41 protein-coding genes and 1 pseudogene are annotated in these 49,667 nt (G+C 61.0%); 25 read left to right on the plus strand and 17 right to left on the minus strand.

Annotated features, from left to right (window positions below; translation table 11 throughout):
• On the plus strand, positions 1-460 hold a 460-nt coding region (locus VNZ65_RS23180; protein WP_325673283.1), incomplete at its 5' end, for a TolC family protein.
• A 133-nt stretch (positions 461-593) separates the two neighbouring features.
• Positions 594-1,067 carry a hypothetical protein gene (locus VNZ65_RS23185; protein WP_325673284.1) on the plus strand — a complete coding sequence of 158 codons (474 nt, stop codon included), beginning with the start codon at positions 594-596 and terminating at the stop codon, positions 1,065-1,067.
• A gap of 10 nt (positions 1,068-1,077) precedes the next feature.
• Here VNZ65_RS23185 and VNZ65_RS23190 read toward each other — a convergent pair whose 3' ends face one another.
• Together VNZ65_RS23190 and VNZ65_RS23195 are read right to left on the minus strand one after the other, a co-directional pair.
• Positions 1,078-2,349: an MFS transporter gene (locus tag VNZ65_RS23190; protein WP_325673285.1), complete on the minus strand. Its 1,272-nt coding sequence runs from the start codon at positions 2,347-2,349 to the stop codon at positions 1,078-1,080.
• Positions 2,350-2,765: 416 nt separating this feature from the next.
• Positions 2,766-4,010 carry an MFS transporter gene (locus tag VNZ65_RS23195; protein ID WP_325673286.1) on the minus strand — a complete coding sequence of 415 codons (1,245 nt, stop codon included), beginning with the start codon at positions 4,008-4,010 and terminating at the stop codon, positions 2,766-2,768.
• A gap of 311 nt (positions 4,011-4,321) precedes the next feature.
• Between VNZ65_RS23195 and VNZ65_RS23200 the strand changes: the two genes are divergently transcribed.
• Positions 4,322-4,921 carry a TetR/AcrR family transcriptional regulator gene (locus VNZ65_RS23200; RefSeq protein WP_325673287.1) on the plus strand — a complete coding sequence of 200 codons (600 nt, stop codon included), beginning with the start codon at positions 4,322-4,324 and terminating at the stop codon, positions 4,919-4,921.
• 4 nt (positions 4,922-4,925) lie between these two features.
• Here VNZ65_RS23200 and VNZ65_RS23205 read toward each other — a convergent pair whose 3' ends face one another.
• Positions 4,926-5,096, minus strand: coding sequence for a hypothetical protein (locus VNZ65_RS23205; RefSeq protein WP_325673288.1), 171 nt, complete (start codon positions 5,094-5,096; stop codon positions 4,926-4,928).
• Here VNZ65_RS23205 and VNZ65_RS23210 point away from each other — a divergent pair.
• A complete protein-coding gene (locus VNZ65_RS23210; protein WP_325673290.1) occupies positions 5,095-6,210 on the plus strand; it encodes an alkene reductase in 1,116 nt (371 codons plus the stop codon). The genes VNZ65_RS23205 and VNZ65_RS23210 overlap by 2 nt on opposite strands.
• A gap of 730 nt (positions 6,211-6,940) precedes the next feature.
• On the opposite strand, the gene VNZ65_RS23215 is transcribed toward VNZ65_RS23210, so the two are convergent.
• Together VNZ65_RS23215 and VNZ65_RS23220 are read right to left on the minus strand one after the other, a co-directional pair.
• Positions 6,941-7,273 (minus strand): cytochrome c, encoded by a 333-nt coding sequence (locus VNZ65_RS23215; protein ID WP_325673292.1) that lies wholly within the window; start codon positions 7,271-7,273, stop codon positions 6,941-6,943.
• Positions 7,274-7,282: 9 nt separating this feature from the next.
• Complete coding sequence (locus VNZ65_RS23220; protein WP_325673294.1) at positions 7,283-8,509, minus strand: molybdopterin-dependent oxidoreductase; 1,227 nt, start codon at positions 8,507-8,509, stop codon at positions 7,283-7,285.
• 201 nt (positions 8,510-8,710) lie between these two features.
• Here VNZ65_RS23220 and VNZ65_RS23225 point away from each other — a divergent pair, with 201 nt between their 5' ends.
• Positions 8,711-9,898, plus strand: coding sequence for an acyl-CoA dehydrogenase (locus VNZ65_RS23225; protein WP_325673296.1), 1,188 nt, complete (start codon positions 8,711-8,713; stop codon positions 9,896-9,898).
• A 19-nt stretch (positions 9,899-9,917) separates the two neighbouring features.
• On the opposite strand, the gene VNZ65_RS23230 is transcribed toward VNZ65_RS23225, so the two are convergent.
• Positions 9,918-11,240, minus strand: a complete 1,323-nt coding sequence (locus tag VNZ65_RS23230; RefSeq protein WP_325673298.1) for an Nramp family divalent metal transporter — start codon at positions 11,238-11,240, stop codon at positions 9,918-9,920.
• A 209-nt stretch (positions 11,241-11,449) separates the two neighbouring features.
• On the opposite strand from VNZ65_RS23230, the gene VNZ65_RS23235 reads away from it, so the two are divergent.
• The 3 genes from VNZ65_RS23235 to VNZ65_RS23245 are packed head-to-tail and all read left to right on the plus strand — an operon-like array spanning position 11,450 to position 15,187.
• Positions 11,450-11,716: a hypothetical protein gene (locus tag VNZ65_RS23235; protein ID WP_325673300.1), complete on the plus strand. Its 267-nt coding sequence runs from the start codon at positions 11,450-11,452 to the stop codon at positions 11,714-11,716.
• Positions 11,716-13,374, plus strand: coding sequence for a PA domain-containing protein (locus VNZ65_RS23240; RefSeq protein ID WP_325673302.1), 1,659 nt, complete (start codon positions 11,716-11,718; stop codon positions 13,372-13,374). Before VNZ65_RS23235 ends, VNZ65_RS23240 begins: the two co-directional genes overlap by 1 nt.
• Positions 13,375-13,411: 37 nt before the next feature.
• On the plus strand, positions 13,412-15,187 hold the full coding sequence (locus VNZ65_RS23245; protein WP_325673304.1) for a hypothetical protein: 1,776 nt from the start codon (positions 13,412-13,414) through the stop codon (positions 15,185-15,187).
• A gap of 63 nt (positions 15,188-15,250) precedes the next feature.
• Here VNZ65_RS23245 and VNZ65_RS23250 read toward each other — a convergent pair whose 3' ends face one another.
• Positions 15,251-17,368, minus strand: a complete 2,118-nt coding sequence (locus tag VNZ65_RS23250) for a TonB-dependent siderophore receptor (protein WP_325673306.1) — start codon at positions 17,366-17,368, stop codon at positions 15,251-15,253.
• Between the two features lie 316 nt (positions 17,369-17,684).
• On the opposite strand from VNZ65_RS23250, the gene VNZ65_RS23255 reads away from it, so the two are divergent.
• The 3 genes from VNZ65_RS23255 to VNZ65_RS23265 all read left to right on the plus strand — a co-directional run bounded on the left by VNZ65_RS23255 (position 17,685) and on the right by VNZ65_RS23265 (position 20,268).
• Positions 17,685-18,110, plus strand: a complete 426-nt coding sequence (locus VNZ65_RS23255) for a DUF4019 domain-containing protein (protein ID WP_325673308.1) — start codon at positions 17,685-17,687, stop codon at positions 18,108-18,110.
• A 491-nt stretch (positions 18,111-18,601) separates the two neighbouring features.
• Positions 18,602-19,504, plus strand: a complete 903-nt coding sequence (locus VNZ65_RS23260) for a LysR substrate-binding domain-containing protein (protein ID WP_061941775.1) — start codon at positions 18,602-18,604, stop codon at positions 19,502-19,504.
• A gap of 128 nt (positions 19,505-19,632) precedes the next feature.
• Positions 19,633-20,268, plus strand: coding sequence for a cupin domain-containing protein (locus VNZ65_RS23265; protein ID WP_325673311.1), 636 nt, complete (start codon positions 19,633-19,635; stop codon positions 20,266-20,268).
• 33 nt (positions 20,269-20,301) lie between these two features.
• On the opposite strand, the gene VNZ65_RS23270 is transcribed toward VNZ65_RS23265, so the two are convergent.
• From VNZ65_RS23270 to VNZ65_RS23280, 3 genes are read right to left on the minus strand one after another with little or no spacing between them, the layout of a single operon-like run.
• On the minus strand, positions 20,302-21,789 hold the full coding sequence (locus VNZ65_RS23270) for an ATP-binding protein (protein ID WP_325673313.1): 1,488 nt from the start codon (positions 21,787-21,789) through the stop codon (positions 20,302-20,304).
• Between the two features lie 4 nt (positions 21,790-21,793).
• Positions 21,794-22,507 (minus strand): response regulator transcription factor, encoded by a 714-nt coding sequence (locus VNZ65_RS23275; RefSeq protein ID WP_325673352.1) that lies wholly within the window; start codon positions 22,505-22,507, stop codon positions 21,794-21,796.
• Positions 22,504-23,814, minus strand: a complete 1,311-nt coding sequence (locus VNZ65_RS23280) for an ABC transporter substrate-binding protein (RefSeq protein ID WP_325673315.1) — start codon at positions 23,812-23,814, stop codon at positions 22,504-22,506. Before VNZ65_RS23280 ends, VNZ65_RS23275 begins: the two co-directional genes overlap by 4 nt.
• Positions 23,815-24,288: 474 nt before the next feature.
• On the opposite strand from VNZ65_RS23280, the gene VNZ65_RS23285 reads away from it, so the two are divergent.
• The 7 genes from VNZ65_RS23285 (at position 24,289) to VNZ65_RS23315 (ending at position 32,117) form a co-directional block, all read left to right on the plus strand.
• Entirely contained in the window at positions 24,289-25,548 is a 1,260-nt protein-coding gene (locus VNZ65_RS23285; RefSeq protein ID WP_325673317.1) for an ABC transporter substrate-binding protein, read from the plus strand.
• Between the two features lie 456 nt (positions 25,549-26,004).
• Positions 26,005-26,928: a sugar ABC transporter permease gene (locus VNZ65_RS23290; protein ID WP_325673319.1), complete on the plus strand. Its 924-nt coding sequence runs from the start codon at positions 26,005-26,007 to the stop codon at positions 26,926-26,928.
• Positions 26,929-26,940: 12 nt separating this feature from the next.
• Entirely contained in the window at positions 26,941-27,846 is a 906-nt protein-coding gene (locus tag VNZ65_RS23295) for a carbohydrate ABC transporter permease (RefSeq protein WP_325673321.1), read from the plus strand.
• Positions 27,847-27,881: 35 nt separating this feature from the next.
• Positions 27,882-29,003 carry a sn-glycerol-3-phosphate ABC transporter ATP-binding protein UgpC gene (locus tag VNZ65_RS23300; RefSeq protein ID WP_325673323.1) on the plus strand — a complete coding sequence of 374 codons (1,122 nt, stop codon included), beginning with the start codon at positions 27,882-27,884 and terminating at the stop codon, positions 29,001-29,003.
• Positions 29,004-29,060: 57 nt separating this feature from the next.
• Positions 29,061-29,990, plus strand: a complete 930-nt coding sequence (locus tag VNZ65_RS23305; RefSeq protein WP_325673325.1) for a BadF/BadG/BcrA/BcrD ATPase family protein — start codon at positions 29,061-29,063, stop codon at positions 29,988-29,990.
• Entirely contained in the window at positions 29,987-31,114 is a 1,128-nt protein-coding gene (gene nagA / locus VNZ65_RS23310) for an N-acetylglucosamine-6-phosphate deacetylase (protein ID WP_325673327.1), read from the plus strand. Before VNZ65_RS23305 ends, nagA begins: the two co-directional genes overlap by 4 nt.
• Positions 31,107-32,117 carry an SIS domain-containing protein gene (locus tag VNZ65_RS23315; protein ID WP_325673354.1) on the plus strand — a complete coding sequence of 337 codons (1,011 nt, stop codon included), beginning with the start codon at positions 31,107-31,109 and terminating at the stop codon, positions 32,115-32,117. The genes nagA and VNZ65_RS23315 overlap by 8 nt, the downstream gene beginning before the upstream one ends.
• 250 nt (positions 32,118-32,367) lie before the next feature.
• On the opposite strand, the gene VNZ65_RS23320 is transcribed toward VNZ65_RS23315, so the two are convergent.
• The 3 genes from VNZ65_RS23320 to VNZ65_RS23330 all read right to left on the minus strand — a co-directional run bounded on the left by VNZ65_RS23320 (position 32,368) and on the right by VNZ65_RS23330 (position 37,035).
• Positions 32,368-33,555, minus strand: coding sequence for a porin (locus VNZ65_RS23320; protein WP_325673329.1), 1,188 nt, complete (start codon positions 33,553-33,555; stop codon positions 32,368-32,370).
• A 106-nt stretch (positions 33,556-33,661) separates the two neighbouring features.
• Entirely contained in the window at positions 33,662-36,427 is a 2,766-nt protein-coding gene (gene mgtA, locus VNZ65_RS23325) for a magnesium-translocating P-type ATPase (RefSeq protein WP_325673331.1), read from the minus strand.
• Positions 36,428-36,837: 410 nt separating this feature from the next.
• Entirely contained in the window at positions 36,838-37,035 is a 198-nt protein-coding gene (locus VNZ65_RS23330) for a hypothetical protein (RefSeq protein ID WP_325673333.1), read from the minus strand.
• A gap of 507 nt (positions 37,036-37,542) precedes the next feature.
• Between VNZ65_RS23330 and VNZ65_RS23335 the strand changes: the two genes are divergently transcribed.
• Entirely contained in the window at positions 37,543-38,112 is a 570-nt protein-coding gene (locus VNZ65_RS23335) for a flavin reductase family protein (RefSeq protein WP_325673336.1), read from the plus strand.
• Positions 38,113-38,145: 33 nt separating this feature from the next.
• Here VNZ65_RS23335 and VNZ65_RS23340 read toward each other — a convergent pair whose 3' ends face one another.
• Entirely contained in the window at positions 38,146-38,904 is a 759-nt protein-coding gene (locus tag VNZ65_RS23340) for an SDR family oxidoreductase (RefSeq protein ID WP_325673338.1), read from the minus strand.
• Between the two features lie 210 nt (positions 38,905-39,114).
• Here VNZ65_RS23340 and VNZ65_RS23345 point away from each other — a divergent pair, with 210 nt between their 5' ends.
• The 3 genes from VNZ65_RS23345 to VNZ65_RS23355 all read left to right on the plus strand — a co-directional run bounded on the left by VNZ65_RS23345 (position 39,115) and on the right by VNZ65_RS23355 (position 41,518).
• A complete protein-coding gene (locus VNZ65_RS23345; protein ID WP_325673340.1) occupies positions 39,115-39,930 on the plus strand; it encodes an ABC transporter substrate-binding protein in 816 nt (271 codons plus the stop codon).
• A 113-nt stretch (positions 39,931-40,043) separates the two neighbouring features.
• Positions 40,044-40,802: an amino acid ABC transporter permease gene (locus tag VNZ65_RS23350; RefSeq protein WP_414649206.1), complete on the plus strand. Its 759-nt coding sequence runs from the start codon at positions 40,044-40,046 to the stop codon at positions 40,800-40,802.
• Positions 40,803-40,804: 2 nt separating this feature from the next.
• The gene (locus VNZ65_RS23355) at positions 40,805-41,518 is read left to right on the plus strand and encodes an amino acid ABC transporter permease (RefSeq protein WP_325673342.1); all 714 of its coding nucleotides are present in this window, start codon (positions 40,805-40,807) and stop codon (positions 41,516-41,518) included.
• Between the two features lie 90 nt (positions 41,519-41,608).
• Here the strand turns inward: VNZ65_RS23355 and VNZ65_RS23360 are convergent.
• Positions 41,609-41,842: pseudogene (locus VNZ65_RS23360) on the minus strand (helix-turn-helix domain-containing protein); the annotation flags it as partial.
• 219 nt (positions 41,843-42,061) lie between these two features.
• Entirely contained in the window at positions 42,062-42,397 is a 336-nt protein-coding gene (locus VNZ65_RS23365) for a hypothetical protein (RefSeq protein ID WP_325673344.1), read from the minus strand.
• Positions 42,398-42,588: 191 nt separating this feature from the next.
• Here VNZ65_RS23365 and imuA point away from each other — a divergent pair, with 191 nt between their 5' ends.
• The 3 genes from imuA to VNZ65_RS23380 are packed head-to-tail and all read left to right on the plus strand — an operon-like array spanning position 42,589 to position 47,998.
• A complete protein-coding gene (gene imuA, locus VNZ65_RS23370; protein ID WP_325673346.1) occupies positions 42,589-43,368 on the plus strand; it encodes a translesion DNA synthesis-associated protein ImuA in 780 nt (259 codons plus the stop codon).
• Positions 43,301-44,791: a DNA polymerase Y family protein gene (locus VNZ65_RS23375; protein WP_325673348.1), complete on the plus strand. Its 1,491-nt coding sequence runs from the start codon at positions 43,301-43,303 to the stop codon at positions 44,789-44,791. Before imuA ends, VNZ65_RS23375 begins: the two co-directional genes overlap by 68 nt.
• Before the next feature lie 18 nt (positions 44,792-44,809).
• The gene (locus tag VNZ65_RS23380) at positions 44,810-47,998 is read left to right on the plus strand and encodes an error-prone DNA polymerase (protein ID WP_325673350.1); all 3,189 of its coding nucleotides are present in this window, start codon (positions 44,810-44,812) and stop codon (positions 47,996-47,998) included.
• A gap of 201 nt (positions 47,999-48,199) precedes the next feature.
• Here VNZ65_RS23380 and VNZ65_RS23385 read toward each other — a convergent pair whose 3' ends face one another.
• On the minus strand, positions 48,200-49,570 hold the full coding sequence (locus VNZ65_RS23385; protein ID WP_325673358.1) for an MFS transporter: 1,371 nt from the start codon (positions 49,568-49,570) through the stop codon (positions 48,200-48,202).
• Positions 49,571-49,667: the final 97 nt, after the last annotated feature.

A 49,667-nucleotide genomic window follows, 5' to 3' on the forward strand; every position in this document is an offset into this window, starting at 1 on the left:
GCTGGGACCGCTGGTGGGCAGCGTGCTGAACCTGCCCCTGCTCGACGGCGGCCGCAACAAGGCTAACCTGGCCAAGGCCGACGCCAACTATGAATCGGTGGTGGCCAACTACCGCCAGCAGGTGCTGGTCGGCTTCCAGGACGTGGAAGACAACCTGAGCGCGATGCGTACGCTGGATAACCAGATCCGTTTCCAGGAAGACGCCGTGAAATCGGCGCAGCTGGCCGCACGCCTGGCCGATTCGCGTTACAGAAATGGCTCGACCAGCTATTTCGAAGTGATCGACGCCCAGCGCTCCAGCCTCTCGGCGCAACGCGCCAAGAGCCAGAGCGTCGGCCAGCGGGCGGTCGCATCGGTGGGCCTGATCCGAGCGCTGGGCGGCGGCTGGGGCACGCCTGCCGCTGCTGTCCCTGCTACTGCTTCTACCGCCACGTCTACTGCACTGGCGCTGGCCAGGTAAGCCAACTTGTCGACGTGAAAATGGCGATGCTGGCACTGCTGCCGGCATCGCCATTTTTTTTCGTCCAGATAGGACTTGCGCAACGATTGCGGGCAGCTTAATCTTTTCACTTCGCCCACCTTCCTCTCCGATCATGACGACTCTTGCGCCTTCCACCGACCAGTCCGACATCGATGCGCTGGTGCACGCCTTCTTTTCCGTATTCACCAACAAGAACGGCGCCCGGCCGGATGTCGACGCCATCCACCGCATGTTCATTCCGCAAGGCCTGATCATCAAATGCCACGGCGACCACCGCGAAATCTACACGCTGCAGCAATTCATAGCGCCGCGCCTGCAGCTGCTGACCAGCGGCCAGCTGACGGATTTCCAGGAACGGGAAGTATCGGCACGCACCGATATCTTCGGCGGCATTGCACAACGTTACAGCGTCTATGAAAAGAGCGGCGTGCTGGATGGCCAGCCATTTCACGCCAATGGCATCAAGACCCTGCAACTGGTCCGCATGGAGGATGGCTGGAAAATGGTTTCCCTGGCCTGGGAAGATGAGAGGGACGGTCTCGGCATTCCGGCGCAACTCCAGCACAGCCAGTCAAGCACGCAGTGACAGCTGAAAATCAATCCAGGATATCGCGCAGCAGCGAGGCCGTGAGCAACCCGAAAATCAGCAGGATGCCGCCCATCGCGATGACGACCAGGGCGTTACGCACCCCCAAGTGTCCGGCAATCCAGCCAGCCGACAAAGCACCCAGCGGCGCCGCTGCCGCGGTCATGAAGCGCATGATCGATACCGTGCGGCCTTGAAACCTCTCCGGCGCCAGTTGCAGACGCAAAGTCGCATATGACATGAAATACAGCATGGAGCAGCAATCGAACACAAACACCGTCACAGCATAAGCCGAGGCGCTCAACAGTGCTGAACCACACAGGTGCACCGGAATCATCGCCAACAGCAGCCACGCTACGCCGCTGCCGCTCAGGCCAATCAGGATCGTGCGGCCGCGCCCAAACCATCTGGATAAAGGCCGGAACAGCATGGAGCTGGCGAACACTCCCAGGCCGCCAAAGATTTGAGCCGCCCCCAGCCATCCCGGCGACATGCCCAGCTGGTGCGTCGCGAACGGTATCTGCACAACCAAGTAACCGTTGAACAAGATCTGCCACAAGGCCATGCTCCAGGCCAGTGTCCACAGTATGTCGTGATGCCATATCATTTTGATGCCGTCCAGCATTTCACGAAACGGATGGCGATCAGACGGTGCTGGACGCACATCCCGCTTGCGCACTCGCCGCAAACTCCACCATGCCGCGATGACGCCGATCGCATCAACCAATACCGCCACCGGCGCAGTCAGCATCTGCACCAGCATGCCGGCTATGCCAGGGCCAAGTAGCCGGGCGATCGAATCCGTTCCAGCAAATTTGCTTTGCACATCCAGCAAGTGCTCTCGTCCAACCATTTGCACCAAAAATACCTGGCTTGCGCTGGCGCTGACGACATAGCAAATCCCCACTAAAAATCCCTCTGCGTAGAGCACAGAGATCGTCAGCGAATGCAGATAATAACTGATCGGAATCAGCGCCAGCAGGACGCAAAATATGAGCTTCGTCCACAGCAGCACTGGATACTTGCTGCGCCGATCCAGCCAGACGCCGACCGGCAAGGAAAACAAGGCGGCCGGCAGGGCTCCCAGCGCAATCAGGATCCCCATCTGGGCCGACGTCGCTTTCAGCATTCCCACGGCAGTGAGCGGAATCGCCAGGCCGCTCACCTGTTCGCCAAAAGTAGTAATCGTGCTGGCCAGCCAGTAGCGGCGGAAATCGGCATGGCGCAGCATCGGGTCAGCCGACAACTTGCGTTGCAAAAATGGGCGAAGTGAGGCAAACACAATGTTCCTCTCGATAAAAGAGGCAGCCCAGAGTAAATCGGCACATTGCGAACAACTCCGCGTGGCACTAGTCATGTCGCCAACGCTTCCTCAGAGGAATTTAGTTTGCATAAAGTGATAACAATGACATTAGGCAATTACTGAAAAAACAACATCCATATGACGCCAATCGTTCAGACTGTCGTCGGGCCTGAATGACAGACCTCCGAGACCAAGACTACAGCTGCGCACCGCTATTGCGTTCCCAAAAGAGTGAGCTGTTGGAGAGCCAGGCGTTAGACGCCGATGGCGTCAAAACCTTGCAATTGATCGAATGGAGGATGTGTTCGGAAATGACGTCGCTGTGCGCGCGACGGTCTCGGCACTATCGTTAAGCTCAAGCAGTGCTAATCATCGAAGGCTGCAGCAGCTGTAAATCAATCTCGGATATCGCGCAAAGGCGAAGCCTTAATCAAGCCGAAAGTCAACAGGCTGCCGCCCACCGCGATGGCGATCAGGCCGCTGCGCACGCCCAGGTGTTCGGCAATCCAGCCGGCCGACAAGGCGCCCAGCGGCGCCGCCGCCACGGTCATGAAACGCATGGTCGACACCATGCGGCCGTGATAGGCATCCGGCGTCAGTTTCAGGCGCAAGGCCAGGTAGGGCATGAAATACAGCATGGCGCTGCAATCGAAGACAAACACCACCACGCCGTAAGCCAGCGCGCTCAGCAAGGACGAGCCGAAGATGGTGGCTGGAATCGCCGCCAGCAGCAGCCAGGCCGCGGCGGTGCCGGCGAGGCCGATCAGGATCGTGCGGCCGCTGCCGAAGCGGCGCGACAAGGGCTTGAGCAACATGGAGCTGACCAGCACCCCGAGGCCGCCCAGCGTTTGCGCTGCGCCCAATACGCCTGGCGACATGCCGAGCTGGTGTGTGGCGAACAGGATCTGCAGCGCCAGATAGCCGTTGAACAGAATCTGCCACAGCGCCGTGCCCCAGGCCAGCGCCCACAGCACTTCGTGATTCCTGACCATCTTGATGCCGTCCACCATCTCGCGCAACGGATGACGGCTGGAGGGCGCCGGATAGGGATCGCGCTTCTTCAGGTGGCGCAGGTTCCACCATGACAGCAGGAAGCTAAGCGCATTGACCAGCACCGCTACCGGCGCCGTCAACAGCTGCACCAGCATGCCGGCGATGCCAGGACCGATCAGACGCGCCATCGAATCGGTGGCGGCGAACTTGCTCTGCGCAGACAGCAGATGGTCGCGCCCCACCAGTTGCGCCAGGAATACCTGCGCAGCACTGCCGCCGACCACAAATCCGATCCCCATCAGGAATCCCACCGTATAGATCACATGCATGGACAGCATACCCAGCCAGTAACTGATGGGAATCACCGCCAGCACACAGCCGAACAGGCACTCAGACCACAGCAGCACCGGATACTTGCTGCGGCGATCCAGCCAGACCCCGGCCGGCAGCGAAAACAGCGCAAACGGCAAGGTTTGCAAGGCGATCAGCAGTCCCATCTGCTCCGGCGTCGCGCGCAGCAACAGTACCGCGGTCAGCGGAATCGCCAGGCTGCTGATCTGTTCGCCGAAGCTGGCGATGCCGGTGGTCAGCCAGAAACGGCGGAAGTCGTGGTGGCGCAGCATCGGATCGGCCGACAGCTTGCGCATGAAAAATAGACGGAAGGCATTAAAAATGATGGCAACTCTTTGAAGGCGGCAAACTGGGTAAGTGAGCGAAAAAAGCGAGTGCGGTGCGGAAAGCTTTGGATAAAAAGCTTATGCAAATGATACCCGTTTTGGCCGTCGCTTTTACGCATTTTCTCAAATAAAACAGGCACATTTTGCCTTAGACAAGGCACCTGCCTTTCCTTGGTCCGAAGCACAATTTTCGGGCGTGCCATTACGACACTATCATTGTCATTAATTTAATCAATCGAAGACTTCAAGCATTTTAAGACGACTGGTCATATAATAGCGATATGGATAAAGTTCACGCCCTCAACGACACCCGCGCGACGCTGCTGCAGACCGGGCTCAAGCTGTTTGCCGAGCAAGGCTACAACGGCACCGGCATCAAGGAAATCGTCGATGCCGCCGGCGTACCCAAGGGTTCGTTCTACAACTACTTCAAGAGCAAGGAAGACTTCGGCGGCGAAGTCATTGCGCACTACGCCGACGGTTTTGCCGTCACCTGGTCGAAGTACTTCGCCGAAGGACCGCAGCAACCGCTGGCCGCCTTGCGCTACACCTACGAACGCCTGATCAGTTATCACGAACAGTGCGAAGTGAAAGCCGGCTGCCTGCTGGGTAATTTTGCCGCCGAAATGGCGGAATCCAGCGAAGTCTGCCGGATCACCTTGCAAGAAGTCGTCAGCGGCTGGCGCAAGCGTTTTGTCAGCTACCTGCGCAAAGCCCAGGCTGATGGCACGGTGCGTACCGACCTCAGCGCCGAGCAGCTGGCCGACTTTTTCTGGAATGCCTGGGAAGGCGCGCTGCTGCGCATGAAGATCGAGCGCTCGACGGCGCCGGTGCGGGCTTGCGTCAACCTGATGTTCGACCACTTTTTCTTGCCGCAATAAACAACTACCCTCCTTCTGCTTCCAGCGCCATGCGGCAGGCAGAAGGATTTGAATGGATTTTTTTAAACCAGATGTGAGACGACCGGTCATTTAACGCATATCGAAATTTGTTTTGCTTGCTGTAATCCAAACCATCCAGCGCCTGAGCGCAATTTAATGAAGAAGGAATCAACATGAGCCACACCAAAGAAACCCGCACCGAAGACAGCCTGTTCCAGCCTGCGCGCATCGGCGACATCGAACTGGCCAACCGGATTGTCATGGCGCCGCTGACCCGCAACCGCGCCGGCGAAGGCAATGTGCCGAACGAACTGAACCTCAAGTACTACGCCCAGCGCGCCTCGGCCGGCCTGATCGTGACCGAAGCGACCCAGGTGTCGGCGCAAGCGCAAGGCTATGCCAACACACCCGGCCTGCATACGCCGGAACAAGTCGCGGCCTGGAAGAAAATCACCGACGCCGTGCATGAAAAAGGCGGCCGCATCGTGGTGCAGATCTGGCACACCGGGCGCATGTCGCATACCTCCTTCCAGCCGGACGGCAAGGCGCCGCTGGCGCCTTCGGCTATCCGCGCCGACGCCAAGACATATGTGCCGGGCGAAGGCTTCATCGACACCTCGGTGCCACGTGAAATCACGCAGGCAGAAATCGCGGTAGTGGTAGACGACTTCCGCCAGACTGCAAGACGCGCCCTGGAAGCCGGCTTCGACGGCATTGAAATCCACGGCGCCCATGGCTACCTGCTGGACAGCTTCCTGCGCGACGGTTCCAACCACCGCACCGACAACTACGGCGGCAGCATCGAAAATCGCGCCCGCCTGCTGCTGGAAGTGGTCGCAGCCACAACGGCAGAAATCGGTGGCGGCCGCGTCGGCGTCCGGCTGTCGCCAGTATCGCCCGTCAACGATTCCAGCGAAAGCGCGCCGCAGCCGCTGTTCAACTACGTGGTAGAGCAGCTGAACAAATTCGGCCTGGCTTACCTGCATGTAGTAGAAGGCCACACCGGCGGCCCGCGCGACAATGCCCCGTTCGACTACGAAGCCCTGCACCAGCGTTTCGACGGCGCCTGGCTGGTCAACAACGGCTACGACCGCATGATGGCGCGCGAAGCCATCGCCAGCGGCCATGGCGACCTGGTAGCATTCGGACGCGCCTTCATCACCAACCCTGACCTGGTGCAACGCCTGCAACACAACCTGCCCCTGAACGTACCGTTCGCCGATGCGCCGCTGTATGGCGGTGTCGGTGAGCACGGCTATACCGACTACCCGGCACTGACTGAAGCATAAGTCCAAGCAAAGTCTTCTCCAATCCCGCTTGCGCACCACCACTTTACGGCGAGCGGGATTTTTTTCGTCTGGGATTTGTGAGGCTGGTTCGGAAATACGGGGTGTGGGTTTTGAAGTTGGCGTTGCTCTTGACGTTGGGGTTGCTTTTGACGTTAGGGTTGCTTTTGACGTTAGGGTTGCTTTTGAAGTCCCCCGCATGCTGACGTTGCCAAATGAGGCGGGTGCCAGTCGGGAATTATGGGACACATGTTTGAGCGAAGCGAGTTTGTGTCCCATCCGACTGGCACCCGCCTCATTTGGGAACCCGCCGAAGGCGGGCAACGGCTGTGCGGTCGCCTTTTCTTTGCTTACTTTCTTTTGGCGAAGCAAAAGAAAGTGAGCGGCTGCCGGGCCGCTCCCGGCTAGTATCCACGGAGTAGCAAACGTTTTAGCAACCCACAGACCGTTCTTGGCATGCCAAGACCTGTGCTCCGTAGCCCGTTAAATAGGGTCGGAGTAATTTTCGCAAAAGACCGCGAAAAAAAACTCCGACCCTATTTAACTGAATTGCCGTTACTTTTGACGTTTCCCGCATAGACGTTGCGCAAATTCGAGCGCACTTAAAATACCACCGTCCGTGCTCCGTAGGACGTCAAATGGGGTCAGAGTAATTTTCGCAAAAAACGCGAAAAAACTCCGACCCCATTTGACTTTGCGGCCGAAATTTGGGCGGAAAAATCTGCCCGAAACTCTATTGAGACGCCGGCTTCTCGTTGCCATAGGTGATCGCGAGGTACTCGCCGATTTGCTTTACCTGGTCGTCGCTCAAGGGCGCACCATAGACGTGCTGCATCTTCGTCACCTCCGCCGTCCACTGCGTCAAGGTCATCTTGCCCGGCTGCTGATTGATATAGTCGGCCGAATGGCAAATCGCGCACATCTGCGTCGCGATCACATAGCCCGGATGAGTAGAAGGCCGCAGCTGCGCCGTCTCCTGCGGCAAAGTAATCGTCACCGGCGCAGCCGAGACAATCAGCGCCACGCCAAGCAAAGCGCCAGCCACCATCATGTTCAGATATTTCATGGCCATCTCCTAAGCGACACTGATCTTGGTGGTTTCAATCACATTGCGCGCATAGCCCGCCGGATTCCATGTCGCCTCCAGCGGCTGCACCTCGCCACCGTTGGAGGTCGCCCTCACCATCAGCTGCAGCTCCCCTTTGCGCAACGGCGTCATGCCAAATCGCCACTCGCGGAAAGAATACTTGCCGAGGTCCTTGCCCAGCACCGCACTCTTCCAGCTCTGCCCGCCATCGGCCGAGATATCCACCGTCCTGATGCCGCTGCCGCCGTCAAAGGCGATTCCCTTCAGCTCCAGCCGCCGCCCCGCATGCACCACCGAGCCGTCATGCAGGCTGGTGATGAACGAACGCGTCTTCAAACGCCCAATCGGCCGTGTCTTGGCCGCCGCTGTGCCTGGCTCCACGCACATGCAATCGTTATCCGGCACCCGGTACGCCGTCGCCATGAAAAAACCGTCGAAGACATGGTCCAGCACCTCGATCTGGTTCAGATGCTTGACCCAGTAAGTGCCAAAATAGCCCGGCACGATCAATTTGAGCGGATAACCGTTCAGGAAGGGAATGTCCGCTCCATTCATGGCCCAGGCCAGGATAGGCTCGCCGCTCAGCGCGTGGTCGATATCCAGCGCCTTGATGAAATCCGGCGTGGTCGGCAGCACCGGCTCGTCCAGGCCGTTGAAGCTGACTTGGCGCGCATCGCCCAGCACACCCGCGTGTTCCAGCACCGCCTTCAAGGGCACACCGGTCCAGCGCGCGTTGCCCATGGAGCCGTTGCCGAGCTGCGCGCCAAACACCCGCGGCGTCGAGAAGGCGCGGCTGTTGCCGGAACACTGGTTGACCGCCACCACTTCCACTGCCGGCGCCAGCGCCTTCAGTTCGGCCAGCGACAAGGACAGCTCGCGCGTCACGCGGCCGCTGATCTTCAGGCGATAGCTGTCGAGGTCGATGGAGGTCGGTATATTCGCCAGGTGATAACGCACGAAAAACGCATCGTTGGCGGTGATCGGCCCTTCATTGAAGACGCTGAACGGCGTTTCCAGATGCGGCGGCCGCGTAGTGATGCGCATCAGCGGCCGCTTTTGCGGATAGGTGACCAGCTCGCGCTCGCCGTTGTCCACCGGGATGCTGGCAGTCGCCGCCGCAAAACTCTGCATGGGCGCCAGCGCCAGCGAGGTGGCGGCAAATCCGGCCTGTTGCAGAAACCTGCGGCGTGTGCTGCTGCCTTGATTGAATCCCATGCTGGCCTCCTGTCGACGTTGTTGTAATAATGCGAGCCGGCTTTCTGCCGCGCTCACGAGTGCAGATGCGCCAGGCGCATGGCACCGGCTACCATGGCAAGAACTTTAGTACGATAATGGCAAGCGGTAAAGCTAATTACAAAGCTAAGATCTAACTGCAAAACAGGTAGATCGCAGACAATTGACTTCAGGAGAATACGCATGTCCTCAGCACACGCCAGTTTCCATTGGGACGACCCGCTTTTGCTGGAGCAGCAGCTCAGCGGCGAGGAACGCATGGTGCGCGACAGCGCCGCCGCCTACGCGCAGGACAAGCTGGCGCCGCGCGTGCTGCTGTCGTTCCGCAATGAACGGACCGACGCCGAGATCTTCCGCGAAATGGGCGCGCTCGGCCTGCTCGGCGCCACCATTCCCGAAGAATATGGCGGCGCCGGCCTCAACTACGTCAGCTACGGCTTGATCGCGCGTGAGATCGAACGCATCGATTCCGGCTACCGTTCCATGATGAGTGTGCAAAGCTCGCTGGTGATGCTGCCGATCTTCGAATTCGGCAACCTCGCCACCAAGCAAAAATACCTGCCCAAGCTGGCCAGCGGCGAATTCATCGGCTGCTTCGGCCTGACCGAGCCGGACCACGGCTCCGACCCCGGCAGCATGGTCACGCGCGCGCGCAAGGTCGACGGCGGCTACGCCCTGAGCGGCAGCAAGATGTGGATTACCAACAGCCCGATCGCCGACGTCTTCGTGGTCTGGGCCAAGGACGACGCCGGCGCGATCCGCGGCTTCGTCCTGGAAAAAGGCTGGCCAGGCTTGTCGACGCCGGCGATCCACGGCAAGGTCGGCCTGCGCACTTCGATCACCGGCGAAATCGTCATGGACCAGGTGTTCTGCCCGGAAGAAAACGCTTTCCCCGAGGTCCGCGGCTTGAAGGGCCCGTTCACCTGCCTCAATTCGGCGCGTTTCGGGATTGCCTGGGGTGCGCTAGGCGCCGCCGAGTTCTGCTGGCACGTAGCGCGCCAGTACACCATGGAACGCAAACAGTTCGGCCGGCCGCTGGCGGCCAACCAGCTGGTGCAGCTCAAGCTGGTCAACATGCAGACCGAAATCACCATGGCGCTGCAAGGCTGTTTGCGGCTGGGCCGCATGAAGGAAGAAGGCAGCGCCTCGGTAGAAATCACTTCCATCATGAAACGCAATTCCTGCGGCAAGGCGCTCGATATCGCCCGCATGGCGCGCGACATGTTGGGCGGCAACGGCATTTCCGACGAGTTTGGCGTGATCCGCCACCTGGTGAACCTGGAAGTGGTGAATACCTATGAGGGTACGCATGACGTGCACGCGCTGATCCTGGGCCGGGCCCAGACCGGGATCGCAGCCTTCGCCAACTAGCGGCCAGCAAGAGAAAAGTTCAGCCGGCGCCAAACACCTGCAGCACCAGCCAGATATTCGCGGCCGAAATCACGATGAACAACAGCCAGGATATGCCGGCCGTCAGGCGCGAGTTCGCAAACACGCCCATGACGTCGCGGCGGCTGGTGAGGCGGATCAGCGGATACATGGCGAACGGCAGCTGCAGGCTGAGCACCACCTGGCTCAGCACCAGCAGACGGCCGACTGAATGCTCGCCCCAGGTCAGCACGCCGGCCAGGGCCGGCACCAGCGCCAGGCCGCGCGTCAGCAGGCGGCGCTGCCAGCAAGGGATCTTCAGCTTAAGAAAGCCCTCCATGATGACCTGGCCGGCAATCGTGCCGGTAAACGTCGAACTCTGGCCGGACGCCAGCAGCGCCAGGCCGAACAGGATGCCGGCCACAGCGCTGCCTGTAATCGGATCAAGCAGGTGATAAGCCTGGTCGATCTCGATCACCGAGGTATTGCCGGTAGCGTTGAACGCGCTCGCCGCCAGCACCAGGATCGCAGCGTTGATCAGCAGCGCCAGCAACAGCGAGACGATGCTATCGAGCCGCGACAGCTGTATCGCCTGCCGCCGGCTGCGGTCATCGTCGGCCACCACCCGCGTCTGCACGATCGAAGAATGCAGATACAGATTGTGCGGCATGACCGTCGCCCCCAGGATCCCGATCGCCAGGTACAAGGGCTCGCGGCTGGCCAAGGCGCTCAGCGACGGCACCATGCCGGCCGCCACCGCCTGCCAGTCCGGCTTTAAAAACACCAGTTCCACGAACAGGCAGGCAGCGATGGTCAGCACCAGCCCGAGGATGATGGCCTCGATCTGGCGGAAGCCCTTGCCCTTCAGGCCCAGCACCAGCAGCGTATCGAACGCGGTCAGGAGCACGCCCACCGGCAGCGACACGCCCAGCAGCAGCTTGAAGGCCAACGCACAGCCCAGCACTTCGGCCAGGTCGCAGGCAATGATCGAAATCTCCGCGAAAAACCACATGCATTTGCCGACAGCCGGGCTGTAGCGCTCGCGCGAATGCACCGCCAGGTCCTTGCCGGTGGCAATGCCCAGCCGCATGCTCAGGCATTGCAGGACGATGGCGGCTAGGCTGGACAGCAGCACCACGAACAGCAGCTGGTAGCCGAACTGCGAGCCAGCCTGGATCGAGGTCGCCCAGTTGCCCGGATCCATGTAGCCAACCGAGATCAGCAAGCCCGGACCGACGAAGCGCAGGATCTTTTTCCAGAATGGACCGCTGCTTGGAACGGCGACGGTGCCGGCCACCTCGGATGGACAGAATGGTGCGGTGGCGGTGGTCGGCAAGCTGAGCATGTGGTTTTCCTGGAGATGTAGCCGCAATTCTATACCAGGGAATTTATATAAATAATTGGCTGGATGGTGGCCTCTTTTTTCATCTCGACGGGCATATCAAATGAAAGTAAGCAAAGACGCATGCAATTAAAGCGGCCTCTGCGGGCAGGCACAGCGTATCGGCAAGATTTTTTTCACACACTGCACCACCTCATACAGGAGCCTATTCGATGGCAATGCATATCAGGTACCCGTTCAGCGGATTATTCGCCCTGCTGCTGGCTTTCTCAGCAAGCGCAGCAGACCAGCCGGCCGCACCGGCTAATCCCCCCAAGACAAACACAGCCAGCAGCCAGCAACCGCGTCCGGGCGATGGCGTCAGAGTGGAAGAACCCGAGTCAGCGCCGCTGGTCGCGGTAAAAGGCGCAGACGGCCGCATCACGGTGCAGCACTCCAGCGACACCTCGGAGCAGCAAAAGAAAGAGCAGGCCCGCTGATGAAAAAGCTCTTCTGCTATGCTGGCTTTTTAGCCCTTCTCGGCGCCATGCCGACAGTACACGCCGCCGACTTCATCCTGGTCAACCAGGATGCGCCGGGAGCAGGTCTGAACGACCTGACGGCGGCAGCGCCGGTGGGCGGCAACCCCGGCAAGACGCTGGGAGAACAGCGGCGCCTGGTCTATCAGTTTGCACTCGAAATGTACGGCAGCTTGCTCAACAGTGCAGTGCCGGTGCGGGTGCGGGCATCCTTTGCTTCGCTCGGCAAGAACACGGCCGGCAACAACATATTAGGGCAGGCTGGCCCCACCAGCAGCTACATGAATTTCTTCAATCGGCCACTACCTGATACGGTGTATAACGTCGCGCTTGCCAATGCCCTGAGCGGCGCAAAGATCAACGTCGGGGAAGACGATATCAATTCGCAATTCACCACCGATATCGATGTTGGCGGCCAGGGCTGGTATTACGGGCTGGATGGAAGGACGCCAAAGGGACAAACCAATTTCCTCGATGTGGTCACCCACGAGATCGGCCACGGACTGGGTTTTATCGGCGACAACGCAGCAAGCCGGGCGGTCGGCGGTCCCAGCCGCATCTACAACCGCTACATACGCACTGCCGGCGGACTAGACTGGAGCGCAATGAACCTGGCGCAACGCAACGCTGCCCAGATCAGCGACAAGCTGGTGTGGAGCGGTCCGCAAGTCACTGCGGAAGTGCCGCTCAAGCTGCAGCCGGAAATCGCCTTCCAGATTTCTGCGCCAGCGGCGGCGGCCGGAGGCAGCAGCTATGTCACTGCCGATTTCGGTGCGCCGGCAAGCGCTGCGGCGTTCACCGGCAGCGTAGTGCAGGCGACGTATACCGATGCCGGCAACGTCGTGCACACCGATGGCTGCCACCCCATCACCAATGGCGCGGCGCTTGCCGGCCAGATCGCCCTGATTGACCGCGGCGCCTGTAATTTTTCGCAGAAGGCGCTGTACGCTCAGCAGGCCGGTGCCGTGGCGGCAATCATCGCCGATAACGGCGGATCTACCGTCGGCCTGATGACCGGTACGGATCAGGTAAACATCCCTTCGATACTGGTGCCGCAAGCGGTAGGAACCCGGCTCAAGAGCAATCTGCAAGGGCTGACCGCAGGAGGTATCGGCCCCTACCCTGATCGCCACCTCGCTGCCGTGCTGATTGACGGCGCCGATGCCGCCGGCCATGCCGTGCAACGCGTCAAGCTTTACGCCCCACCTGGATTCCTGCCGGGATCGAGCGTTTCCCATTTCGACCAGCTTACCGTGCCGACGGCGCTGATGGCGCCAAGCGCCAGCGCGACCGTCATCGCCCAGGCCGACCTTGACCTGACGCCGGCGCTGTTCATGGATATCGGCTGGACTGTCAACCGCGGCAACCTGAACCTGCTCGATTGCGCCACCAGCGTACCGGTCTCTTCTCCCGGCGGCCTGATCCCGGGCGCCAACGCCATGACCAATCTCAAACTGTGCGCCAAGACTTCCGCCACCGTCGGCGACTACCGCGACTGCACCGGCCGCTACATCCAGTCGCGGCTGGAAGCCAAGCTGTTCAAGCCGGCGCAGGCGCAGAGCCTGAAGATGTGCCTGGTGGGCAGCAAGGCTGATGCGCAATATGCGGCCTGGCACTGAGCCGTTCCAATCCTTTACCTTAGCCTAGGGAGTCCTGATGAAGAATAAGCAAACCAGAGTTGGCGGACCGGCCGCTTCGCTGTTGCAAATGAGCCTGTGCGTCGCGGCGCTGGGCTGGCTGCCGCTGGAAGCCGGCGCGCAGGTTGTGCCATCCTACTTTGACGCCAACGGCTTGAAGGACGGCAGTGACAACGCCCAGGCCACCGGAGTCGACGCCGTGGCGGCCGGCAACACCAGCGTGGCTTCAGGCGCACAAGCCACGGCCTTGGGCAGCGGCGCCTTGGCCAACGACCAGAATACGACGGCCGTAGGCGCCTATGCCGCAGCAGCCAAGGCCAATGCTTCGGCGCTCGGCGCCAACAGCTTTGCCGGCGAGGCCGGCAGCACCGCGGTGGGGGCAAATGCCAATGCGCTCGGCGTCAATGCCACGGTGGTCGGCGAATCAGCGCTGGTCAACGGCAAGAACAGCACCGCGCTGGGACGGCTCAGTCGCGCCAGCACCGACAACAGTGTGGCGCTGGGCGCCAGCTCGGTGGCCGAGCGTGCCAACACGGTATCGGTCGGCAGCGTGCAGAGCGTGACCGACAGCGACGGCAATGTAACGGCGCCGTTCCAGCGACAAATCATCAATGTTGCTGCCGGCACACAGGACAACGACGTCACCAACCTTGCCCAGTACCGCAACCTGGCGAGCGCGCTGGGCGGCAATGCCTCGGTCAACGCTGCCGGCACACTAGTAGCGCCCTCCTACGTGATCCAGGGCGCCAGTTCTGCCAAGGTAGGGGATGCTTTTTCTGCGGTAGACATCTGGCTGACCGGCATGCGTTCGTCGCTCAGCAGCCTGGATACGCGCGTGGTCGGCATCGATAGCCGCGCTACCAAACTGGAACAGACTGTCGGCGCCACGACGACTGCCAATAGCGCCAATACATTGAGCGCCGACCTCAGCGCTACCACCAAAACGGCCAATAACTCGGCTCAGTATGGGAATGGCGGCACGGCGCTGGTGTTGAACGCTAACAACGGCGCCGGCACGGTCATCAACAATGTGGCAGCCGGCGTTGCCGCCAGCGACGCCGCCAACGTCGGCCAACTGAGCGACATGCAAAAGGCTCTGGTCGCGCTGTTCAACAGCGGCGCCTGCAAGATCGGCGCCAGCGGCAGCGTCGCTTGCGGCAACGGCGTCTCGGTCAAGGGCGCCAACGCCATCGCCCAGGGCACCAATGCCAGCGCCAATGGCGACAACACGGTGGCGCTGGGCGCAGGCGCCACAGCCAGCTTCAACGGTTCGGTCGCGATCGGCGCAGGCGCGCAAGCGATTGCCGATCCGGCGACGGCGATCGGCAACAATGCGATTGCCAGCGGCAATAACTCGGTAGCTGTCGGCGCCAATGCCGTGGCCTCGGCTTCCAATTCGGTAGCGCTGGGACAAGGTTCGGTCGCGGCGCGCGCCAATACCGTATCGGTCGGCTATGCCGGCGGCGAACGGCAGATCGCCAATGTCGCTCCTGGCACGGCCGGCACCGACGCCGTCAACCTGAACCAGATGCAAGCGTCGGCGCAGGATACGCTGAACCAGAGCAAAAGTTACGCGGCCCGCGCCACCGCCCAGGCGATGGCGATTCCACGCGTATATATCGCGCGTGGCGACAACAGCGGCATCGCGCTGGGCACGGCAAGCTACGGCGGCTATGGCGCACTCGGCATCGCCTTCGCGTCCAGCGTTTCCCAGCACTCCCAGCTGGCGATCGGCGCCAGCGCCGCCAACGGCGGACAAATGGCAATCCAGGGCAGCGGCAGCTACTCCTGGTAATCGCAAAAAAAATGGAAGCCAGTTGCATTGGCTTCCATTTCTTCTTCACCACACTTCCAGCGATCAGAATGCGATGCGTCCCTGCACGTACACCATGCGTGGCGCGCCAACCAGCTTGCCGATATTCGAATCGGTAGTACGCGTGAAATAGCGCTTGTCGGCCAGATTGTTGACGCCGGCCAGCAGCTCCGTGCCCTTCATGCCTGGCACCTTCCAGTTGACTTGCGCATTCCAGGTGCGGAAACCGGGAATCTCGCCGTTGCCGCCGTTCGCGCTTTCGGCGATGGTGTTGGCGTTGTCGGCAAACTGCCGGCTTTGATGCGTGCTCGACAGGTCGAAGCCCCAGGCGCCGACGGCGTAGCGGGCGCCGATGGTGTCGGTAGTCCGCGAATAGAACGGCACGTCGAGGCCGGCGGTCAGACCGGATTTCTGCAAGGCGCGTGTGTAGGTGTAGTTGGCGTAGATATTCAGGCCAGCCAGGGCGCCAGCCTTGTCGAAGGCATAATCGAGTGCGGTCTCGATGCCGTCGTGGCGGGTGGCGCCGATATTCTGGAACACCGCCGGCGAACTGCCTGCCACCTGCTGGATCTGGTTATCGAATCGGATGTCGAAGGCTGTAATCTCCGCCGCCAGCTGCGCACTCTTCCAGCGCGCGCCGATTTCAGCGGTCTTCGCCACTTCCGGCACCAGCGGATTGCCGCCGATGGCGGCAGTCAGCTGGGTGTTCTGGACCGGGCCGAAGGAAGTGCTGTAATTGCTGAACAGCGTCAGGTTCTGGTTCAGCAGATAGGCCACGCTGAGCGACGGCAAGGCCTTGTTGTTATCGATCGGGAACACCGGGCCATTGATGACGTCGGTGCGGGTCGAACGGATATGCTCATACCGGATGCCTGGCGTGATGCGCCAGTCGCCCAGCGCAATCTTGTCGTCGATATAGACCGCGTGGGCGCCGGTAAAATTATCGAACGAACTGGACAACGGCGCCGCGATCCCGGTCGCCAGCGAGCTGTTGTAGACCTGGTCGTTGCCGGTTTCACGGATATAACGGTAACCAACCGTGACATCGTTGGTGCTGCTGCCGAGCTGGAAGCGTTGCGTGTAGCGCGGCTCTATCCCCAGGGTCTGGTAGGTGCGCGGCTGGTGGCCGAGATTCTTGCCGCTGATCAGCGTGCTTTGGCGGAAACTCTCGTTGTAATACGTGCGGATTTCAAATTCCTGAGTGTCCGAAATCGTATTCAGGTAGCCGATGTCGGCGCCTTTGCGGGTACCGCTCCAGAAATCGGTCGGCCGTGTGTTCTGAAACGGATTGGCAGCGTATTGCGCCGCAGTCAGGCCGCCCGGCGTCTGCGAACGGACATCATAGTACGACAGCTTGCCGTAGATCTCGGAGCTCGGCGTGATCTGATAGCGGTACTTCAAGGCGAAATCGTTGACGGTTTCACCGCTGTTGGCGCGCCAGCCTGAGCCGTCGGCGCCGGAATACAGCACCGCCAGGCCGAGGCCGTTATCGAGCTGGCTGCCGACAAAGGCGCTGTACTGTCTTTCGGCGCCGCCCGCCTCGGTGTAATTGTTGGTGCGCACGGTAGCGTCGCCGTTGAAGCCGGGTTCGGTCGGAATCGCGCGGGTCTTGAAATTGATGATGCCGCCGACGTTCTGCGGACCGAAACGGACCGAGCCGGCGCCGCGCACGACGTCGATCGATTCAATGTTGTTGAGGCTGACCGGGGCAAACGAGAGTTGCGGCTGGCCGTAAGGCGCCACCGCCATCGGGATGCCGTCGAGCAGCACGGTGGAGCGCGGCGAATAGCGTCCAGCCAGGCCGCGCACGCCGATGTTCAGCGCAATCGCACTGCCGGCGGAACCGGAGTTGTCGCTCACCTGCACGCCGGGAATGCGGCGCATCACATCGCCGATGCTGGCCGCGCCGGAATCTTCAATATCCTCTTTCTTGACTACGGTACGTGCGCCGGGATAGCGCTTGACGCTGTTTTGCAGGCCGGTGCCGAGCCAGTCGCCGCTGACCTGGATCGATTCCAGCGTATGCTCGTCAGCAGGAGCGGCCGGCGCATCGGCCTGTTGCGCATGCAGCGTCGCCGGCAGGGCCAGCACCGCCAGCGCCAGGGTAACGGCGGCTGAGCAGCGCGTGGGATTCAAAGTCTGGGGAAGTTCGAGGGCTGCCATGCGGGTTATTCTCCTGGTACGCGTCATGTCCGCACTGGCTGTTCTATTGCTACGCGACATGGTCGGGAACGGGAGATACTGGCTAGCGGTGGGTGGGCCTAAGCAAAGGTCGAAACAATAATGATTCTCATTATATATGTCAATGCGAAGCCTGAAAATGTTGTTTTTCAATCTCGTCGCTACGGCTCGTTACCCTGCGGCATCGACAGCAGAGTTGCATTGCAAATAGCTGTTGCAACCCCTATGATCTGAGCATATCGACAAGCCATGCATCCATCTGCGCGACCTACGGAACTCATCCAGGGGGAAACGGAAAATGAAAACCATACTGGCGCTAGCCGCCGCCATGCTGCTGACGAGCACAGCTCCCTCCTTCGCGGTCGAGCCGCAAGCCGAAATTTTCAAGCAAGCCGAAACCGCCGCCAAGGCATGGATCGCGCTGACCGATGCCGGCAAATACGGCGAGAGCTGGGAACGCGCCGGCACTTATTTCAAGACCGGCATTTCCAAGAATACCTGGGAGACCGGCGTGCGTTCCTTGCGGGCGCCGCTTGGCAGCGTCAAGGCGCGCGAGCTCAAAAGCACGGAATATGCGACCACCCTGCCCGGCGCGCCGGACGGCGAATACGTGGTGATCCAATACGAGACCCAGTTCGAAAACAAGAAGTCGGCGCAAGAGACGATCACGCCCATGCGTGAAAAGGATGGCAGCTGGAAAGTCTCAGGCTATTTCATTCGCTGACGGCGAGAACAAGCGCGGGTCAGGAACAGAGCAAGAAAAGGGAGTATAAAAGCAGGAGTACAAAAGCAGGATGCAGGGCGCATGCAGGTGCAGAAAGGTGCGGGCCTGGGGGCGGTGTAACCCCCGGATCCGAAAGCCACCTTGTGAGGGCCTCGAAATCTCTAAATGCAGGGCGCCTTGTGGGCAAATCTGGACATAACCAGAAATCTTCAACTCAGGCGACGGCGCAGATCAGCCTGATGTCAGGATTGAACCGTGGTTCAATCAAAAAATCCATGTGACAAACGTTGATTGCTGTGGTGCACAACAACATTTTCAGTGCACACAGTGTCACAAGAATGGAATATCATGTCCACTCACAAATTCGTATGTGCCATAGCTGTTTGTTATAGCAGTCTCCAACGCTATCTCGGATGGTTTTTGTTGCAGCGCTTATACCTTAGCAGCGCCATGCACGCACGAGACCGCACTCTTGCACTGACATAACAATCATGATTCGTTTCCGCCAAATCGAAGCCTTTCGTTCGCTGATGATCTCCGGCACCAGCGTCTCGGCCGCCCGCCGCATGCACGTGACGCAGCCGGCAATCAGCCGGCTGATCGCCGATCTTGAAGCCGATCTCGGCTTTCGCCTGTTCAACCGCGCCAAGGGCCGGCTGGAGCCGACCAATGCCGGCGTGCGCTTCTACAAGGCGGTGGAGGAAAACTTCCTGGGCCTGGAACGCCTGATGCAGGTGGCAGGCAACATCCGCCACGAAGCGCCGGAAGGCTTGACCATCGCCTGCCTGCCGGTGCTGTCCACCACCCTGCTGCCGGAAGTGCTGCAACGCTTCTTCAAGCAGCATCCGGATGTCTCGGTCAAGATCGACAGCTGCACCGTGCCGGAAATCCTGGTCAGCCTGCAGGATCTCAAGGTCGACATGGCGCTCAGCCTGGCGTTTCCGCCGTTCGCCGGCATCGAAGTCGAACCGATCATGGAAGCCACCGTGCTGTGCGCTATGCTGGCGACCCATCCGCTGGCGCAAAAGGAGATCGTCCTGCCGGAAGACCTGGATGGCGAAAACGTCATCGGCTGGATGCCCAACAGCGCGCAATCCTACGACCGCGAACTGTCGACCCTGAAAGCCGCCGCCATCCGCCCCAACTACACGATCCAGACGCACACCTCGCATACCCGCTACGCGATGGTGGCCAACGGTTTCGGCGTCGCCATCGTGGAACCGTTCGCGGCCAAGATCTGGCGCCCGCACGGCGTCGTCACGCGACCGTTCAAGGCCGACATCACTTACAAGTATGTGCTGGCCTACCCCAGCGGCGGCATCCGCTCCGAGCTCGCTCACGATTTGCGCGAAGCCGCGCTGCACGTGGCGAAAAACTATTCCTTCGGCCTGTAACGGGCAAGCGCATCGCCGTCCGCTTGATTGACATCGTAGGGTGGGCAGGTTTTTTTGCCCACGGGTAGAATCTCCTTTCGCGTGGGCACGGCTGCCCACCCTACCCGACTGCAAAAAAAGGAAAACGCATGGACACGCCTGCAAGACTGATCCGGCATTTAAGCGCTTATCTTGAAGAACTGGAGCAGCTCATCGCGGCAGGCGGCCTGAACGCGGCGGCCGGCGCCGCCAGCTTGCCCGCCGAAGCGCTCAACATAAAGAATTACCTGCAGACGCTGAACGCGCTGCCCGAGCGTCACCGCCTGACTGCCGACCATATCCGCCACGGCCTGGGGCTGGAAGCCCATCCGGAAGGCGGCTTCTATCGCGAATTCGTCCGCAACCAGGCATACACCGTGATTTTCTACCTGCTGCCGGAACAGGCGATTTCCAGCTGGCACAGCCTGCAAGACACCAAAGAGAAATTCAGGCTGATTTCGGGCGGCTCGCTGGTGATTCCCAAGATTAGCGCCGACGGCATCTGGAAATCGGCAGAAGCGGTGACTGACGACAACGACGTCGTCATAGAAAAAAATGCGGCCGGATTCGGCGATTGGTTCGGCGCCTATCCGAATGGAGAATATGGACTGGTGACCTGCGAATGCAGAGGGCCGTTCGAATTCGCCAGATTCAAGATCGCCGGCCAGGAAGACTTAAGCGCGTTCCGACGCCTCAACCCGGAGCATGCGCAGCTCATCGACAGGCTCGCACCCAAGAACGGTTAAAGAACATCCACCCGGCCGATCGGCGCAATCCGATCAAGTCTGCGGCAAGACAATAGTCGCCACCAGACCGCCGTCCGGGTGATTGCGCAATAGCAGTTCGCCGCCGTGCGCCTGCACGATATTGCGTGCGATCCCCAATCCCAGCCCCATGCCGCCGGCATTCTGGTCGCGTCCGTGCTCCAGCCGCGTGTAGGGATCGAACAGGCTGAGCAAGGCTTCTTCCGGCACCCCGGGGCCATGGTCGCGAATCTGGATCTGGATGTTCGCACCCGCTTCATTGATCAGGCTGGCGACCGAGACTTCCACCTTGCGGCCGTAATGCAGGGCGTTGTCGAACAGGTTGCCGATGGCGCGCTTGAGCGCCAGCGGCTTGGCCATCACCGTCAGCCCGGATTCGCTGAACGCCACCTCGTGCCCAGCCATGCGGGCGTCGCGGATCATGCGCAAGATCAGGGCATCGAGCCGCACTTCGGTGCGGTTCTCATGGATATCGCTGTCCTTGACTGACTGCAAGGCGCCCTTGACCATCATGTCGAGCTCGTCCAGGTCCTCATGGAATTCGCTACGTAATTCTTCATCGTCCAGCAGTTCGGTGCGCAGCTTGAGGCGCGTGATCGGGGTCCGCAAATCGTGCGAGATCGAAACGAACAGCCGTTCGCGATCATCCAGGTAACGCTTGATGCGCTCGCGCATGGCGCGGAAAGCGCGCGCGGTCTTGACGAATTCGCGGCTGCCGGTTTCCGGCAGTTCCGGCGGCGCCTCGCCCTTGCCGAAGGCGTCGGCGGCATCCGACAGCGCCGCCAGCGGCCGCGTGGTCCAGCGCACCACCAGGATCGACAGCAGCAGCACAGTGGCCAGCGATACCCCCTGCAGCAGCAGGCGTTCAGCCGACAAGGGATTATCGGTATCAAGGAAATACGGATTCGGCATCAGTGCGGCCAGATACAGCCAGTTGCCGGGCTCCAGCTCGGTCTGGATCACCAGCACCGGCGCCGGATTCGGCTTGATCAGCAAGGTATGCTGGACCCAGCTGTCCGGCAGGTCCGCCACCTTCAGGCCGTCGCTGGAGACTATCAGGTCGTCGGGCCAGGCAAACGCCAGGCGGAAGCCAGGCAGGAACGGCAGATCGGTTTTCAGGGTCGCGCCGATTTCACCCAGCGCCATGTCGGCGAGCGGATTGTCGGCGATCTTGTGGATGCTGACCGGACCGTCGTTGGTGTTGACGAAGAAGCGCGTACCGCCCATTTCGCGCAGCTGCTGGATCAGGATCGGCCGGTAGTTGGCAGGCAGGCTCATGAAAAACCTGATCGCGCTGGCTGCGCTGTGGGCCAGGTGCTGGGAAGCGGTCCTGGTCTCGACTTCGGCCTTGCTGCGCAGTTGCGCCGACCAGATCAGGCCGCCGGCCAGCTGCGTCACCAGCACGCCGAACACCATCACCACCGACAGCCGGCCCAGCAGCGTATGCGGCAACAGCCAGGACAGCAGCCGGTTGTAGCCGGCCGACCAGCTTGCTCTCGACATGGCGTCAGCTGTGCGTGGCTGCGACGTCGGCCGAGAACACGTAGCCGACGCCGCGCACGGTCTTGATCAGATGCGGATCCTTGCCGCCGTCATTGAGGCGCAGGCGCAGCTTGCTGATCTGCACGTCGAGCGAGCGGTCCAGCGGGCCGACATCGCGGCCGCGGGTTTCCTCGCACAGCACGCCGCGATCGAGCACGTCGCCAGGATGCTCGACAAAATACTTCAGCAACTGGTAATCGAGGCCGGTCAGCGCCACCAGCTGGCCGTCAGGATCGCTCAGGGTGCGTTCCACCGTATCCAGGGTGAAGCCGACAAAGCGGTAATAGCGCGGCGCCGACGTGCTGTCGATGCCGCTGCGGCGGTGGATGGCCTTGATGCGCGCCAGCAGCTCGCGCGGGCTGTATGGCTTGGCGATATAGTCGTCTGCACCCAGCTCCAGGCCGACCACGCGGTCGGTTTCATCGGAACTGGCGGTGAGCATGATGATCGGCACGTTCGACTTGCGGCGCACCGTCTTGCACAAGGCGAAGCCGTCGGTATCCGGCAGCATCACGTCCAGAATCACCAGCGACAGTTCTTCCGAATAACGCTGGAACTCGGCCAGGAAAGCTTCGCCGTTATGCGCCAGGCGCACTTCGTACTGGTTCTTTTCCAGGTAGGCTTTCAGCAGCGTCCGGGTTTTCTGGTCGTCGTCGACGATGAGTATCTTGCGCATTATTCCAATTTTCCTGTTTTCGTCACGGTCCGCGCAATGCTGGCGAGCTTGCGCTGGACGTCGCTCTCGGACATCTTGTCGTCGATGAAGTAACGATGCACTTCGGCGACGATGGCATCCTTCGCGGTTTCATCCGCGGCCATGCGGTGCACCAGGCTCGGCGCCTGATAGGCGCTGCCCTTGCTGAACGCGGCCCACGAGGCGCGCGCGCAGCTGTCCATTTTCGACAGATCCGGCGAACGCCACACCGAGATCGCGCCCTTGAGCTGATTGTATGCGGTTTGCACCGGCAGCGACATGATGATCTGCGCCAGCTTTTCTTGCGCCGGCTGGTGCGAATAGTCGCCGGCGAACATGGCCAGGGTATCGACACTATACAGGTGGTAGTCGGCGGTGCCCGGCACTGTGCTGCAGGCAAAGTCCTGATCGGTGTTCAGGCCCCAGGCCAGCAGCTCGCCCTTGGCCCAGTCGCCCATGACGAACATGGCGGCCTCGCCGTTAGCCAGCTGGCGCGTCATTTCAGGCCACGGCCGTTCCCGCAGCGGCGTCGGCATCCACTCCTTGAGCGCGCGCAAGCGTTTCAGGGCATGCGTCATGCGCTGGTCGCCAAAGGCCAGCGGATTGAGATCGACGAACAGCGAGCGGTAATAGGCGGGGCCGCTTTCCGCCAGCACCAGCGTTTCAAACAAAGTGGCGACCTGCCAGGCTTCGCTGCTTTGCGCCAGCGGCGTGATGCCGGCTTGCCTGAGCTTGTCGGCCACGCGATTGAAGTCGGCCCAGGTCTTGGGCGGCGCCAGGTTCAGGCGCTCGAAGATCTTCTTGTTATAGAACAGATTGTTAATCCGATGAATCCCGAGCGGCGCCGCCACCACATGGCCGCGATTGAGCACCAGCGACCAGACGGTGGGGAACAGCAGTTTTTGCCAGTTGCCGGGGGTGGCGACGTCGTCCAGCTCCAGCAGCAGGCCAAGATCGGCCCATTCGCCGAATACGATGCCGTTGAGCTGGGTCGCTTCCGGCGCCTTGCCGGCCAACACCATGCTCTTCAGCACCTTGCTGGCGCCCAGACCGGCGCCGCCAGGAATGGCGGCATCGCGCCACTGGATATTTTCTTCCGCCAGCTTGCCTGCGATGACATCAACCGCCTTGCGCTCGCCGGCCGAGGTCCACCAGTGCAGCACTTGCAAAGAAGCCGGCGGCTGGTTGAGGCCGGCTGCGGGCGCCAGGCTGGCGGCGCCTGCCGCAGCGCTTGCAGCGCTCAACAGGTAGCTAAACGCCAGCAGCGCTATCCGGTTGCAATATGCTGTCAACCACCTTCCCCCGTTATCCGTGCCTTGCCCCGAGCGCCGTTCCGGCAGCCGCTTATCAATCATGTGTGCCTTGTTGATATTTTTATGAACTATAAACACTAGCCTGGTCTCCCCACAACGCGTGTGACTATAGCGCAAGTCCCGCGCCAACGTTAGCGCTGTTCTCGTTTTGTAAAGAAACGTAAGTTTTCGTAAAGTTATCTTTTAAAACGGCATCGCCTTAACGCAAGTATTCTGGATAGTTGCCGCATGAAAGCATAAAATTTCAATGGGCAGCGTGTAAAGATATGTAATCGCCAAAACCTGCATATTTTACCTTTCATCAATAAAATCAATAGCTTATGAAAATCATGTAGCCATTTGAGGCGAAAGATGGCGGCACAATTTTTATGGTGCTAATGTCTGTTCGCGGCGGTTTGCTCTGTATAGAGAGCCGCAAAATCCAATCCGATAAAAATCCAAGAGGAGACTTAGATGCAAACGGTCAACCGAATTCGCACTATCCGCAACGCCGTACTGATCGCCCTGGCGACCTTCGGCACGGCACAAGCCGGCACACTGACCATCGAAAGCTGGCGCGTCGACGACAAGACCCTGTGGGAAACCGTGCTGATCCCGGCTTTCCAGAAAAAGAATCCTGGCATCGAAGTCAAATTTGCGCCTACCGCGCCGACCGAATACGACTCCAGCCTGTCCGCGCGGCTGGCCGGCGGCACTGCAGGCGACCTGATCGCCTGCCGTCCGTTCGACGTCTCGCTGTCCCTGTACAAGAAGGGCAACCTGGAAAAGCTGGACGGCAAGCCAGGCATGGAACACTTCCCTGCGTCCGCCAAGACCGCCTGGCAGACCGATGACGGCAAAGACACTTTCTGTATGCCGATCGCTTCCGTGATCCACGGCTTCCTGTACAACCAGAAGATCTTCAAAGACCTGAACCTGCAACCGCCTAAGACCGAAGCTGAATTCTTCAAGGTGCTCGACACCATCAAGAGCAACGGCAAGTACGCGCCGCTGGCGCTGGGCACCAACGACCAGTGGGAATCCAGCCAGATCATCTTTACCGGCCTGGGTCCTAACTACTGGAAGGGCGAAGAAGGCCGCAAGGCGCTGATCGCCGGCAAGGAAAAATTCACCGATCCTAACTTCGTCAACGCTTTCGAATACGAAGCCCGGCTCGGCAAATACCTGAACAAGGGCGCCAGCTCGCAAACCTACGGCGACAGCCAGAACCAGTTTGCCCTGGGCAAGGCTGCGATCTATCCTGCCGGCTCCTGGGATATCGCTTACTTCAACGACAATTCCAAGATCTCGATGGGCGCCTTCCCGCCGCCAGTGCCTAAGGCCGGCGACAAGTGCTATATCTCGGACCACAACGATATCGGCATGGGCGTCAACAAGAAATCCAAGAACAAGGAAGATGCTTACAAGTTCCTGGCCTGGCTCGGTTCGCAAGAATTTGCTGACATCTACACCAACAAGGTTACCGGCTTCTTCTCGCTGTCGGATCACCTGATCTCGGTCAAGGATCCGGTCGCCAAGCAGATGATCGACTGGCGCAAGTCCTGCTCCTCGACCATCCGCCTGAATTCGCAGATCCTGAACCGCGGCGAGCCAAGCATGGAAAACCAGCTGTGGAACGTCAACGCGCAAGTGTTGAACGGCAAGCTGGCGCCTAAGGATGCTGCAGCACAGGTGCAGGCCGGTTTCGCCAAGTGGTACAAGCCGCAGCAATAATCGTCAATTGCATTAATGCTATCGTCTGGTAAAGGATGGGAGGTTAAGATAGTCCCATCCTTTGCCGACAAGCCAGCTAGCGTAGCGCTTCGCCAGAAACACTACTCAAGAAGTACTACACTAGCATCCAAGGCTTGCCAGCAGCGGGCTGTAACAGCTGAATCGAGAGCGAAGGGCGCGTATCCGGCGCGCAGGGCAAGGCGCACAGGGAGCAATAGCGAGACTATTGCGAGCATGTGCAACGCCGCCATGCGCGTCGGATACGTGACAGGCGCTCTTGATTCAGCTGTTACAGCCCGCTAGAGGCCGGCCCGTGAAGAACGGCATCTGCATACAAGAATAAGCCGCCATCACGTTCGTATTTCAGAGTTCGCTCAGCCGGCCGGAGTCGTCTTTACGATCTCCCCCGTAAGATTGCTGCGCCTGCGAGTGAACTTGCATTCAAAGAAAACCAGAATGAATCTTCAAAAAAAGACCTTCCCCTGGCACATCGTGGTGTTCCTGGCGCCAGCGGTCATCATCTATTCCATGTTCAGCGCCCTGCCTTTGCTGGATACCCTGCGCCTCGGCTTCTACACCAGCAACGATGCCGGCGTCCACAGCTTCGTCGGCCTTGCCAATTACCATACCATCCTGTTCGATTCGGACTGGTCCAAGGCGTTCTGGAACGCCATGCTGAACAACCTGAAATTCTTCGCCATCCACATGCTGCTGCAAAATCCGATCGGCTTGCTGCTGGCCACCCTGTTCAGCCTCAAAGGGCTGCGTGGCGCGCGCACTTACCGTACTCTGATTTTCCTGCCTACCCTGCTGTCGGTGGTGATCATCGGCTTTATCTGGCAACTGATCCTGTCGCCCTTGTGGGGCGTCGGCGAAGGCTTGATGCAGCATATCGGCCTGGGCGACTATTTTGCACCGTGGCTGGGCCAGGAAAGCACTGCGCTGCTGACGCTCGGCCTGGTCTCGGTCTGGCAATACGTCGGCATTCCGATGATGCTGATCTATGCGGCGCTGCTGGCGGTGCCGGAAGAGGTGCTGGAAGCCGCCTATGCCGAAGGCGCCAGCTCGTTCCGCATCTTCTGGCAAATCAAGCTGCCGCTGATCCTGCCGACCCTGGGCCTGGTCACCATCCTGACCTTCGTCGCCAACTTCAATGCCTTCGACCTGATCTACTCGGTCAAGGGTGCACTGGCCGGACCAAATTACACCACCGATATCCTGGGTACTTTCTTCTACCGTACCTTCTTCGGCTACCAGGCGCAGATCGGCAGCCCGACCATGGGCGCGGCGGTCGCCACCCTGATGTTCCTGGTGATACTGCTCGGTGTCGCCACCTATTTCTACTTCGTGCAGCGCAAGCTGACACGATACGAACTGTAACGAGGACTTATCATGACATCCATCTCCTCGCTCTCTTCCGCCGCGACCTCGGCGCCGGCGCCAGCGCCTGTGCCACTACTTGCGCGCAGCCGCTTTGCCAACCTGGGCCGCATCTGGGTCCACGTGGTGCTGTGCGCCTATGCCGTGATCGCGCTGTTCCCGATTGCCCTGATCCTGATCAACTCGGTCAAGTCGCGCGACGCCATCTTCGACAACCCGCTGGCGTTCCCGACGCCGGATTCGTTCTCGCTGATCGGCTTTGAAAAGGTGCTGCACAACACCAACTTCATGCTTTATTTCGGCAACAGCCTGGTGGTCACGCTCGGCTCGTTGATCCTGATTGTGCTGTTCGGCGCCATGGCCGGCTGGGCGCTGTCGGAATACAAGTTCCGCGGCAACCGCCTGATGGCCCTCTACCTGGCGCTCGGCATCATGATCCCGATCCGCCTCGGCACCGTCTCCATCCTGCAGCTGGTGGTCAGCCTCGGCCTGATCAACACCCGCAGCGCGCTGATCCTGGTCTACACCGCTCAGGGCCTGCCGCTGGCGGTGATGATCCTGTCCGAATTCATCCGCCAGATCCCCAAGGAGCTGAAGGATGCGGCGCGCTGCGACGGCGTCGGCGAATTCAAGATCTTCTTTCAGATCATCTTGCCGCTGATCCGCCCGGCCATCGCCACGGTCGCGGTATTCACCATGATCCCGGCCTGGAATGACCTGTGGTTCCCGCTGATCCTGGCGCCTTCGGATGAAACCAAGACCGTGACGCTCGGCGTGCAGCAGTTCATCGGCCAGTATGTGACTGACTGGAATTCGGTGCTGGCAGCGCTCTCGCTGGCCGTGATCCCGATCCTGATCATGTACGTCATCTTCTCCCGGCAACTGATACGCGGCCTGACTTCCGGCGCGGTCAAGTAATAGACAAAGCAGACAAAGCAGAAACGAGACCTCCAATGGCAAATGTAAGCGTCAAGCAACTCACAAAATCGTATGACGGCAAGCAGAACGTGCTGGCCGATCTCAACCTGGAAATCAAGGACGGCGAATTCGTCGTGCTGGTCGGCCCTTCCGGCTGCGGCAAGTCGACCCTGCTGCGCATGCTGTGCGGCCTGGAATCGATCACCAGCGGCGAACTGTCGATCGGCGACCGCGTGGTCAACCACCTGCCGCCGGCCGAACGCGGCATCGCCATGGTGTTCCAGAGCTACGCCCTGTATCCGCACATGACGGTCTACAAGAACATGGCTTTCGGCCTGAAGATCGCCGGCGCCGACAAGGCCGCCATCGACCAGCGCATCCGCCACGCCGCCGGCATCCTGAAAATCGACCATCTGCTGGAGCGCCTGCCGCGCGAGCTGTCGGGCGGCCAGCGCCAACGCGTCGCCATCGGCCGCGCCATCGTGCGCAAGCCGAAACTGTTCCTGTTCGACGAACCGCTGTCCAACCTGGATGCCGCCCTGCGGGTGCAGACCCGGCTGGAAATCGCCAAGCTGCACAAGCAGCTGGAAGCCACCATCGTCTACGTCACCCACGACCAGGTCGAGGCCATGACCCTGGGCGACAAGATCGTGGTGATGAACGACGGCTTCATCCAGCAGGCCGGCTCGCCGCTGGAACTGTACCAGCGTCCGAAAAACCTGTTTGTCGCCACCTTCATCGGCTCGCCGAAGATGAACCTGTTCAATGGCGCCGTCAGCGCGGTGGAAGCCGACTGCCTGCGCATCAGGCTTGCCAACGGCCAGGAAATCCGCGCCGAGGTTGCAGCCGGCACGGCCAAGGCGGGCGATGCGGTGACCGTCGGCCTGCGTCCTGAACATATCCTGGAAAACGCGCATAGTGGTGAAGTATTCAGCGGCAAGGTCAACATCGTCGAGCACCTGGGCGAAGCGAATTTCATCTATGTCACCCTGCAGGACGGCCAGGACTTGCTGGTGCGCGGCGACGGCAACAATCCGGTGCATATCGGCGATAGCGTTACCTTGTCGGCGCCGAGCAGCGCCTTCCACGTGTTCGACGCTGCGGGCCTGGCCCTGGAAAGATTGAAACCTGGAAACATGATTTCTTCCAAACAGTAAGACCTGAACCTGCGAAATAGATACACTATGCGCCTTCAAAAAGGTGTGGGAGTTGAGTTGAAAACAGCATTCGAATATCTGATCGGTGTCGACGGCGGCGGCACCAAGACCGTGGTCCGGGTGGAACGCCCGGACGGCAGCCATGTGGCCGACGGCAGCAGCGGACCGTCAGCCCTGATGCATGGCACCAGCAAATCCTGGTGCGCCATCGTCACGGCGCTGGATAACGCCTTCCTGGCGGCCGGCATCGCGCGCCCGCCGTATGCGGCGATTGCCGCCGGCTGCGGCTTGTCGGGAGTCAACAACCCGCAGTGGGCGAACCAGTTCACCGAACAGAATCCTGGCTTCGGCGCGCTGGCCATCGGCACCGACGCTTTCACCACCCTGCTCGGCGCCCACCTAGGCCAGCCCGGCGTGGTGGTGGCGATCGGCACCGGCAGCGTCGGCGAAGTCTTGCTGGCCGACGGCAGCCGCCTTGAAGTCGGCGGCTGGGGCTTCCAGACCGGCGACGAAGCCAGCGGCGGCTGGATCGGCCTGCGCGCCGCCAACCACGTCGAGCGGGCGCTGGACGGCCGCGCCGCCGCCGGCCCATTAGCGCGGGCCATCGTCCGTTTCTGCGGCGGCGCCGACGACTTCAGCAACAGCCAGAACCGGGAACGGGTGATCGCCTGGGTCAACAGCGCCAATCAGAGCATTTTCGCCCAGCTGGCGCCGCTGGTGGTGACCCACGCCGCCGAGGATGCGGCGGCGCAGACCATCTTGCGCAAGGCCGGCATCGAAATCGACCAGATCGCGCTGGCGCTGGACCCCTCGCAACAGCTGCCGATCGCCCTCTGCGGCGGCCTCGCTGCTCCGCTGCAGGCCTATCTGCCGGAGCCCTTGAAATCGCGCGCGATCACGCCGCGCGCCGGCGCCGCAGCCGGCGCACTGCTGCTGCTGCGCCGTCAACTCGCCACCGCCGCCGAAACTGCAGGAGAACAAGCATGAACACCAGCAGCAATTTGACACAACTGCATGGCAATGTCCTGACCACCGAGGGCTGGGTCGCCGGCAGCATCGGCTTCAGCGACATGATCACCGAAATCAGCGGCGAGGCGCTGGAACAGCCGCCGGAACAAGGCGACTACATCCTGCCCGGCTTTATCGACCTGCACGTACATGGCGGCGGCGGCAAGGACATCATGGAAGCCGGCGATGCCGTCCATGTAGTCTCGCGCCTGCACGCCCAGCACGGCACCACCAGCATGCTGGCCACCACCATGACGGCGCCGCCGGAAGAGCTGGAAGCGGCGCTGGGTGCGATCGGCAAGGCCTGCCGCGGCCGCCGCGCCGGCAGCGCGCGCGTGCTGGGGGCGCATCTGGAAGGCCCCTACATCAATCCGGGCAAGCTCGGCGCCCAGCCTGATTTCGCGATTGCCGCCACGGTCGAACAGATCGACTGGCTGCGCAGTTTCGCTCCTTTGAAACTGATCACCATCGCACCGGAAATCAACGGCCACATGGCGCTGGTGAAGACCTTGTCGAAACTGGGCATGCGGGTGCAGATCGGCCATACCCTGGGTACTTACGAAGACGGCGTCGCCGCCCTGAAAAACGGCGCGGCCGGCTTCACCCACCTGTTCAACGCCATGAGCTCCTTCCATCACCGGCAGCCGGGCATGGCCGGCGCGGCCCTGGCGCATGCCGAATACGCCGAGCTGATCCCGGACCTGCTGCACGTCCATCCAGGCGCGATCAAGACCGCGCTGCGGGCGATTCCGCGCCTGTTCTGCGTCACCGATTCGACCGCGGCTTCCGGCATGCCGGACGGCGACTACATGCTGGGCCGCCAGGTGGTGCACAAATGCCTGGGCGGCGTACGGCTGGACAACGGCACCCTGGCCGGCAGCACGCTGACCATGGACCAGGCGCTGCGCAACCTGGTGTCGCTGGGACTGGAAATCGCCGAGGCTTCGCTACGGGTCTCCACCTATCCGGCCGACTATCTCGGCATGCAAGAACGCGGACGCCTGAAAGCAGGCTGTTTCGCAGATATTCTGGTGCTCGACCGCGAGCTCAAACTCAAAGCAGTCTATGTAGAAGGAGAAAGAATTGACCTCGTTGATGCTTAAAGAAGCCCGCTCGGCGGCAGAACATGTCGCCTTGCAGCTCGGCCAGGACCGCGAGCGCTATGCCGAACTCGGCCAGCGTCTGCGCGCGGCGCCGCCGTCCAGCATCCTGACCGTGGCGCGCGGCAGCTCAGACCACGCCGCCAATTATTGCGCCTATCTGATCATGGCACGCCTGGGCCGCATCGTCGCTTCGCTGCCGCTGTCGCTGGTGACGCTCAACAAGGCGCCGCTGATGGCCCGCGACGCGCTCGCCATCGCGATTTCGCAATCGGGCCAGAGCCCGGACGTGATCGAACCTATCCGTTATTTCCGCGACAGCGGCGCCACTACGGTGGCGCTGGTGAACGACATCGCCTCGCCGCTGGCCAACACTGCCGAATGGGCGCTGCCGCTGCATGCCGGCGCGGAACTGAGCGTGGCCGCTACCAAGAGTTTCATCACCAGCCTGGTGGCCGCCGCCCGCCTCACCGCCCACTGGCAGGACGATGCCGCCTTCCTGGCCGCCATCGAAGCCCTGCCGCAAGCCTTGAACGCCGCCACCCAGCTCGACTGGAGCCCGGCCATCGAGGTGCTGGCGCCCTCTTCCCGCATCATGGTGGTCGGCCGCGGCATCAGCTTGCCGCTGGCGCTGGAGTCGGCATTGAAGTTCAAGGAAACCTCGGCGATCCAGGCAGAAGCCTTCAGCGGCGCCGAAATCAAGCATGGTCCAATGGCGCTGATCGACGAAGGCTATCCCTTGCTGATCTTCGCCACCCGCGGACCGACCCAGGCCGGCTTGCTCAAGCTGGCCGACGAAATGCGCGGCCGCGGCGCCAAGGTGCTGCTGGCCGCCCCGGACGACGTGGCAGCGCGCGACCTGACCTTGCCGGTTGCCGCCACCCCTGACCTCGATCCGATCGTGGCGATCCAGGCTTTCTATGTGATGGCAGCGCAGCTGTCGGTAGCGCGCGGCATGGATCCGGATCAGCCGCGGCATTTGAGTAAAGTGACGAAGACGCAGTAAATCTTCTTGTGCCCGGTTTTCGTCGCGACTGATACACGTAGCTAACTGGGGTCGGAGTGAACTTTCTGCGCGCTTTTTGCAGAAACTTCACTCCGACCCCACTTAGCGGGCTACGGAGTACATGCCGCGGCGCCAGAAAAAAACCGGACAACGCGCTCTATCTCTCTCCGAATCCGTCATGTGGGGTCAGAGTCGAGTTTCGCGATAAAGCGCCGCGAAAGTCGACTCTGACCCCAGATGACTCCGCCCCTTAAAACACGTGCCGCATCCCCATCCGCAGCAATCCCTGTGCGCTGTTACTCGACGGTGCAAACGAAGTACCGATGACACTATCTACCCCGCGCGACGCGCACCGATAATCCGCTGACACATACAGATCGCTACGCTTGGATAGATGGTAATCCAGTCCCAGCGACAACTGATTCGCCTTGGTCCCTTCGAAATGCATGCGCTGGTAACCCACCGTGCCATCCAGCGCTGCGCTGATATGGTAGCGGCCGCCGACTTCCAGCAGGCGCAGATCCGATGCGCGGCCATAGCCGCGGAATTCGATATCTGCAAAATTCGCCATGGCAGTCAATTTCCCTATGTCATAAGCGGCGCCGACGGCAAAGATCTTCTGGCTGTCGATCGCCATGTTCTTGAACGGCAGGCGTTCGCCGCTGCCGGCATCGATGGCAAAAGTCGGCTGCCCGAGAAATTGCGCCAGGCCCAGGCTTGGATACGGACTGATCGCCTGCGTGCCGCGCGGCGTGTTCAGGCGCATGTAGGCAACGCCGGCGGAAAGCGGTCCGCGGGCATAGTGGGCGCCCAGATTCCAGGCCGTGCCGCTGCCGGCGCCTTCGCTATCATTCTCGTCCGGATGGGCGCTCTTGTCGGCAAATGAATACAGTGCGCCAAAAGTCAGTCCGTCGAAATCGGCGCTGGCTAACTTGACCGAGCGCTGGATGGCGTTGCCGGCGATGCGGTCGAAATTACCCTGGTGCGAAGCGTAGCCGCTGGCAGTGGCGCTGATGTTGAAGGGGGTGACATAATCGTTGATCAGATCGTATTGGGTGCCAATGGTCAGCTGCCCGTAACGGTTGCTCAGGCCAAGCAGCGCCACGCGGTCGAACATCGTCCCCGGCGAAGACAAGGAGCCATCGTCCAGGTTGAAGCTGCTTTCCAGCTGGAACACGGCGCTCAGGCCGCCGCCCAGGTCTTCCACCCCCTTGACGCCCCAGCGGTTCGGTTCCATCACGCCGGTGTCCAGCTTGGTGTTGCCATGCCCGCCTTCATTGTTGACGAAGGTGACGCCGGCATCCAGCACGCCGTAGAACACCACAGAACTTGGCGCAGCGGCCTTCTTTTCAGTTGCGGGAAGTTCGGCCTGGGCCTGGATTGCAGGGGAAAACGCCAAGGCGCAGCTGCCGCCGATAATGCTCAATAAGACTCTCATAGTGTATTCCGATAATTTATTCCACAGTTTTCAGATGCCGCAAGCCGGCCGCCGGTGGTATCGCGGCCGGCAGCGACTTGCAGTTTGAACAGGTGTTAATGCAGGTTCAGAACCATTGCCCGTAACGACGGATGTAGATGGTCTTCACGGTCTGCGCCAGGATCATGTAGCCGACCATGGTGGCGAGCAGCCAGTAGAAATACGATTTATCCAGCGCGACAAAACCGATCGATTGCGCCAGCGGTGAGAACGGCAGGTAACAGCCGATGCCGATGGCGATGGCGGTCGACAGCAATACCGGCAGCGCCGCCGTGCTTTGGATGAACGGAATCTTGCGGGTGCGCAGCATGTGCACCACCAGCGTCTGCGACACCAGGCCTTCGATGAACCAGCCGGAATTCATGATGCTCTGGCCTGCGCTGCCGCCATCCGCCGCATACATGGCGCCGGCGCCGAACACGGTCCACATCAGGATGTAAGTAGTGATATCGAACACCGACGAAGTCGGGCCGATCCAGATCATGAAGCGGCGGATATTGCCGGCATCCCATTTGCGCGGCTTCTTGAGGAAATCCTCGTCCATCTTGTCCCATGGCAGCATCATCTGCGAGATGTCATAGATCAGGTTCTGGATCAGCAGGTGCACCGCCAGCATCGGTTCCCACGGCAGCCAGGCCGAAGCCACCAGCACCGAGAACACATTGCCGAAATTGGAGCTGGCCGTCATGTTCAGGTACTTGAGGATATTGCCGAAGGTCTCACGGCCCTTGACCACGCCTTCTTCCAGCACCATCAGACTCTTTTCCAGCAAGATGATGTCAGCGGTTTCCTTGGCGATATCGGCGCCGCTGTCGACCGAGATGCCGACGTCGGCGTCGCGCAAGGCCGGCGCATCGTTGATGCCATCGCCGAGGAAGCCGACCGTGTGACCGTTGGCCTGCAGCGCCTTGACCACCCGCGATTTCTGCAGCGGCGTCAGCTTGGCAAACACGGTGGTGTATTTGACCGCCTCGTTGAGCTGTTGCTCGGACATCGCTTCGATTTCCTGGCCGGCCAGCGGCGTGCCCGGATCGAGGCCGACATCGTGGCACACCTTGAGCGTGACGATAGCGTTATCGCCAGTCAGCACCTTGACCGCGACGCCATATTCCTGCAGAGCACGAATGGCCGGCGCCGCCGAATCCTTGGGTGGATCGAAGAAAGTCAGGAAGCCGCGCACCACCAGCTGCGCTTCATCTTCGGTCTTGTACTGTGCCTTGGCGTGGGCAGGATCGATCTGGCGCGTGGCGACGATCAATACCCGATAACCCTCTTCATTGTATTCGCGCGCCTTTTCCAGCAGCGCTCTGCGAGCCCTGGCATCCAGCGCCTGCACCTCGTCACCCTGCCGGGTATGGCTGCATACCGCCAGCATTTCCTCCACGGCGCCTTTCGACACCATCAGCTGCGCGCCGTCCTGGTCTTCGACGATCACCGACAGGCGGCGGCGCACGAAGTCGAAAGGCATCTCGTCGATCTTGCTGTACTGCAGAAGCTTGGCAGCCGCGCCGCGCTGGTCGGCATGGCTGACGATGGCGATATCCATCAGGTTCTTTTGCCCGCTCTGGTGAAAACTGTTCAGCCAGGCCAGCTGCAAGATGCTTTCATCCTTGTTGCCGCTGATGTCGAGATGCCGCTCCAGGATGATCTTGTCCTGCGTCAGGGTGCCGGTCTTGTCGGTGCACAGCACGTCCATGGCGCCGAAGTTCTGCACCGAGTTGAGGCGTTTCACCACCACCTTGCGGCGCGCCATCGCCATCGCGCCCTTGGCCAGGTTGGCCGAGACGATCATCGGCAGCATTTCCGGCGTCAGGCCGACCGCCACCGCCAGCGCAAAAGTCAGCGCCGACATCCAGTCGCCCTTGGTGACGCCATTGATCATGAAGACAATCGGCACCATCACCAGCATGAAGCGGATCAGCAGCCAGGAAACGCTGCTGACGCCGCGGTCGAAACTGGTTTCGATGCGCTTGTGGCTGACCACGTTCTTGGCCAACGAACCGAAATAGGTATTGGCGCCGGTTGCCACCACCACCGCGGTGGCGGTGCCGCTGACCACGTTGGTCCCCATGAAGCAGATATCGGACAGGTCGAGCAAGTCGGCCTGGCTGTCGGCCGCGGGATTGACGTCAGCGGACTTCTGCGCAACCGCGCCCAGCGTGTCGTATTTCTCGACCGGCAGCGCTTCACCGGTCAGCACCGCCTGGCTGATGAACAGGTCGCGCGAAGAAAACAGGCGGATATCGGCCGGGATCATGTCGCCGGCCTGCAGGCTGACGATGTCGCCCACCACCAGTTCGCGCATGGGAATTTCCTGGCGCTGTGGATTGGCGGCGTCGTTGCTGCGGCGCAGGACCGTGGCGGTGGTGCGCACCATGGATTTCAGCCGTTCGGCCGCCTTGTTCGAGCGGTATTCCTGGAAGAAGCGCAGCAGGCTGCTGATGGTGACCATGGTCAGCAGGATGATCACGCCCTTCCAGCTGCGCTCGTCCGGCTCGGCTAGGTAGACATCGAGAATATAGCTGATGGTAGCCAGTATCAGCAGCACGATCACGAAGGGATTCTTGAAAGACAAGGCCAGCTGCACCAGGGCGTGCGGCGCCTTGTCGTGCGCTACCTCGTTGGGGCCGGAGCGCTGTAGGCGTTCGGCGGCGTCATGGTTAAACAGGCCGAAAGGCGAGGTTTTGGTACGGTTGAAGGTGGCTTGAATCGGCTTGCCGGATTCTTCGACGACGCGCATCGAGATCTTTTGTTCCGGCGCAGCGGATCCGGCAATGAACCCTTTTTGCTTTTGCTTGGGCTTGCCCGCTTTGTTCTTGCTTGTCTGATTCATGTGATTTTCCTGTGCCGTGCGGACGGCACGGGAAAATCCTGTCTTTATTCAGACAACACTATCCCCTGCCGCGCCACGGCTAAACGTGTTCGGTTGGTAGTAAAACTGGGACGAAGGTCGCCCGCTGTGGCTATCGTGCTGACTATCCAAGCGGGCGGCCTATCGCCACCTTCGCTATCGTCTTCCATGCGTGTCCTTGCAATGACTGGGGTTGAACGGATGCTTCGGCAACGAAGCAGGAGTTGATTGTTACTGCGGCATGAAGATGGGCGCCACGTGCGCCTGCGGCCTGCTGTGCGCCGCCAGCGGCGACAACAGGTTCAGCAGGATGACAGCCACGCCAGCGCTGCGAGCAGTGCCAGCAGCACTGCATTTCTTGCGCTTAAAAAGTGCTGATGCATGCTTGCTCCTTAGCGGCCGCTGCCGCCTGTCAGCGTGCCGTACACGCCGCAGCTCTGCGCCGGCTGGCGGGATTTTTCGGAGCGCGTATTACCGGCATGGCGGGCGAGGCTGGCGGCCTGAGAAGAAGTCCAGCCGAAAGTCCAGCCCCTGGACGATGTTTCTGCGACGCTGTTTTTTTGCGCGTTGATGAATGATTTGACAGTCATGATTAGCCTCGACAGACGTGTTTGCATAGCGGCTCTGCGGATGCAGAGTCCTGGATCCGGCATTCGGCAGCAGCAAGGACGTGATCGGTCAGCGCCGGCAAATCACATGGGCGGGCGCAAAAAATCTCGTCACTGCATGGCAGAAACGGCGGAACAAACGGATTAAATGACTGGATGGGGATTTAAAGTGCGGTCTTGCTGATCGCATCTACAACTCGGCGTACGCAGAGTCGTAGCGGAGGGAGGTCTGCTACTGCTATGCGTGCTGTGCCGGGCTGATCGCCCATCCACTTCGACTATTAGAACCTGAGTCCACAATGGACCTCCATATAATGCAATGACCGAAGTTTATCGATGAAAGAACGACCGTGTCAAGCACAAATCCGGCTATTTTCAAAAACCTGCAATTGCCTGAAACATGGCTCCGGCTGTGGCAATCCAGCCCATCGCACTGAAAATCCGGGAGTCGGATAAACTGTGCTGACGTCTTCCATTCCTGAAACCATCATGCAAAATATCCAAGCCGTAGAACTCGCCAAAGCCTATCGCCTGCTGAACCACGGCCCCACCACCATCGTCACCAGCGCCCATGGCGGCGTCAGCAATGTGATGGCGGCGGCGTGGGCGATGCCGCTGGATTTCGACCCGCCGAAAGTGTTGCTGGTGATTGACAAGAGCACGCTGACACGCGAGCTGGTGGAAGCGTCCGGCGAATTCGCGCTGAACGTTCCTACCCGGGCGCAGGCCGAACAGACGCTGGCGGTAGGCTCCAGTTCAGGGCGCGACGGCAACAAGTTCGCGGCCCTGGACATCGCCACATTTCCAGCGCAGAAAATCGGCGCGCCGCTGATGTCCGGCTGCCTGGCATGGCTGGAATGCAAGGTCATCCCGGAGCCGCACAATCAGCAACGCTACGATCTGTTCATTGCCGAGGTGGTAGCCGCCCGGGCCGATGTCGCGGCATTTTCGGAAGGCCGCTGGCACTTCCCCAGCGCGGACCAGCATTCAGTGCATTACCTTTCCGGCGGCGCCTTCTTCGCCACCGGTGACGCGTTCAACGTGAAGCTGAAGCCGTAACGACGATTCAGTTCAGGAGAAACCTGCACACGCTTAGCCGCGACCGATAAACGGCATGTTAGTCGCCATCACCGTCATGAACTGAACATTCGCATCCAGCGGCAGGCTAGCCATGTAGAGCACCGCATTGGCGACATTTTCCACCGCCATGGTCGGCTCCACCGCCACCTGGCCATTAGCTTGCAGGATGCCCTGTTCCATGCGCTCCGTCATGTCGGTGGCGGCATTGCCGATATCGATCTGGCCGCAGGCGATATTATATTTGCGGCCATCCAGCGAAGTCGACTTGGTCAGGCCCGTGATCGCATGCTTGGTGGCGGTGTAAGCCACCGAATTCGGCCGCGGCACGTGCGCGGCGATCGAACCGTTGTTGATGATGCGGCCGCCGCCCGGCGTCTGCGCCTTCATGATCTTGAACGCTTCCTGCGTGCACAGGAAGGCGCCGGTGAGATTGACGTCGACCGATGCCTTCCACTGAGCGAAATCGACCTCTTCCAGCGAGGCCGATCTGGTGAAGATGCCGGCATTGTTGAACAGCAGGTCGAGGCGGCCGTACTGCGCGCTGATCCTGGCGAACAGCGCCTTGACCGATGCCGGATCGCTGACATCCGTCGATACCGGCAAGGCATGTGCCGCCAGCGCTCCGGCAGCCGCCATGGTCTCCTCCAGCGCCGCAAGGCGCCGCCCGGCCAACACGACACTGTAATCGTTGCGCAGCAAGGCCAAGGCAATGTGCTTGCCAATACCTGAACCGGCGCCGGTGACCAATGCGACTTTCTTGCTGACTGCCATTTCCATGCTCCTGGGTGGTTATTTTCCTTATTCTAACGATGTTTCGCTTCAAGTCTGTCGTTCACCCCGACATCGCTCGCAAACTTGTAATAATCAAATGCGACTTTGATCGTTCACGCAGTGATTTTGTTTTGTTAATCTGCCCTGCATGGCGCGTGATTTTTTTCAACGGCCAGATCAACGGGAACACTTACCAGGGACTAAAACAATATGAAATCAACTGCCATTTTATTCGCCGGCCTGACGCTGCTGTCTGGCCTGGCCCATGCCGACAAACTGGACGACATCAAGAAGGCCGGCGTGCTGCGCGTGGCCACCTTCGACGGCAATCCGCCATTCGGCTTTGTCGACCAGAAGACCAATAAAATCATCGGCTTGGATGTCGATTACGCCAATGCCGTCGCTAAAAAACTCGGCGTCAAGGTCGAGCTGGTGCCGACCAATCCGGCCAACCGGATCCCTCTGCTGACTTCGGGTAAGGTCGACCTGGTGTTCGCCAACTTCACCATCAATCCCGAGCGCGCCCAGGTGATCGATTTCAGCATTCCCTATTTCGCTTCCGGCCAGCAGTTCCTGAGCAAGAAAGGCGTGCTGAAAACGGCTTCCCAGATTCCACAACTGCGCATCGGCACCGATAAAGGCACCACCATGGAAACCACTCTGCGCGAAAAATATCCGGCTGCCAAAGTGGTGCTGTACGACGATACGCCGTTTGCCCTGGCTGCCCTGCGCAACGGCAACGTGCAGGCAATCACCCAGGATGGCTCCAAGCTGATTGCACTGCTGGCCAATATCCCGGACAAGGAAAAATATGAAATCCCGGCTTTCGCCATTTCCGAGGAATACGAAGGGGTCGGCGTGCCCAAGGGCGAGACCCGGCTGGTGAACACGCTCAACGATACGCTGCGCGAATTTGAAAAGGACGGCACTGCCCTCAAGATCTACGACAAATGGTTCGGCCCTGACAGCAAATCGCCGTTGCCGCGCTTGTTCAAGATCGGCGATACCAAGCTGAGCCAGAACTGATCTTTCTCCTGCGATTTTCTCCTGCTCTCTGTCTTGCACTGGCGATCCTTGCGGATTGCCGGTGTTTTTTTGTTCGTGACCGCTAACGGCCTGTGACTGGCTGTACCGTAAAAATGACTGAGTTTCAATCGTTGCTGGGGCAGGCGCTGGCCCCCAAATACCTGGGCTGGCTGGTGGACGGCTTATGGATGACGCTGCACGTTTCCGCCGTGGTCGCCCTGCTCTCCACCTTGCTCGGCATCGTGGTCGCCGCCGCGCGTTCCAGCCAGCGCCGGTGGCTGGCGCTGCCTGCCGCCGCTTTTCTTGCCGTGTTCCGCAATACGCCGCTGCTGGTGCAATTGTTTTTCTGGTACTTCGGCGTTTCCAGCCTGCTGCCGGAAGGTTCGGTAGAGTGGCTCAATGCCGTGCATACCCTGGCGCTCGGCAGTTACCTGACGCTGAACTGGCCATCCTTCGAACTGCTGTGCGCCGTGATTGGCCTGAGCCTGTATTCCGCCGCCTATGTCAGCGAAGAAATCCGCGCCGGCATGCGTGGCGTCGTCGCCGCCCAGCAACTGGCCGGCGCCGCGCTCGGCCTGACGCGCTGGCAGGTGCTGCGTTACGTGATCCTGCCGCAGGCGGTGCGGATTGCCTTGCCGCCGCTGCTGGGGCAGTACATGAACATCATCAAGAATACTTCGCTGACCATGGCGATCGGCCTGGCCGAGCTGTCCTATACCTCACGCCAGGTGGAAGCGCAGACCTTCAAGACTTTCCAGGCCTTCGGCGTGGCGACCCTGTTCTATATCGCGCTGATCGCTGTGCTGGAAATGCTCGGGCAGTTGCTGCAGCGGCGCCAGCGCCTGGCTGTGACTGGGAGCACGCGGCGATGAGCATGCAATTCAGCGTCTTGACGGACAACCTGCCTTATCTGTTGCGGGGCGCCTATCCAGACGGGCCACTGGGCGGCGCTGCCTTGACGGTATTGCTGAGCGTGGGCTCTGCGCTGGCGTCGGCAATACTGGGGCTGCTGCTGGGGATAGGATTGTCGATGTCGCGTGGCCTGCTGAACTTTCTGCTGGCGGCCTTGATCGGCTTCTTCCGGGCGATTCCGGTGCTGATGCTGATTTTCTGGACTTATTTCCTGCTGCCGATGGTGTTTCATGTGGATGTGCCGGGGGTGTTGTCGGTGATGTGTGCCTTGGCGCTGATCGGCGGCGCTTATCTGGCGCATTCGGTGCATGCGGGGATCAGCGGCATTGGCGCTGGCCAGTGGGATGCGGGACTGTCGCTGGGGATGACGCGGCTGGCGGTGTTGCGGCATGTGGTGCTGCCGCAGGCTTTGCAGATGATGCTGCCGTCCTTCGTTAATCAGTGGGTGACCTTGATCAAGGATAGTTCGCTGGCGTATATCGTCGGGGTCGGCGAGTTGTCGTTCGTGGCGACGCAGGTCAACAGCCGGGTGATGATTTATCCGGCGGAGATATTCATGTTCATCGGCTTGATTTATTTTCTGCTGTGTTCGGGGCTGGGGTGGTTTGCGCATTGGGTGGCGGGCTATTTCCGCCCGGCCCAGGATAAGCGCTTGCTTCAGGCCACCACTACGTGAGTAGTGGCCGCTTGCATTCCGGCCGGTTTTCTTCACCACGATGCCGACGTCGCGGCCTAGACGGTTCAGGCATTCCATCATCTTGGCTTCACGGACATCTCTGAATTTTCCAAGAAGTATCTCTGAGAGTTGGGGCTGAGGTATGTCCAGCAGGACGGCGGCGTTATGCCGCGTTAGTTTGCGACTCTTCAGAATTCTTGCGATCTCATGCATTAGCTTGGCTTTGATCAGCATTTCATTCGCGTCAGGGTAGCCGATATCGGCGTACGGATTGCCACTCCCTTCCTCAATCTCAACTCCGTTGATCGTGGCTTTGTTTTTCATTTCCAGTTCCTTGTCGGTTAGTTAATTAGGGTCGGAGTTTTTTTTTCGCGGCCTTTTGCGAAAATTACTCCGCCCCTAATTAACGGGCTACGGAGCGCATGCCGTGGCATTCTGTTCGCGGTTCACGGTTCACGGTTCACGGTTCACGGTTCGCGGTTCATGCGTAACTAAAACAGTTACTACTCCGTGGATGCTTGCCGGGAGCGGCCCGGCGGCCGCTCACTTTCTTTTGCTTCGCCAAAAGAAAGTAAGCAAAGAAAAGGCGACCGCACAGCCGTTGCCCGCCTTCGGCGGGTTCCCAAATGAGGCGGGCGCCAGTCGGATGGGACACAAACTCGCTTCGCTCAAACATGTGTCCCATAATTCCCGACTGACGCCCGCCTCATTTGGCAACGTCCGCATGCGGGGTACTTCAAAAGCAACCCCAACTTCAACAACAACAACAACAACAACAACAACAACAACAACAACAACAACTACAACTACAACTACAACTACAACTACAACTACAACTTCAAAAGCAACTACAACTTCAAAAACAACGACAAAACCCACAGACCGCCTTGGCGAGATTAGTCGAAATATGGAATTATTATTTTCACAATAAGCACAAGGACAGATGGTATTAACACTCCCAAACAGAGTGAAACAATGAAGGAATTGACTAAACCCAGATTGAATTTATACTGTACATACATACAGTATAATATCTACTCTTATAAGCTTGGGCCTAATTCCATTTCGTCATGTCTCTCTCTGCCAGCGCCTCATCCAGCCTCGCCGCTGCGGTCCAGTCGGTTGTTTCGACTTTGCCGCATGCCTTGTGGCGGGCGGATCAGATGGGGTCTTACCAGGGGGCGGTGACGGCTTCCGGCCATGCCGCGCTGGATCGTGAATTGCCGAATGGCGGCTGGCCGCATTCGGCGCTGATCGAACTGCTGCTGCACCAGAGCGGCTGCGGCGAGATGCGGCTGCTGCAGCCGGCTTTGCTGCAGATTGCACAGCAGCGGCGGATCGTGCTGCTGCAGCCGCCGCATTTGCCGCAGCTGGCAGCCTGGGAGAATGTCGGGCTGGCCAGCGAGAAATTGCTATGGATCAAGACCGCTCGCAGCGTCGATGCGCTGTGGTCGGCGGAACAGGTCTTGCGCAACGGCAGCTGCGGCGCGCTGCTGATGTGGCAGCCGCATATCCGCGGCGAAGCCTTGCGCCGGCTGCATCTGGCGGCGCAGGCCAGCGACACCCTGCTGTGGATGATCCGTCCGCTCAGCGCCGCCCATGAATCGTCGCCTTCGCCCTTGCGCCTGTCCTTGCAGCCGGCGCGCAATGGCGTCGAGATCCAGCTGCTCAAGCGCAAAGGGCCTCAGCATGAACATGCTTTCTACCTGCCGCTGCCGGCCAGCGTCGCAGAGACCGCTGCGGCTGCGGCCACTTTGACAACTCCTTCGGCAACACCCCACCATGGCACTCTGGATAGGCATACATCTCCCGCTATTGGCGCTGGAAACCTTGCGCCCGCGCTGGTCTAAGCCCTGCATGTTCGCGGTGCTGGAACATGAGCAGGTGCTAGCCATGAGCGCCAGCGCGGCCGCCGCCGGCGTGCAGCCGGGCATGCGCCGTGGCGGCGTGCTGGCGCTGGCGCCGGAAACCCTGCTATGCGAACGCGAAGCAGCGCGCGAGCAAGGCGCGCGCGACGATATTGCGCTGACCCTGCTGCAATACACGCCCGAAGTCGCGCACGCTGAAGAGGACTCGCTGCTGCTCGACGTCAGCGCCAGCCTCAGCGCTTTCGGCGGCCGCCTGGCGCTGTGCCGCCGCATCCGCGACAGCGTCCAGGCGCTCGGCTTCAGCCTCCAGCTCAGCATGGCGCCGACCGCCCAAGGAGCATGGCTGCTGGCGCGCTACCGGCGCCGCCATCGCACCCCTCCCTTGCCACGGCAACGGCGCAGCCTGGGCATGGCCAGCATGCAGCGCCGGCTGGATGCACTGCCGTTCGTGATCCTGCCGGCGGCCCGCCCTTATCAGGAATGGCTGGCCGGCATCGGCTGCCAGACCTTGGCCGATCTGCGCAAGCTGCCGCGCGCCGGTTTGCAGCGACGCAGCGACCGGCAGCTGCTGGCCAGCCTGGACCGCGCCTACGGCATGGCGCCGGAAATGTTCGACTGGGTGCGGCCGCCGCAGACCTTCTCCGCGTGGCTGGAGCTGCCGGACCGCATCGAACATGCCGAAGCAGTGCTGTTCGCCGCCCGCCGCCTGCTCCTGCAGATGACAGGCTGGCTGGTAGCGCAGCAGCTGGCGGTTTCCTGCTTCCGGCTGTCGCTGGAACACGAACGCGGCCGCCAGGCGATTGCGCCGACGCCGCTGGAAATTTCCCTGGCCGAAGCCGCCTGGCATGAAGAACATCTGCTGCGCCTGCTCAAAGAACGGCTCGGCCGTCTGCAACTGGCGGCGCCGGTAATCGCCTTGCGCCTGCACGCCACGCAGCTAGCTCCCATGCTGCCGCCGACCGCCTCGCTGTTTCCCGAGCCGGGCGGCACGCCGGGAGCCTATGCCCGCCTGCTGGAACTGCTCAGCGCGCGCCTGGGCAGCGAGAATGTGCTGCAGCCCGCGGCCCAGGCCGATTACCGGCCGGAAGTGGCGAATGCCTGGCAAGCCGCTACCGCCCAAGGCCGGCGCACGCCGCAGGAAAACAGGCGCGCACTCTCGCCTGCGCGTCCGTTCTGGCTGCTGCAGGCGCCGCTGGCCTTGGCGGTACGCCATCATCGTCCCTTCTACAGTTCGCCCTTGCGGCTGCTGGCCGGCCCTGAACGCATCGAGTGCGGCTGGTGGGACGGCGTGGCGGCGGTGCGCGATTATTTCATCGCAGAGGGTGAAGACGCCGCCTGCTATTGGATCTACCGGCAGCGCGACGGCGATGAAATCCACTGGTTCCTGCACGGCTTGTTCGCCTGAGGCCGAGGATACAGAACCATGGATGAAATCAGCCCCTCGCCAACCGTCATTCTGCCGGGCTTGCTGCCGCGCTTGTTCCCGGAGTATGCCGAGCTGCAGTGCGTCTCCAACTTCAGCTTCCTGCGCGGCGCCTCGCATCCGGAGGAACTGGTGGAACGCGCGGCCCAGCTCGATTACCGGGCGCTGGCGCTGACCGATGAGTGCTCGCTGGCCGGCGTGGTGCGCGCCCATGTCGCAGCCAAGGCACATCAACTGCAGCTGCTGATCGGCAGCCAGTTCCAGCTGCATGAAGCCGACGGCAGCCCCGCTTTTTCCTTGATTGCGCTGGCGCAGAACCGCGAAGGCTACGGCAACCTGTCGGAACTGATCACGCTGGCGCGCAGCCGCGCCGGCAAAGGCCATTACCTGCTGACGCCGCAGGACCTGGACAATCCCGAGGCCGACAATGCCCATTTGCGCCAGCTGCCCGACTGCCTGCTGATCCTGCTGCCCGTGCATGGCATAGCCAGCGCCACGCTGATGCAGCAAGCGGCCTGGCTGCACGCCAATTTCCCTGGCCGCTGCTGGCTCGGCCTGACCTTGCTGCACCAGGCCGGCGACGAACGGCAACGCGCCGTCATCGAGCAAGTGGCGCAGGCGCAAGGCTTGCCGGTGGTGGCTATCGGCGATGTCTGCATGCACCGGCGCTCGCGCAAGCCGCTGCAGGATACGATGACGGCGATCCGCATCGGCAAGCCGGTCGCCGCCTGCGGCTATGCGCTGGCGCCCAACGCCGAGCAGCACCTGCGCGCCCGGCTGCGGCTGGCCAACCTGTATCCGGCAGCGGCGCTGGCGGCCAGCGTGGAGATTGCCGCCATGTGCAGCTTCTCGCTGGATGAACTGCGCTATGAATATCCGGATGAAGTGGTGCCGGCCGGCCACACCGCCGCCAGCTACCTGCGCCAGCAAACCTATAGCGGCGCGCGGCGACGCTATGCCGACGAGATTCCGGCGGCGGTGCAGAACCAGCTGGAAGACGAGCTCGATATCATCCATGCGCTGAAGTACGAATCCTATTTCCTGACGGTGTACGACATCGTCCAGTTCGCCCGCAGCCAGCAGATCCTGTGCCAGGGCCGCGGCTCGGCCGCCAATTCCGCGGTCTGCTACTGCCTCGGCATCACCGAGGTCGATCCCTCGCGCAGCACCCTGCTGTTCGGCCGCTTCATCAGCAAGGAGCGCGACGAGCCGCCCGATATCGATGTCGATTTCGAGCATCAGCGGCGCGAGGAAGTGATCCAGTACATCTATGCAAAATACGGCCGCCGCCGCGCCGCCCTGACCGCCGTGGTGATCAGCTACCGGCCGCGCAGCGTGCTGCGCGATGTCGGCAAGGCGCTCGGCGTCGATCCGGGCTTGGTCGAGCAGCTCGCCAAGTCGCAGCGCTGGTGGGACGACAAGCAGCAGCTGCAGAAGAATTTCAGCGAACTAGGCATCGCTCCCGACACCCCGATTGCCGAGCACTGGGCCGAGCTGTCGCATACGCTGATGGGTTTTCCGCGCCACCTGTCGCAGCATCCGGGCGGCTTCGTGATCTCGCGCGGCAAGCTGTCGCGGCTGGTGCCCATCGAGAACGCGGCAATGCCGAACCGCAGCGTGGTGCAATGGGACAAGGACGACCTCGATGCGCTGCGTATCCTCAAAGTCGATGTGCTGGCGCTGGGCATGCTGTCGATGCTGCAGCGGGCGCTGGCGATGGTCTCCCGCCAGCGCGGCGCCTGCTTTGAAATACAGGATATTCCACGCGAGGATCCAGCCACCTACGACATGATTTGCCAGGCCGATACGGTTGGCGTGTTCCAGATCGAAAGCCGGGCCCAGATGAGCATGCTGCCGCGCCTCAAGCCCAAGGAATTCTATGACCTGGTAATCCAGGTCGCGATCGTCCGGCCCGGACCGATCCAGGGCGGCATGGTGCATCCCTATCTGCAGAACCGGAAGAAAGATCCAAAAGACATCGTCTACCCCAGCGATGAGCTAGAAGAAGCATTGGGGCGCACCCTGGGAATTCCGATCTTCCAGGAGCAAGTAATGCAGATCGCCGTCATCGCCGCCGGCTTCACCCAGGGCGAAGCGGATGAATTGCGCCGCTCGATGGCGGCCTGGAAACGCAAAGGCGGCCTGGAAAAATTCGAACGCAAGCTGATCGACGGCATGGTCGCAAAAGATTATAAAAAAGATTTCGCCGAAGCCATTTTCAAGCAGATCCAGGGCTTCGGCGAATACGGCTTTCCGGAAAGCCACGCCGCCAGTTTCGCCTTGCTGGCCTACGCCAGCTCCTGGCTCAAATGCCACGAACCGGAAGCCTTCCTGGCGGCCCTGCTGAACAGCCAGCCGATGGGCTTCTATTCACCTTCGCAACTGGTGCAGGATGCGCGCTGGCATGGCGTCGAGGTGCTGCCGGTGGATATCAACCGCAGCAACTGGGAAGCTGCGCTGGAGCCCGTTGCCGGATCGGCACGGCCGGCGGTCAGGCTGGGACTCAGCCTGGTGCGCGGCCTCAGCTTCGACAACGCTGAAGCAATCGAAGCGGCGCGCGCAGTGCGTCCTTTCAGCGATCTCAAGGACATGGCTTTGCGCGCTGGCCTCAGGCGCGACCAGCTGCAGGCGCTGGCCGCCGCCGGCTCGCTGGCGCCGCTCTCCGGCAACCGCCGCCAGGCTCTGTGGCAAGCCCTGGTCAGCACCCCCGAAAAAGGCTTGCTCAGGCCAGCCCAGGTCAACGAGGAAGAACTGCTGCTGGCGTCGCCGGGAGAAGCGGAAAACATCCTCCACGATTACCACGCGCTGGGCCTGACCCTGGGCCGCCATCCATTGGCGCTGCTGCGAGAAAACCTGAGCGCCAGGCGCTTCCTGCCGGCCGCTGTGCTCAATACCTTTGCCGACGGCCAGCTGGCGCGCAGCTGCGGCATCGTCACGGTGCGCCAGCGCCCCGGCACGGCCAAGGGCGTGGTGTTCGTCACCCTGGAAGATGAAACCGGCACCGTCAACGTGATCGTCTGGCCGGACCTGGTCGACCGCCAGCGCAAGGAATTGCACCGAGCGCGCTTGATGGGCGTATACGGCGTCTGGCAAACCCACGACGGGGTCAGCCACCTGGTGGCCAAACGGCTGGTCGACCTGTCGCCGCTGCTGGGCCAGCTGGACACCAGCAGCCGCGACTTTCGCTGAAACCAGAACGACTTGTTTTGGGGTTCATCCGGGTTTTCTGTGAGTCATTGAATGAAACCGGATACAGGTCGAGTCCGCCACGATATGTAGGGTGGGCACGCTTTTGTGCCCACGCTGTATCGGTATCCGCGTGGGCACAAAAGCGTGCCCACCCTACCAGCCGAAGATGAAAGCCGCCATCCCGGCAATCCGTGAAGAAGCTTATTTTTGCTGTGGCATGTGCATATGGTCGGGATGAGCGTCGAGCATCAGGTCGATGCCGGCGCCGGGATCTTCGCTGCCGTCTTCTTGCACCGCTACCGCGCGCTGCAAGCCTTCCTCATGCGCCAGGTCGCGCTTGCGCTGCCAGTTGACCGCCACCAGCCCGCCCACGCCCAGCACCGCCAGGCAGGCCGCCGGCACCAGCATCGGCGTCACATTGCTGTGGGTCAGCTTGCCGACATAGGGCATCAGGTTCTGGCCGAAGAAGCCGCCCAGATTGCCGATCGAATTGATCGCAGCGATGCTGGCCGCGGCGCGCGCGCCCTGGAAGAACTTGGGCGGCAAGGACCAGAAGCAGGGATACAGCAAGGTGATGCAAGCGCCGCCGACCACCAGCGCGCCGAAGCGCAGCACATTGGAATCCAGCAGCGCGCTGGAGGCGAAACACACCAGCCCCAGCAAGCCGATCACGGCGATCGCCTTGTACACCACACGGTCATGCCGCAGCTTCCCCGGCAGCCACAGCAGCAGCAATACCGCCAGGCCCCACGGGATCATGTTGAGCAAGCCGTTGATGGTGGAACTGACGCCAAAGCCCTTGACCAGCGTCGGCAGCCAGTAGGTGACGCCGTACAGCGAGGTTGACATCAGCATATAGGTCGCGGCAAACAGCAGCACGCGCAGATCCCACAAGGCCGCCAGCGGATTGCCGCGGGTGACGTTGGGCGGCGTATCGCGCAGCATCATGTCGTTCAGCTTGGCTTTCTGCGCCGCCGACAGGAACTTGGCTTCGTCGATGGAACCCGGCAGGTACAGCATCACCACCAGCGTCAGCAGCACTGCCGGCAGGCCGGTGGCGATAAACACCCATTGCCAGCCTTCCAGTCCCAGCGTGCCGTTCAGGTTCAGCAGCAGGCCGCCGACCAGCGCACCCAGCATGTTGGCCAGCGCGCTCCCCAGCGTAAACACGCCCAGCACGCGGGTCCGGTATATCTGCGGGAACCACAAGGTGATGTAGTAAATCACGCCCGGATAGAAGCCCGCCTCGGCCACCCCCAGCATGAAGCGCAGTATGTAGAACATCGGCAGCGAACTGGTGAAGCCCAGCAGTATCGTCACCGCGCCCCAGGTGAACATGATGCGCGCCAGCCAGACCCTGGCGCCGTATTTGTGCAGGGCCAGCGTGCTGGGGATTTCAAACAGCAGGTAGCCGATGAAAAACAAGGAAGCGCCGAGGCCGTAGGCCGCCTCGCTCATGTGCAAGGCGTGCACCATGTCCAGCTTGGCGAAGCCGACGTTCTGACGGTCGATGAAAGACACCAGGAACATCACGATCAGCAATGGCATCAGACGCCACGCCACTTTTTTCATCAACTGGTCTTCAGACAACTCGGTGTTTGACTGCACGATGGGTCTCCATTTTTTGTGTGAAGCCGTCGTCTGCGGCGACGGATGAGGTGTTGTAAAT

Origin of the sequence: Collimonas sp. (genome assembly GCF_035566555.1) — a bacterium.
GTDB lineage: Bacteria > Pseudomonadota > Gammaproteobacteria > Burkholderiales > Burkholderiaceae_D > Collimonas.

Bases quoted from the DNA above. Each gene is read 5' to 3' on its own strand.
- VNZ65_RS23185 (WP_325673284.1), top strand. From the start codon at position 594: ATGACGACTCTTGCGCCTTCCACCGACCAGTCCGACATCGATGCGCTG.
- VNZ65_RS23195 (WP_325673286.1), bottom strand. From the start codon at position 4,010: ATGCGCAAGCTGTCGGCCGATCCGATGCTGCGCCACCACGACTTCCGC.
- VNZ65_RS23200 (WP_325673287.1), top strand. From the start codon at position 4,322: ATGGATAAAGTTCACGCCCTCAACGACACCCGCGCGACGCTGCTGCAG.
- VNZ65_RS23210 (WP_325673290.1), top strand. From the start codon at position 5,095: ATGAGCCACACCAAAGAAACCCGCACCGAAGACAGCCTGTTCCAGCCT.
- VNZ65_RS23205 (WP_325673288.1), bottom strand. From the start codon at position 5,096: ATGTTGATTCCTTCTTCATTAAATTGCGCTCAGGCGCTGGATGGTTTG.
- VNZ65_RS23215 (WP_325673292.1), bottom strand. From the start codon at position 7,273: ATGAAATATCTGAACATGATGGTGGCTGGCGCTTTGCTTGGCGTGGCG.
- VNZ65_RS23220 (WP_325673294.1), bottom strand. From the start codon at position 8,509: ATGGGATTCAATCAAGGCAGCAGCACACGCCGCAGGTTTCTGCAACAG.
- VNZ65_RS23225 (WP_325673296.1), top strand. From the start codon at position 8,711: ATGTCCTCAGCACACGCCAGTTTCCATTGGGACGACCCGCTTTTGCTG.
- VNZ65_RS23230 (WP_325673298.1), bottom strand. From the start codon at position 11,240: ATGCTCAGCTTGCCGACCACCGCCACCGCACCATTCTGTCCATCCGAG.
- VNZ65_RS23235 (WP_325673300.1), top strand. From the start codon at position 11,450: ATGGCAATGCATATCAGGTACCCGTTCAGCGGATTATTCGCCCTGCTG.
- VNZ65_RS23240 (WP_325673302.1), top strand. From the start codon at position 11,716: ATGAAAAAGCTCTTCTGCTATGCTGGCTTTTTAGCCCTTCTCGGCGCC.
- VNZ65_RS23245 (WP_325673304.1), top strand. From the start codon at position 13,412: ATGAAGAATAAGCAAACCAGAGTTGGCGGACCGGCCGCTTCGCTGTTG.
- VNZ65_RS23250 (WP_325673306.1), bottom strand. From the start codon at position 17,368: ATGGCAGCCCTCGAACTTCCCCAGACTTTGAATCCCACGCGCTGCTCA.
- VNZ65_RS23255 (WP_325673308.1), top strand. From the start codon at position 17,685: ATGAAAACCATACTGGCGCTAGCCGCCGCCATGCTGCTGACGAGCACA.
- VNZ65_RS23260 (WP_061941775.1), top strand. From the start codon at position 18,602: ATGATTCGTTTCCGCCAAATCGAAGCCTTTCGTTCGCTGATGATCTCC.
- VNZ65_RS23265 (WP_325673311.1), top strand. From the start codon at position 19,633: ATGGACACGCCTGCAAGACTGATCCGGCATTTAAGCGCTTATCTTGAA.
- VNZ65_RS23270 (WP_325673313.1), bottom strand. From the start codon at position 21,789: ATGTCGAGAGCAAGCTGGTCGGCCGGCTACAACCGGCTGCTGTCCTGG.
- VNZ65_RS23285 (WP_325673317.1), top strand. From the start codon at position 24,289: ATGCAAACGGTCAACCGAATTCGCACTATCCGCAACGCCGTACTGATC.
- VNZ65_RS23290 (WP_325673319.1), top strand. From the start codon at position 26,005: ATGAATCTTCAAAAAAAGACCTTCCCCTGGCACATCGTGGTGTTCCTG.
- VNZ65_RS23295 (WP_325673321.1), top strand. From the start codon at position 26,941: ATGACATCCATCTCCTCGCTCTCTTCCGCCGCGACCTCGGCGCCGGCG.
- VNZ65_RS23300 (WP_325673323.1), top strand. From the start codon at position 27,882: ATGGCAAATGTAAGCGTCAAGCAACTCACAAAATCGTATGACGGCAAG.
- nagA (WP_325673327.1), top strand. From the start codon at position 29,987: ATGAACACCAGCAGCAATTTGACACAACTGCATGGCAATGTCCTGACC.
- VNZ65_RS23315 (WP_325673354.1), top strand. From the start codon at position 31,107: ATGCTTAAAGAAGCCCGCTCGGCGGCAGAACATGTCGCCTTGCAGCTC.
- VNZ65_RS23320 (WP_325673329.1), bottom strand. From the start codon at position 33,555: ATGAGAGTCTTATTGAGCATTATCGGCGGCAGCTGCGCCTTGGCGTTT.
- mgtA (WP_325673331.1), bottom strand. From the start codon at position 36,427: ATGAATCAGACAAGCAAGAACAAAGCGGGCAAGCCCAAGCAAAAGCAA.
- VNZ65_RS23330 (WP_325673333.1), bottom strand. From the start codon at position 37,035: ATGACTGTCAAATCATTCATCAACGCGCAAAAAAACAGCGTCGCAGAA.
- VNZ65_RS23335 (WP_325673336.1), top strand. From the start codon at position 37,543: ATGCAAAATATCCAAGCCGTAGAACTCGCCAAAGCCTATCGCCTGCTG.
- VNZ65_RS23340 (WP_325673338.1), bottom strand. From the start codon at position 38,904: ATGGCAGTCAGCAAGAAAGTCGCATTGGTCACCGGCGCCGGTTCAGGT.
- VNZ65_RS23345 (WP_325673340.1), top strand. From the start codon at position 39,115: ATGAAATCAACTGCCATTTTATTCGCCGGCCTGACGCTGCTGTCTGGC.
- VNZ65_RS23350 (WP_414649206.1), top strand. From the start codon at position 40,044: ATGACTGAGTTTCAATCGTTGCTGGGGCAGGCGCTGGCCCCCAAATAC.
- VNZ65_RS23355 (WP_325673342.1), top strand. From the start codon at position 40,805: ATGCAATTCAGCGTCTTGACGGACAACCTGCCTTATCTGTTGCGGGGC.
- imuA (WP_325673346.1), top strand. From the start codon at position 42,589: ATGTCTCTCTCTGCCAGCGCCTCATCCAGCCTCGCCGCTGCGGTCCAG.
- VNZ65_RS23375 (WP_325673348.1), top strand. From the start codon at position 43,301: ATGGCACTCTGGATAGGCATACATCTCCCGCTATTGGCGCTGGAAACC.
- VNZ65_RS23380 (WP_325673350.1), top strand. From the start codon at position 44,810: ATGGATGAAATCAGCCCCTCGCCAACCGTCATTCTGCCGGGCTTGCTG.
- VNZ65_RS23385 (WP_325673358.1), bottom strand. From the start codon at position 49,570: ATGAAAAAAGTGGCGTGGCGTCTGATGCCATTGCTGATCGTGATGTTC.